This window comes from Paenibacillus sp. Y5S-9 (assembly GCF_036894235.1).
Classification (GTDB): Bacteria; Bacillota; Bacilli; order Paenibacillales; family Paenibacillaceae; genus Paenibacillus.
On the sequence record NZ_CP145887.1, the window covers coordinates 4,729,058 to 4,786,728 of the forward strand.

Below are 57,671 nucleotides of genomic sequence, written 5' to 3' on the forward strand. Positions count from 1 at the left end.
CTTACGATGAATACCGATCTGTGCCCAGCACAGTACCTCGAATAGTTCTTCAAATGTACCCATGCCGCCGGGAAGTGCAATGAATCCATCGGATAATTCAGCCATCGTAGCCTTCCGTTCATGCATGGTTCCCACTTCAATCAGTTGTGTGAGCCCTCCATGAACAACCTCGCCCCGGAACAATCCGGTAGGCATAACCCCGATTACCTCTCCCCCTTGCTCAAGAGCAGCATCGGCTACTGCACCCATTAAGCCCATGCAAGAACCACCATAGACCAGTGCATAACCACTATCAGCAATCTGTTTGCCCAGTTGAACAGCCTTCTCTGTATAATCGGGGTGATTTCCCGGATTGGAGCCTGCAAAAACAGCTATACGTTTCATTGGGTCTCACTCCTTCTCATGATCTATTTTAATAGTATACAACATGAATGTTATGGGTATGTACAACAGGTTAACAGAACCAATGGACAAAAAAATACCCGACCGTTTGCAGCCGGCCGGGCTCCCATTGCAATACACATCAATTTAGAAGGGGTTGTTACTACCTAATATACAGACCAAACATTAAATCCGTATGATTTTTGCATGAAATGAATATTAAATCTTCGTATATCTAACGTATGCCACGGCGTGAACGTACGACAAACATATGCTTGTCTTTACGAAGAACCCGACCGTCTGCAAGTTCAACCTGATCCTCGTCATGACGCAGAATCGTCGTGGATAACGCTACAATTTTGGCCCGGCGCCAGATCATCACCTGTGACTTGAAATAGATCGCATTTTCGAACTGAATCGCCTTTTTCATCACATATCCAACCTTGTGCACTTCAGAACGTGCTTTCTTTAAGGGAAGACTCTCTTCGGGAAGAGGTCTGATCATTGCGATATTGTCAAACGATACCTTAATCCGTTTTGGTCCGATCCGTACACATTCCGCTTCTTCATCCCACTCGACCAGCGTTCCCTTTAATGGCTCCCGTATGCCTGTTGCACGATATACCGCTACTTTTCGTCCTATCCAATGTCGCAATGTTCTCACCTCCATCTGTCTATATAAGTTGACTAACGATTATTTACACAGACACTACGATGACAGAACAACCTTCCAATCGCTGTTATCCCCAGATTTTTTCGATTTCCTTTTCAGAAGGGAAAAATCCGGGTATAAAGGCGAACGCTTCGCTTTTTCAGGTTTTTTCTGTCCTCTCCGTTATTGTGTAAATGATTAGTTCAACTTATATCGTTTTCAGGTATCTTCCAATCGATCGGTTCAATACCTTTGGAGGTCAAGAAATCATTGGCTTTGGAAAAGGGACGACTGCCGAGGAATCCGCGATGCGCAGCCAGCGGACTGGGATGTGTAGACTCCAGTACCAGGTGCTTGTCCCTGTTAATAAAAGCACCTTTCTTCTGGGCATGACTGCCCCATAGCATATATACCATCGGCTCCGAACGTTCATTCAACGCACGAATGACAGCATCCGTAAACGTCTGCCAGCCCAGTGCCTGATGGGAGTTCGGCTGACCTTCACGGACTGTCAGAACCGCATTTAATAGCAGCACACCCTGCTGTGCCCAATGAACCAGAGATCCATGATTCGGAATTGGCAGGTCCAGATCGGCATGAAGTTCCTTATATATATTTTTCAGAGAAGGCGGTACACGTACCCCCGGTCTAACCGAAAAACTTAATCCATGAGCCTGACCCGCTCCGTGATAAGGGTCCTGACCAATAATAACAGCCTTAACCTGATGATATGGCGTCAGCTTCAGTGCAGAGAACAGGTCTTCTTTGGGCGGAAAGACCGTCTGCGTTTTGTACTCAGCGGCGAGAGTGTAACGAATCTTGTTAAAATATTCGGCTTCCGTCTCTTCCTGAAGCACCTTGTCCCAATCGTTTCCAAACATATGTATAGGCTCCTTTCCCCTGATGAATGCAGTTTCGCTCAGCCCAACTACTGGGCTCTACCTTCTGAGAGCCGCATGTCATGCAACTCATAGACTATCCACCATTTTAACATAACCGGGGACAGCAGACCAGAATTGCACATCAGGGTATACGTTCACCTCGGAATAAACCGTGTTCTTGCTACACTAAGTATACTCATACAAAAAAGTCACCACGCTGTTGCGCGATGACTCGATGACTTTATACTTGAACAGGTACCTCTTCGACTTCTTTCACAAGCACACTGCTGATTCTCCGTAATCCTTCCTGAAGGACAGAACGCGGACAAGCCAGATTCAACCGAATACAACCCTCACCATTCGCTACAAACATATGTCCATCTTCGAGTAACACACCCGCTTGCTCCGCAAAGAATAACGGTAAACTTACATTTTGGGGAGCATATGCCGAGATATCAATCCAGGCCAGATATGTGGCATCGGGAATGTGAAAGACAGCCCGTGGCAGATGCTGCTTCACATACTGTTCTACGCAGGCGAAATTGGCGTCTAGATAGCCTTTTAATTGTCTCAGCCACTCATCTCCCGTTTCGTAAGCCGCTTGCGTGGCAGCAATGCTCAGTGGGTTTTTGAAACCATAATGGCGTGCCTGCCAGATGTCTCGAAGTGCCTTATTCGGAATGATGACATTGGAGAACATCAGACCAGCCATGTTAAATGTTTTGCTCGGAGACATGCATGTAATGATTCGATCCGTATCCGGGAACAGCTTTGCGAGTGGCGTGTGTCTTTTGCCAGTCCGCAGCAGATCACAGTGAATTTCATCCGAAATAATCCATACATTGTTCCTAATACAGATCTCACCCACACGCTGTAACTCTTCCGTTGTCCAGACGCGTCCAGACGGATTATGGGGATTGCAGAAAATACATACCCTTACCTTTTCATCCTTGGCCTTGGCTTCAAAATCCTCAAAATCAATCGAGTAACGCCCCTGCTCATTGAGCATATCCGAACATATCAGTTCAAGATCATTATGCTCCGCAGCTGACTTGAAAAAACCATAAGACGGGGTCACGATCAGTACTTTCTCATCCGATTGACAGATATATTCCACCAGTTCATATAAAGCGGGGATGATCCCGTTTGAGGTCTCCAAATGCTCCTTCGGGAAGGACCAATCATAGTGTCTCTTCACCCAATTCGAAACAGCTTCGTAGTATGCCGGATCAAATACCTGAGAGTAACCCATGATTCTACGGTCCAGACGCTCCTTAACTGCATCCAGAATCTCGGGAGGTGTGGCGAACTCCATATCTGCAATCCACATGCGAATGAATTCTTCATCTTTGAATGGAAAAGTCATGTCCTCTGTGGCGTTAAAAATATATTGACGGAAACCATCCGTATTCATGGCATTTGTTCCTGTGCGGTCTATAATCTCATCAAAATTATATTTCATAGCTTCTGCTCCTCTATCTGCTTTACTTTTTCATTGTCGTTTCATGTCGTATTAACTCTATTATTTCATGACGCAGGAGTTGCATCAAATGCAATACAATCTATTCTGACGAAACAAATGAAGTTTATTGTTTCTTCAAAATAGGTATTTCCGTGAAAAAGTGATATATTTCTCATATAACATCATTTTTATGAATGACTTTCATCATTTTCACGTACTCTCAAGAAACATTGCATAAGGAGAACCGGTTATGAACAATATCAATCAGGAAGTTGGCAAGAAAATACGAAACTTTCGGAAGTGGCGGGGACTGACCATTCAACAGCTTGCGGATCAGATCTTCAAAAGCAAAGGCACCCTGTCCAAATATGAGAGCGGAGATATTACACTTGATCTGGTCACGTTACATCATATTGCTAACGCGCTCAACATTCAGGTGGAGCAACTCTTGTACCAAGAGCCAAGACATGCTTCTCCCCTGATGAATGCGGTCCCGTCCAGCTTTTTCAAGAACTCCACACGTTTCTATTCCTACTTCTATGACGGGCGTAACAACAGTCTCATTCGATGCGTCATTGACATGATGGCTCAGTCGGATGCCAACCGTTATCGCACCGTGATGTATATGAATGTGAAGGATTTTGAGAACTATCAGGAATGCGAGAATATGTATTGGGGCCACACCGAGCATTATGATACACTCACCACGCTGATTTTGAAAAATCAGGCCACGCCGCTGGAGAACCTATATATTAATATTTTGGCGTCTTTTCAGGAATCGGAGAAAAAGTGGGGACTGATGGCTGGTGTCTCCTTCAGACCTTTCATGCCTATCGCGCTCAAAATGTTATTCTCCAGAACCCCGCTGCCCGAGAATCAGGAGTTATATAATGAATTAAAAATCTCAAAAGAAGATCTGCGGACCCTGAAAATATACAACATGCTTGCTGTCACCTGAACAACGCGGCGTGTCACACATTCTCATATGGGATGGAGACAGTCCCTCCCCATTAGAAGAGGCACTTCTATAAGCTGTTGAAACCAGCTCATAAAAGTGCCTTTCGCTTTGATGCTTATTGGATCGTGGAATAAACGAGACTAACGTTTAGTTTTTAATTAAATCCAGCGTCTCGTCAAACATTTGTTTCTGTTCCTCAATCTTGTTCTCATTACCGATCACGCAGCGCTGTTGCTGTTCAAGTATGGCCGATAAAAGCTTAGCAAAACCGATAATGTCGCTTTCCTTCGTGCTTAACACTTCGTCACGTTCCTGTTGCAGATCCGCTTCAGTCACATTCGACAGATAACACTCCAGCGAGAATGCTCCTTCGCCATAAGGTGTTCTCGGCGTATCGAGATCCTGAATCGCACCAATGATATAACGTGTCATTTCCCGCTCGTCTGCCCGGAAATCGGTCAAATATTGCGGTATCTCTTCATATACTTTGTACGTTTTATCGAGATTTGGATCACGATACGATGCAACGTAGCTGTCTCCGTTCCGTCTGAAGCCTGACATACAGCCATAAGCTCCGCCTTTGGCCCGAATATTGGTCCATAAGTAATCCAGAGACAGGATTCCCTGCAAGACCCGTAGTGAACCGGTGTATTGATATCCTTTGTCGATATAATTGCCCGTTTGCACCACGTACTGCACTTCTGACGGGGAACGGAATCCCTCCTTATGAGTAGCAGGTAGGAACGTAAACTCTTCTTTGGCAACCTCATGTGTGAACAGCTTCGCTTTCAGATCGGATACCTGTTGCTCCAGTCCTTCATATCCCTGATCATCCGCAGTGTAACTAACAAGCAAGTTCTCCGGTCTGAAAATATACCCCGTCAACTCTTGCAGACTGGAAGATAACTCTTCTTTTCTAGCCTCAAAATTCGCCTGAAGATCCTCTAACCACTGGTAAAACGCGATACCACTCACAGCTTCCCTGAAATCCGCAACCGCTGAATGTTTGGACGAAGACCGGCCAATTCCCGCAGAGTGTCCGCTGTTGATCAGATTACGTTGCAGGTTGCCTTTCATCTGGGAGATGATCTCATACAACCGCTTCGAATTATCGAATCGGGATGTGAACACAATTTCTTTGATCATATCAAAGGCAAATCCAAGCTTGTCATATAACACTTTTGCGTTGAACTCATAGGTAGCCTTGAATTCATTGTGCTTATGCGCATTGGCATAAGATCCTATCCCGCTATGAATACCGCCTGAATGGATGTGGATTTCATTGGACAATTCATTAAACGAGTAGTTTTGAGTATCCACGTAACCCAGTACATTTTTCAGCAATCCTGCATACGGCAGGAGATGACGTGGCACTTCTTTAATATTAAATAGCAGTCTCAGATAACCAATTCCGTTGGTATAGAGGTTATGATGGAGAATGGTTGTGCCGTCGACCTGGTTCACCGTTTGATGCAACGTAGAGGCTTTTGGTTCAATATCTTCAATCGATAACGTCGGAATGACCTGCTGCTGCTCTTTGGTTGAAGGTGTATTCTGATACTCGGCGAGTGCCTCCGTTTTTTGAATCAACGTCTGAACTTCTTCCTCACTAAGACCAGCCTGAATAGTTTTCAGACGTTCTTTCAACGCTTCCTCCTTGCGTGAGTTCAGCCCCTTATCCGGGGTAAGCGCCACAAAAGAAGTATGTGTGTTCTGCAAAATATATTTCTCAATCAGTTGCTCGAAGTAACCTTCGTTCATTTTTGTCCGCAGTTCAGCAAATACGTCATTGGCTTCCAAATGAGTGAAAGGTGCTTCCTCATCGTACAGCCAGCTTTGCAGAGAGGAGAATCCGTAGATCAGGCCCTTCGGCATTCTGCCATAGTCCGCTTCTCTATGATTGAACTCATACGAGTTAATTCCAGCAAGCAGCGCTTTAGGATCAAAACCTTCTTTTACCACACGCTCAAGCACTTCTCTGACCGTTCCCAGGAAATCCTCTTTGCTCGCCAGATTGCTCTTCTTCAGTCCCACCGTGAACACAGGCTGGTACAGGCTGTCATCATACGAACCGTAGACGTCCTTCGCGATTCCTTTATCCAGCAAAGCCTGTTTCAATACCGCTCCCGGAGCGTTCAGAAGGGCGTATAACAGAATTTGGAACGAAATGTTCAGTTCCTTGTCCAGACTTGTGCCGATCACCGCGTTATAGGTCAAAAAGCTGTTATCCACTTCCGATTCCGTACTTCCCGCAGAGTAAGTCTTAACTGTGTCTACCCGTTCTGCAAAAGCAGGTTGAAGTTGAATGGCCGAATCAATATCGATGCGATCATATGCACCCAGATAGTTCTCATCCAGCCATTGTAGCTTCTCTTCCATATCCATATCCCCGTAGAGATAGATGTAACTGTTGGAAGGATGGTAGTATCTCGTGTGGAAATCCAGCAGCCCCTGATACGTTAGATCCAGGATAGCTTCCGGGAACCCGCCAGACTCAGAGGAGTATGTGGTATCCGGGAAAAGGGAGTTCAGCACTTCTCTGCGCACCATTCGTTCTGGTGAAGAAAAGGCCCCCTTCATCTCGTTATATACAACTCCGTTGTAAGTTAACTCATCGTCAGCAGAGGTCAGATTGTAATTCCAACCTTCCTGCAAAAATATCTTTTCATTCTCATAAATATTCGTATTCAATACCGCATCCAGATATATATCCATCAGGTTATGGAAGTCATGATCATTACGACTCGCGATCGGGTAGATCGTCTTATCCGGATACGTCATGGCGTTAAGGAATGTATTCAAAGAACCTTTCAGCAACTCAACAAAAGAATCCTTGGCCGGAAATTTCTTGGACCCACAGAGCACGGAGTGTTCGAGGATATGGGCTACCCCTGTATCATCTTCCGGAGGTGTGCGGAAACCGATACTGAATACTTTGTTGTCGTCCTGATTGGACAAAAGTACAATTTTGGCTCCGGATTTCTGGTGTTCTAGTAGATACGCATCCGATTTCAGTTCTTCGATTCTGCGCTCTTGTAACACCTTGTATGGCTTAAGCTGTTTCAACATAAACTTGAGTCCTCCGTCCATAAGATTGTTTTATTGGTTTTGTGACTCTACATAAGTTCAAATATGGTTATTTACACGGGCACTCCGATGACAGAATAACATCCATCCTCTCCGTTATCGTGTAAATGTGTAATTGAACTTATTTCGTTCAGCAAGGTAAAGGTAATATATGCCTATGGATAGTATACACCATTGTTCCGTCTCTTCATAAAAGTCAGATAAATGTACCTTCTGATATGTATTATGCAGGGTTTATGTTTATGAGCTGCATGGTGATGTGGTCTGCAATGAAGTGACATTGATATTAAAGAACATAAAAAAAAGATCGTATGCAGCTTGGTTAACAAGCGTCATACGATCTTTTCTTTAAGATGCCGAGGACCGGGATCGAACCGGTACGGTAGTCACCTACCGCAGGATTTTAAGTCCTGTGCGTCTGCCAATTCCGCCACCCCGGCAGGATTATGTATTTCTTGGCGACAAGAAATATCTTACCATGAACTAATTAACTTTGCAACACTTTTATTAAAAATAATAAAAAAAATGAAACAGGCACTGCAAGCGTCAGCTCACAGTGCCTAGAAAGTCCGAGTTGCGGTCCCGGACTTCCGGTAAACCAATCTATATTAAGGGAGGTGTGAGATAAGAATACCTCCCCAACATTAAAGAAACCTAAAATCAGCCTTAAATTAAACTAAAAAAGTAAAATGGGTCGAACACGAGCCGCTTCTTCCTCACTACACTCCACGATAACCAAGATATGGTCCTTTAACAGCCAATCTTCATAATACCGTGCATCCTCCTCCGAGATTCCCGCTTCAGTCAGTGTAAGCACCAAATCATCGGTCTCACTCCCAATCTCATTACCAGCGAGTCTACGCACTGCATTTCCGATCGACATCGTCTGATCCATTCGCTTCCCCAGACCAGCCAATATGCCTTTTAGAGCGCCAAAGGCACCATCCGTTCCGGCACCCTTCAAAGGTTTGGGCAGCCCCGTCTTCTCACTCACCAGCTCCAGATTGAGTTGTTCCTTCGCCACCGCTCCCAAATATTTGTCCTTGATGCCTTCCTCTTTCACCTGATTCAGCATCAATATAGCTTCGTTTTCGGTACGGGCAAGTCCAATGATCAATTGTGTCATTCCGTTCCCCTCCTTTTACCCTAATATAACCCCGTAATCCCCATTCAAAAACGGATAAAACCTTGCTAAGACAAATCACCTAGAAGATTGTTCATTTCTCTTCTGGAAATCTATACCTAGTTCTGATAGACTAGATAAAGAAGACAAATTAACCATTGAAAACATTGACATATGGATTTAACATCTCATAATCAGGAGCAATGACTTATGAAAAAAGAGGTAGAAATTGCCATCCGGCGCAAACAACAGATCATGGTTCGTAATACAAGCGGTCAGACGGTAACTGGATTTCCCGAGCGTACCGCTGATACATCCATTCTCTCCTTACGTACGGTTCACGGAAGTCTGTGGATACCGTTTGATGAGGTTGAACATGTTACACGTCTGTTAAGCATCCGGTCCCATCATTTAAGCGGAATGCAACTCGTTTAGTCGGCTCTGTAATCCTAGAAACTCAATTTCCGTATAGATACGTTAACTGGATCTATTTATGCCAGCACATCATACCAAAAAACCAGACGCATGCACGTCTGGTTTTTCTCTTCTACTTATGCTGTACCACGCTGCCACTAGCCTCACAACAAAGGCCTTACTACTCTTGTTTCTGTCCACCCATATCCTGTTGTTACTTAACTACAAACTTCACTCGTGTTCCATCCGGATATGTACTTAACTGATTCCCTACCCATGAACCTGCACCACGATTATCCTTCGGGGTAATGTACTGGATATCTGCACCTGTTCCTCCCTCAGCACACATCGCCATGGGCCACTCGTCACGATCCTTACCTTTTTTGACCGGAACACCCTTAAGTGATAAATCCCGATTGCCTTCGGCTCCATTACGATCAATGGTGCATACATCCGAATGCCCTGCCTTGATAGCAGCTTTAATATGTTTGGCTGTTTCGGGATAACGCTCTGAAGGGAACGTAATGGTATGGTCTACACTCTTATTAGTCCCACCGAATGGATTAGGTATCTCCTCCGGCCATTCTCCCCCAGCCCAGGCGTAGAGGGCTACCAGCAGCATTGCTACCAGCGTCAGTACCTGCTTTTTGAAACCTTGCTTACCTTTACGCTTTCTTCTTGTGCGTCTCTTACTCATGCTGTGTCTCCCCCATTCAACACTTGCATTATAACAGAACGCCCGTTCGTAAAACAATCCAATAAAATAAAAAAACAGCCGAGACCGCCCGGCTGTCCTGCTTGATTGATTATCCTACATTGGGAATGGCCTGTTGGCGCAGCAAGGGCAGTGTCACCTCAAACTGTGTGCCTTTCCCTTCTGTACTCTCCACCGAAATCTGACCATTCATCAGTTCCAGCAGTTCTTTGCAGATGGTCAGACCAAGACCGCTTCCGCCAAATCGGCGCGCATGGGAGATGTCGGTCTGGGTAAATGCATCAAACAATTGTTCGATCTGATGCTGAGGAATGCCTATTCCCGTATCACGCACAGAGAATACCAATACAACGGTATCCGTCAGTTGTTGCCTCACATCCACCTGTAACTGCACTTTACCCTGTTCCGTAAACTTGATTGCATTACTCAGCAAATTATCCAGAACCTGCCGAAGTCTTAGCGGATCACCGATAAGCACATCAGGAACATTCAGATCAGCATGACAGAGCAAACGTATGTGTTTATTCTGTGCCGCAGGCTCATGTGTCTTCACAATCTGTTGAATCAGCTTCAGAGGTTGAAACTCAATGTGTTCAACATCCATTTTGCCTCTGCCCAGTTTCGCCATATCCAGGCTATTGTTAATGATGTTCAACAGCGCCTCACCTGATTGACGTGCTAGCTCCAAGTATTCTTTCTGCTCATCCGTAGTTTCACCCATACTGGCAAGTTCGATCATGCCCATAATGCCGTTAAGCGGGGTACGAAGCTCGTGATTCAGCTTGCCGATGAATTCCAATTGCCCTCTGCTGTTCATCTCAGCCATGGAAGTTGCAAACTTCAACTGCTGTTCAGCATACTTCCGTTCTGAAATATCGTATTGAATGCCTACAAAATATAAACACTCTCCGGATTCATTAAAGATCGGATCAATATTCAGTTCGTTCCAGAACTTCTGACCACTTTTTGTATAATTTAAGATATCAATCTTAATGGACTGTTGTTTCTTTATTGCATCACGAATCTGCATTACCGTTTCGGGGTCTGTATCCTGCCCTTGCAAAAATCGGCAATTGTGTCCGACAGACTCTTCATACGTGTATCCTGTCAGTTGGGTAAAGTGTTCGTTTACATACATGAGCGGAAGCTCAGGCAAGGTAGCATCGACCACGGTCACGGAGGATTTCACTTTCGAGATGATAAATTCCCATTGTAATGAGAGTTGATTATGTTGGCTCATGCCTTCCTCCTTCATCTCACACACGTTAATGTTTATATATTCTGCAATCGTACAATATAAGGAGAGAAAACTAACCAGTCGGAATGTGTTGATATTAAATCAATATATTTTAATTGTAACATAGTTATTCAAGTCATGTGGTTCTTGGGTAATAGTTGATAACTAACATTCCACAATAACCTAACTACTCATCAGGAGGAACATACATGAAATTTCTGTTAATTATCATCATTATTATTTTGATTGTAGTCTTTTTTACCAGACGCAAACGTTAAGATAAGATCCGTTATGTAAGTGAGAAAGGAAGATGGGTATGAGAACCCTCTTTTTTATATTCATGGTACTCTGTATCATCAATCTCTGTTTCCCAAAATTCGGCTGGTACCTGCGCTATGGCTGGATTTCCCGGGGTGAAGCCGAACCCAGCAGGCCTTATATGACTATGGTTAGAACGACCAGCCTGCTGATGTTGCTTATCGCCTTCACACTCGCTATGGCATGAACTATAAGTATTGAAGATGACTGCCCTGTTGGGCAGTTTTTTTTGTGGTGAAATGACGGGAAAATGATAACTTTGTTTGTGGTGCAATGATAACAATGCCCGTAATATAGATATATCGTTTCGGAAAGGACATCATTGGCATGAACATCGCATTTTATCCGTACTGGGCCGCCAAAACGCTGCTCTCGCTTATTAATGTCATATATATCATGGTCATTACTACGTATATATACGGTCTCACTGGATCGGTACTCTCTGCTGCAATGTTCCCACTTATTCAGATCATTGCACGCATAATAGCAGGTTTTACTTTGCCATTACTTCTGAACCGTTTCCCATTCTCCAGACTATTGATCAGCATTTCCATAGCCAAAACATTCATCATGACCTGTATAGCCATTTCGTTGAATCACTTGATTTCACAACTGCCGCTTCTATTGCTCGGAGTGGTCATACTATCCTTACTGGACGGATGGGAAACTCCGTTACTGAAGACTTTAACGCCACGATTGGTTCAAGGCGAAGACCTTATAAAAGCAAATAGCCTTCTATCTTTCTCCAATCAGACTGTAACCATTGTCGGTTATGCCATGACGGGATTCGCCGTGATGAACTGGGGGGCGTCACAGACCTTCTGGGCAGCTACAAGCCTGTCCTGGGCCGTTCTGATCTTCATGATTGCCATGGGATCGCTCACACGGAATGTAGAACAACCCCAAAAATTTGGTGTATCGCGGAATGTATTGAGGGAAGGTTGGAGTATACTTTGGAACAATCCATCATTACGACTGATTACGCTGATGGACATTGCCCAGGCGCTTGCGGGTTCCATCTGGATCGGAGCTGTTACGCTAGCCTTTGCAAAAGAAGCTCTGGGACGAGGAGAAGGTTGGTGGGGACTCATGAACTCGAGTTACGCTGCTGGAACCATGCTTGGAGGTATTCTGGCTCTTGCACTGGCCAAACGTATTCAGAAACATCTAATCGCTAGTATGACCATGGGATCTCTTCTCTTCAGTCTGCTGACCGTCGTTTATGGTCTAAACAACCTGCCATGGCTCGCTCTGGTGTTATGCATACTCATGGGTCCAGTTCATCAGATTCGTGACGTGGCTCAGCGGACAGCGCTTGAGAACAGTGTACCTGTCGAATCCCTAACCAAGGTATACGCCGCACATGGCGTCCTGATATCCACGGTTATGAGTGTATCCATAGTCATCTTTGGTCTAGTCGCCGATCAACTGGGTGTTCGACGGTTATACCTTATCGGAGGAGCCTTGTTTATTGTGTCTGCGTTATGCTCATTATCGTTGAGCAGGGTTCACAGGAACCATCCCATTGCTAAACGTACGAAAAATATGTAAATCAAAAAGACGAGCAACATTCTGCTCGTCCCTCACAATCTCAATCCAATCGATAATCTGTCAGCGGCTTGCCTTGTTTATAATACAAAGTAGGTGACAATATATTGAAGAAAATATGCACATCCGGCATGTATGCTTCTTCCAAAATAGCTTGCACCGACGATGCAATCCGATTATGAATCTCCTGGTCACGTTGAAACATCAGAATCTCTATAGAAGCCGGAGAAGGTGTTAGCGCTTGTACATCATGACGCTCTGCCTTCATTCTCTCCCTTGGAATATGAGTAATTAGGGCCATCTGCTCTGTAATTTGGGGTACAACTTCCTCTAGCTGAGGACCTGTGAATCCTTTAAAGCGAATAAACGGCATTGCTATCCCTTCAATCTCTGTTAATAGTCTCTTATGTGATTTTAAGCACATTGTTTTCAGTTGTCAAATATCATGGATGGCTATGTTGCTTCTTATAAATAGGAAAAACCCCGCTGAAGTCTCAGCGGAGCCACTGTTTGCACGTTTCTATACGTGACTTACAGCCAGAAAGATTTTGTGATGATCACCAGCAGGATGAAAAGCACAAGAATTGCACTTGTGGAAGTCCATCCGCCACCAGCATTACAACAACCGTATCCAACTTGACTCATTTGATTGGCCTCCTTTGAATTTCAAGGTATGCCATAACATATGCGTATTCCGCGCAAGTGACCGGGCGAATCGGCAAGTTCATCAGCCCATTCATCTGGGATTCATGGCTGGTAACTTTAACCAGATGGTTCGATAGAGATTTTCAGTTGTTTTTGTCGTGTCTCCTGAGGTGATGGGTCTGTATTTTCTCTGTCCAGAAGGATTGTACGAGTACGTGTATCACTTCGGGATGCCAGAACAACCTTTCCATCAGGTGTAATAAAATAGGCGATTGGAATGGAGATCTCGCTATCACGGTACGAACCATCCGCATGGCTTGTCCCCATGACAATACATTGATGCTGGATGGCGATCTGCCGAGCCTCTTCGACCCACTCACCGTACTGCTCTTCACTGAACATGCCCACACCAATGGAATGCATCACAATGTCCACATTCCCTATATTCTCATTGCCAAATCCTTGCAGGACCAGCTCATCACACAATAAAGTGCTTATTACCCAACCCTGTTCCTGAGCCGTCTCAGCAGGTGTATATTTAGCTTTCTCCAATACAATCTCTCCAGCCTTACTGATAATAATCGATCGGTCCTTTGGACGTTCGTCCAACCTGCGATGACCTGATACAATCATGGTTCCATATTCAGCCGCCAACCTGCAAGCTTCCTCAACATTCTGGTTCAGATAACCTTCAGGAAAGAGCAATATATCTGCATCAGGGTGTTGCTTGAGTTCGGCTTCAAGCTGCAGCAAATGCTGTTCCAGCCTCGGTTGTCCAATGATAATCTTCATCTGGCATCCCCCATTCATAAATAAAAGCCGGTTCATACCTGAATAAGGTACGAAACCGGCTTAAAGATTGTACGGACAGAACTCCTGCTCACCGTACTTCGCTTCAAGAGTAATTAGTTCTCATGTTATTGCTAGGTGAAACAATTACCTTTACAGTTGAATGATATGTAGTTAGGCATTTCTACGTTCAATACTATCATAGATAGCCTGTCCATCATAGCTTCGATCTGTAGCGATATCTTTCACCAATAGGACACTGTTTGCATTTCCAGATAAAATACTCAGTGCCCCCAACACCCAAGCAAATGGATATAATGCAACGGATAACATTTTCTTCATAGCTCTGTCTCCTTTATGTACTATAGAAATAATTGGTTGAATATCCCATTAATACGATGAAGTCCAATTAAAGGTTTCAATTTCTATATAAATATTACCAATTACATCCTACATACAGGAGACAAACTAAAATTGTTCGTTCAGATCAACTCGAAACTCTGCAGCAACGCTGCTGCCTCTTCATGATCAGGTTCCAGAGCCAATACTTTATGGGTATAGGACAAGGTTTCTTCTTCAAGTTCAAGTTCATAACAGCACACAGCCAAGTCGTACAAGACTGCCGGATTATGGTTGCTCGGATCTGCAACCAACGAAATCTCCAGAAACCGTTTTGCATCCTCATACATATACATCTCATATAACAGCTGTCCTGCTAGAAATGCCAGCCCCCCTTGCTGCTCCATCACATAGTAGGACGACCACATCGTATGAATACCAGACTGAATATCAAGCATTTCCTCATCACTTGCATCAGGAAGAAGACTGGAAATGTGCGTAGCACTGTGAATCAAGAACTCAGCATCATATCCACCCAGACGCCAAAACGGTAAAATATGCTTCAACTCCATACTTTCTATTCGAGAGTCTACCCATTGTTTCATGCTGAAAAAGTCATCCGGGCCAAAACGTTCAACAAATCGATGGTAAGCCAGACGTGTGTTCACATAACTGATCGGTTCGTCCACCATTAACATGCACCCAACGTTCAGATCTTTATAATGATGTGTTGTGAATCGCGTATGTGCTCCCTGTTGTTCCAAGACATATTGAATCGCATGGTAGTTAGCCGTTAAAGAAAAACTCCCGTGCAGAACAAATTCAGGTGGCTCTGCGAACTTCCAGTTATCCAGTCGATGATCCCCTTTATCAGCGGTAATCAACACATAACCTGACTGTGACAGCTTGTTCAACCGTTCGAGACAAGACAAACCAATTGCAGGGAACAGAATGTGCGAATCCTCCAGTTCCTCTTTGTACAATGTGATAAGCTCCTGATACGGATAGTTATCCGCACTGTATTCCGGCGCTCGGCGATATTCATAACTCAGCGTCATGTTCTTCAGCATCTCAGCGGGCTCAAGATCAAGACGACGATCCGGAGACTGAACAAGCAGATCGCACTCATATATCTCGCCATCCCCGATGTAGATTAATTCCTGCGGAATGCTGTCAAAAAAGTAATTGGCAATCAACAACAACGGTTGCTTCAGATCACCGGGCCGAATAACCGTGCCTGCGACGGCCAGATTCAATTCCGTATCCGCTACAGCGTCAAAACGTGCAAAATCCACTATACCTTGTTCAATAAAGGATTGCATGGATGGATGCTCTTTCCATCCCAGCACATTCTCTGCAACCAGATCCGTCATCACATATCTGAAAGGCGGTAACTGTATTCCAGCAAATTCTTTTAACTCAATCAGTTTCAGGAGAACTTGATGTGCCAAACGCCCTACACCCGCTCCTAGTTCAAGAATGGTTACGGTCTCAGTAATCTTTCCTTTGTTTGAAAGGTCCTGAAGAAACCCAAAGATCATCTCTGCATACGCCGTGGCAATCATCGGATTACTGGTAATATATTGAGGGACTTGGTTCTCAGTCCAAGCTTGTAGCCCCTTCTGTTCATAATAAGCTCTCTGCCAATCCCAGACCGGAGCTTCACTGTAACGAAAACGTTGACTTTCATTTGACGTCATTAAAATGGAAACCTGCTTTCTATCACTAATTTCATACGTTTCTCAGATGTTCACGTACTATTGTATGTCCAATACCATTATTCAATCTCTGTAATGCATTATATCATAGAACCCCATTTACTCGATGAAGTTCAGTTTTCCCCTTCAACAAGAAAAAAACCTGCTTTTGAGGGCAGGTCCGTGAGGCCTTTCAATTAAGAAGACTATTGATCTAGTATACTCAGGCAAGGACACTCAACATTAGTCGGAATACACGGCTCCGTCAAAGTTCTCAGGGCCTACACGGATCGTTCCGAGCAAGTTGGAGCTAATAAATGCAGTGTACGTCAATTGAGGCGTGATAGGCGGATTGAAGTCATCCGCAGAGAACGTAATAATCTGAGGTGCAAGGACACTCAAGCTAAACGTAGACGTTGCGGAATAAATCACAGGGTCCGTAGCCAAAGTCCCCCTAACAATTGTAATAGTTACACCAACGAGCGCCAAAGGAAGTTGCACAGACACCGTTCCTTTGAATTGTACCCGTGGGTTTGCCCCTGCTCCTGCTGTTTGCAGACCAATCTGGCCGAATAATTGTGGTGTGTTAATAACCAGGATTGGTATTGCGATAGAGTTAGCCAAACTCGCATTCTGAGATGTTCTTGCATCAAGAAATTGACTCATGAAATCTACCTCCTATGGGTTGGGATAAGGTAGTATATGCGAGATTTGAGATATGGCATGGACATACATCGTGATTCGAAAAAAAGGGCATACTAGAAAGACACCATTAACAAGATACCTTTTACTCCAGAGCTTACATGCAGACAGAAAAAAACCCTTGCTAGGCAAGGGTTTTAAGAGTATGGGCCCTACAGGACTCGAACCTGTGACCAATCGGTTATGAGCCGACCGCTCTAACCAACTGAGCTAAGGGCCCTAGACATAATGTATAACGTGCAGATGATGGCTGTGAATCATCCAAGTGAAACTAAATTGCGGGGGCAGGATTTGAACCTGCGGCCTTCGGGTTATGAGCCCGACGAGCTACCGGGCTGCTCCACCCCGCGTCAGTAAAATATTAAAACAGCGACTTAATTAATATACACCATTCTATCCCGATAAGTCAAGGGGTAATGTCAGGGAATAAATCGAACACCATAACGACCTTTACGTGATCGATAAACTTCCACTTCTGCTGGTTCATTATGACCGTAAATCCACCCATCCTGCTCCATACGCTTGGCCAGACATCCTGCCTGAAATTTGGTTGCATACAACTTGCTGAAATATACCCAGTGCATACCGCTCGTCCTTTCCGGAGTCGTCATTTATTCCTGCTTTTTGTAGAATACCCCATTTTCATAAAAATAGCCGCCAAAGATTAAAATCTTCAGCGGCTATCCTTAACTTATGATATGACTACTTCATCAAATCTCATTGAAACGTAGCTTTAGGATCCTTTTTCAATTTCTCCAGCATCTCGTTTCCTTTAGCTGCCCACTCACCAAGTGCTTCTTTTGGTGTCTTTTTGTTCTCTAGTACTTGGTTAAAATATTCCATACCTTTTTCATTTACTTGCCATAAACCTGGGGATTTTTGATACATTTTATCCAGATTGGTATTTGTTGGCGGAATCGGCTTCAGCGCATAGAATGCTTGAATGTTATAATCCAGGCCGTCTTTGGGCTTAATGAAGCTCTTCCGTGATACCATCTCATAGCTGCTACGTGCTTTGATCTTAGCCCAGTCCTCACTGTTCATGTACTTGATCAGTTCCCACGCATCATCCGGGTTCTGAGCCGCACTATTAATCGCCATGAGGTTGCTCAGGTAGATGCTACCTCCAATTTCAGGCGCTTCCGGGTGAACTGGAGGTGTTACCACATCCCAATCCACTTTCGTAAAGTCTTTCATTTTATCCGCATTTTTATTGGCATCAATTAATTGATTAATATAGCTGTAATCACCAATAACCATGGCTGACTTGCCACTCAGGAACAGGTCACCCTGTACTGGATCATAACGCCCACTCGGATTCTGATCCTGAGGTTCGTCGCCTTTAGGAATAACTTTGTCAATCGCAAGTTTGCTGATGGTGCTCCACACTTTCTCCCATTGAGGAGAATCTACGGTCATCTTCTCTGCTTTGTCATCAAACGTCTTCAGCTGCAACGCGCTGTAGTACTGTTGCATGGAGTAGTACGGCGAACCACCCTGATATGTCGTGAAGGAGAAACCAAATACATGATCTTTACCTTCACCTTTCGTTAAACGGGTACCCAGATTGAAAATATCGTCCCATGTCATGTTGTCTGTTGGCGGTTCCACGCCTGCTTTTTCAAACAAACCCTTGTTATAGAACAAAGCGGATGAGGAGAACGTTGGTGTCAATGCATAAATGCTCTGATCCCCAAGGTCCTTAATTCCCTCCAGTACACTAGGCACGATATCACTGGTATCAAACTTGTCTTCCTGCATCAGTGGGTCCAGCTGTTTCACCAGATTCTCCTGAATTAATGATTTCACTGTGGCGGTATCAGCCACGATAACGTCAACCGGGTTATCCCCAGTCATAATCTTCTTCAGACTCTCCATCGTATCCGGGACTTCCGGCTGTTCTTCCGTGTTGCCATAACCATACATGCTGCTCTGATCAACAGCAGCTACAATTTCGATGGTTACATTGGGATGTGTCAATTCAAAAGCATCGGTGAATTGCTGACGGAAGTAACTGTCATCCTGTCCTCCCCACAACGTAGCCACACGTAATACACGCTGCTCCGTATCCTTGGCCTCACTTGCCGTACAGCCGGCAATCAGCGGCAGTGCTAGCGTCGCAGTAGCGATGACAGCCAGCACACGTTTTCCCCACATACTATTCTTCATTTCCCAGTTCCCCCTTTTAATTATCTTGGCGGTGTAATGACAATACGTTCACCGTCAAATTCCAATGTAGCCCGGTTATCAATGGATAAGGCCTCCAGATACTCTTTTGGCACCTGAAGTCGTCCTGCACGGTCTATAATGACAAATGCTTCATGGATGTCTGGCATACCCGCCTCGGACAAGTTATGCTCATCATCCAGATTTGGGTTGCGCTTCACAAACTCGGTACTGGTCAAGCCGTCCCGAATCGCAACGATCCGGTCTACCTTGCCAGCAAGCGTCAAGTCATGGGTAACGATGACAATCGTAACGCCCAGTTCCTTGTTCATTCTTCGGAAAATGCCCATGATTGTATCACATGTCTCGGAATCGACCGAACCGGTTGGTTCATCTGCAAGCAGAATTTTGGGACGATTGGATAATGAGATCGCAATCGCTACCCGTTGCTGCTCTCCTCCTGACAATTGATGCAATTTGTTATGCATCCGATCTTTAAGGCCTACCCATTCGAGCAACTGTTTCGCGTAAGCACGATCGCGCTTGCCTCCCAGAATCATGGGAGTCTCCACATTTTCCAGAGCAGTGAGATAAGGCAGCAAGTTACGACCGTTATTTTGCCAGATAAACCCTACTGTATGACGTTTGTATTCGACCAATTGGGCATCTGTCATCTTGAGCAAATCCCAGTCTCCCACAACAGCCGTACCAGCCGTAGGACGATCAAGCCCGCCCAGAATATTCAGCAGCGTCGATTTACCACTACCGCTGTTACCGATGATGGCCATCATTTCACCTTGATTGACAGTCAGGTTGAGACCTTGAAGGGCAACGACTTCCACATCGCTGGATTTAAAAATTTTGACAAGTCCTTCGCATTGGATCACGTTTACCTCTCCTCTCCCATTTTGACCGCCTGGTGAACCCGCAGTCTGCGAATCTGCCAGAGCAACATCGTTGCACCAATGACCAGCATCACCACAGTGACCCCATACAGTTGCAACATATCCTGCTGCTCAAACACAATTCGGAACGGAGGTACCTGAGCAGATACATTATCCGTCGTTTGCAGGAATGGCAGGAATAAACGACTCGATACCTGACCAATCCCAATACCGAGCAGGATCGACAGCCCCGCTGTGAACACCTGCTCCAGCAGCAGCATACCGCTCAGTTGTGCCCGGGATAACCCCATGGCCCGTAATACACCAAACTGTACAACACGTCCGGACAGGTTGAAGAACCAGTACAGCACGTATCCGATCAACGAGATAATAACCGATACCAGGAAACCAAGGCTCAGTATCCCGAATACGCCACCTCGTGACGGGTGTTTACCTTGGGATACCAATTCGGTGCGTACGTCACGCACAGATGATAACTCAATACCTTCTGCTGCAAGTTTCTCCATTAATGGAGCCACTTTGGCATCCGGTTCCATTTTCAGCCACACCTCATAAGGAATCAAAGGCACCTGATCATAGATATAATCCAGATTCGCCACGAAAAATGGCATCTGATCCGGGTACTGGGCTGGCCAGTATGGAATGATCCCAAACACAACGAATTCAATCGCCTGTCCCTGTACACCCATGGAGACGAGATCTCCAGTTTTGAGTTTGAACTTGTCAGCAAATTTGGAAGAGATCAATACAGCCCCTTCGTATTTACCAAGCAAGTCAAGGTACTTGTAGGGATGTGCCGGAAACAGATCGTTGCGGAACCACGCCACTTGAGCAAAGTCCACATTATCAATTCCGACCAGCATCCCCTGTCCGCCCGATTTACCAGAGACGATAATATTGCCTTTGGTCTGCAGCACTCGTGCTGCATGTTCAACCCCGTCTAATCTGCGGAACACTTCAAATGGAGGTTCGGAGTAGATGACTTTGGATGGCTGCGAAGAACCGCCGCCACCACCTGGAGCACCTCCACCGCCATTGCCTCCGCCGGAACCACCACCAGCAGAACCTCCTCCTCCATTGCCACCACCTTGTTGACCTCCACCCGTACCGCCATTCTGTCCGGAACCACCGGGTTTAACCTCAGGTGTTCCTTCCCACACTGTCTGCATAATCACATCAGAACCATAACGGTACAAGGTACGCTCAGTGGAATTGAGATCAATCGTCCGAGCCGCAGCCGAGTTGTACACCCCAAGTCCCAGTGTCAGCACAAGGAGGATCATCAGCGGATAATATGAAGAAGATGAACGCGATAACTGTGTTAATGTCAGATACAACGGGACCGGTAGAAACTTGCGACCGATCAACTGAATAAGCTTCAATATCCACGGGAACAAGCGCAGGAAGAATAGTCCGAGCGCAAAGATCGCGAGTGCGGGTACAAAGAACAGAAACGGCTGTACCTGCAACTGATCGGTTGTCATTCCGGTCTGGAAGGTCAACATCTGACGTTCATAGAACAGGTAGTATCCATATCCGGCCAGACCCAGCAACACAACGTCCAGGAACCAGCGTTGCCATACTGGAGCACGGTCTGTCCGTGCTTGCCGCCGTTTGGCAGATACAATGGTTGCCCGTGCATAGGTTATCGCAGGGATAAGTGATGCGATGATCGCTACAAGAACCGCTGCTACGCCCAGGAGGATAGCTTCTTTGGATACACCGATCGGAATGGACTTCCGATCTACGAACGAGAGAAAACCACTTGCTGAACCGATACTCTTGGCCATAAACCAACCGAGCAACGGCCCAATAACCAGCGCAATAACGCCCAGGAATATACCTTCAAGCAGGTAGAGAGAGAAGATCTGCCGAGCTGAAGCTCCACGGCTACGCAATACCGCAATATCACTCTCTTGCTTTTGTAATGACTGTCTGGCGTTCATCGCAATAAAATAAAAGACCATCGCAATCATCGGTGCTGCCAAGGTAAACAGCATGGTCTGCAATTGCAGACTCTGACTGCGGAACTGCTTGAGCAGATCACCAAAGGTAATGTCTACTTTCGTATCTTTCAACCGCTGATACAGATCGATATCCAGCCTTTCCAGCATGGAAGTCAGACCTGATAATTGGCTGGTTTGAATTTCTTTCAGATCAAAGGCATAATACCAGCGTGAATTCTGAAGTGGAATCCCTTTTTCCTTCAGTAAAACATCATTAAATACCGATTCATCCACATAAAGTCCATTCATCATGCCGTCAAATCCTTGTACCCAGTAAGGGCTGTTCGGATCATCTGCCTTGAAGGACCCCGTAATCTTCACACGTAACGTGATATCAAGACCGCTATACACCGGATATTCCAGAATATCGCCGATATGCAGATCGTTACGGTACATGCCTTCTTCCAGCATGACTGCCTCGATAATGTCGTCTTTAACCTGATTGCCAGGTTTCACTCCGGCAGAGTAATTCACCTGTGCATCCAGCCCACTCATCGTACCCAGACTCATACTGCGTACCCTGCTGGCATCCACTTTGGTTGGATCTTCCGGGCTCACCTCTGTGCTGCGTATAGATCTGGAATTCACATACGTATGAAAAGGAAAACCGATGTCGCGAGGAACATCCTCACGAATATAACGATCTACTTCGTCCAGACCCCGAGTGTCTGTCTTCACCCCACCAGGTGCCTGATAACTCATAAGTAACGAACCGGCTGGTAACCCTTCACTGTTATCCTGCAGCGTTTGCGCGACGACCCGTTTCAACGCACCATCGGCATACATTGGAATACTGACGGTGAACGCAACCGCCACAATCAATCCGATCAGTGTGCTGAAGGTCATCCAGCGCGTGTTCCACATTTTGCGGAACAACAGCCGAAGCAATGGCAGCCCCATTAGCGTCCCACTACTTTCTGGCCTACGGTCAGACCTTTCAGAATCTCGACATCTGTCGATGTCTGTTGTCCAACTTCAACGTCCACTTCACGCTTGCTGCCATCACTCTCCACGACTTGTACGTACGTTCTTGAACCGATGGAGCGTAAAGCGGATACAGGAATCACAATCGCGTTCTCGGTACGCTGCGTTACAATCGAGACTGACAGTGGTGTGCCACGTTCCACACCTTTTGGCATTTTTGCAAGTGTAACGATAACATACTTATCCAGCGTTTCCTTGGTTGGAGGCGTACCGCCTTCACCCGCTCCTTCGCCACTGCCGCTTCCCGATGCTTCCGCGATAGGCATAACTTTAATTTTGCCAGCGACTTTACCAGCACCATTAATGTCCACTTCTGCCTTCATCCCGGCTGAGAACTTCTCCAGATCTTCCTTGGCAAAGGTTGCAGCCACAACCAGATTCGATGTATCCGCAATTGTAGCAATCGGATCATACGCTTTCACAGCTGCACCTTTCTCTACCTGCACAGCAATAACGGTGCCGCCAAACGGAGCTGTCAACGTGGCTTTGCCCAGTTGTTCTTCCAGATCAGCGAGTTCCTGGCGTAGTTCTTCAAAAGCAATCGTTGCTTCTTCGAACTCAACCGGGTCCATCTCATCCTTCTTGCGGAGTGTTTCCTTCATTTGAACTTCGGATTTGCGAATAGCCAGTTTCTTGCCACGGATCTCCTTCTCCACACTCTCCACATCGAGCACCGCGAGAAGTTGACCCTTTTTCACTTTATCCCCTGGTTTAACATTCAACTCTTTGACATGCATGCCATCAAGCGTGAAGTACACCTTCTCTTCCCGCTGACTCATCATCTTGCCACTACCACTTACTTTTTTCTCCAACGTTTCCGTCCGGACTTCATATTCCGGTTTCTTGGAGATCGTTGGTGGTGTAATAGGCGGAAGCACTTCTTCCTCTGTTTCAGACGGCAGCAGTGAGCAGCCGGACATCGTTGCAACCATTATCGCACCAAGTACAATAAGTGCTGCGCGTTTCCCCCTCTTCGGAGCGGCGCCTTTACTTGATAAATCTGCCGTCCGCCATTTCATAAACATGGTCCGCAACCTCCAAAATTGTAGGATCGTGTGTAGTCATACATATCGTTACTTGTTCTACTTCAATAATATTGCGGAATACGGCCATGACCTGAGCGCCCATCTTGGAATCCAGTTCCGCTGTAGGCTCATCCGCGAGCAACAATCTGGGTCTATGGGCAATCGCCTTGGCTATAGCCACCCGCTGTTGCTCTCCCCCGGACATCTCGAAAGGTCGGTGCTTCACCCGTTTGGATAATCCAACCAGATCCAGACAGTGACCAACCCTGTCCTTCCACTCCGCTCGCGGAACGTCCGCCATACGCAGCGACAGTTCTACATTTTCCCAAGCAGATAATAAGGGCATGAGTGCATATGCCTGAAAAATAAAACCGATCTCTTTGCGCCGCAAAGCGGTCCGCCGCCGGTCTCCCCAATCCTGAAGAGGCTGACCAGAGAACAGAATATCTCCACTTGAAGGCTGATCCAGTCCACCGAGCATATTCAGCAGTGTTGTTTTGCCTGAGCCTGATCGCCCCTTCAGCATGACCAGTTGTTGTGGATTCACTTCCATATCAATACCTTTGAGCACATGGATGATACGACTGCCTGTCTGGAAACTGCGATGCACGTTACGGACCTCGAGTACAGGACCATCATAAGGGGGCAATATATCCTTCTTCGGTTTGATCTTCTTCTGGGGTTCATCAACGGTAGTGACAGCAGCTGCAGCCACTTCATCTGAAGCGATTTCACTTTCAGGTAACGGAGGTTCACTCGTCGGGTGATCGTGTTCATTGTTGTATGTATTTTCTCCCGAAACCATCGATGCCTCCAGCTGCGCTTCCCCCTGTTGATCTTCATCGCCTGACTGGCTCTTGGCAGGTCTTTTTCTGAGAAATAAATTCTTCATGCCAGCAATCACGCTCATCCTTTCTTGATATCCCGATCATTTCTTCAAAAAACCTAAAATTAGAAATCTGTTCCAACCTACACTGAATTATAAACGACCGATCCCAACTAAAAGTTACAAGCTTTTTACAACGGTAGAGGGAAAAAGTTAATATTTTGATGAACAAACGAAAAAAGCACCCCAATGTATGGGATGCCTCTTGCGTATTCGATGGTTTTGCCGCTATGACGGCAATCATTACAATTTTGATACCGTTCATTCATGAACATTTTTTCGAGGTATCAATGATATTATTTACCAAATGAAGAAGGATCTTCACGCCAGGATTTGAGCAATTCAAAGTCACTCTCCTGAATCGTTCCCTGAGCCAAAGCCACATCCATCAGAGCCGTGTAATTGGACAACGTCTGAAGTGGAATTCCAGCATCTTCAAATGCTTTAACACCTTTATCCAGCTGGTAGCTGAAAATGGCAAGTACGGCGAGGGGTGTTGCGCCTGCTACACGTACGGCTTCGGCTGCTTTGATCGAGCTTCCACCTGTAGAGATCAGATCTTCGATGACAACCACTTTCTGTCCTTCGGTAATCAGACCTTCGATCAGGTTCTCCTTGCCGTGTCCTTTCGCTTTATCACGAATGTAGGCCATCGGCAGATCCAGCTTCTGAGCCACCCAGGCAGCATGCGGAATACCTGCGGTTGCTGTACCTGCGATGACTTCTGCATCCGGGTACTGGTTCCGAATGATTGTTGCAAATGCTTCAGCGATATCGTTGCGAATCTCCGGATAGGACATCGTTAAGCGGTTATCACAGTATATTGGTGATTTGATGCCGGATGTCCATGTAAATGGCTGCTGCGGACGCAATGCCACGGCTTTGATTTTCAACAGTTGGGAAGCAATATGATTCGGAATCTCATTCAGTTCGATCATGCGTTCAACATCTCCTTCAAAATGGTTTCTACCGCTTCTCGCGGATTGGGAGCGCCTGTAATGGGTCTGCCTACAACAATGTAATGACTGCCTCTGGCGATGGCTTCACCTGGGGTCAAGACGCGTGTCTGATCTCCCAGACCACTACCCGCTGGACGGATTCCTGGAGTAACGGTGTGAAAAGTACTGCCACACGCTGCCCGAATTGCGGGCACTTCAAGTGGAGAAGCAACAACCCCATCCAGTCCGCCCTCTTGGGCCAGTCCTGCATAACGAACCACAGCAGCTTCTACACTTCCCGGAATGCCAATCTCGTTATTCATCGTTTCCAGACTTGTACTGGTCAGTTGGGTGACTGCAATGATCTCGGGCTTGCTAAGGGAAGGATCAGCAGCTATAGCTGCCTCAGCACCTTCACGTGCAGCACGCATCATGAGGGCTCCACCTGCTGCATGTACATTGAACATGTCTACACCCAGACGTGTGATACTTTCAGCACCGCCACGAACGGTGTTGGGAATGTCATGCATTTTCACATCCAGAAAAACGGAGTATCCTTTGGACTTCAGCTCCCGAATAAAGTCCGGTCCTGCTGCGTAGAACAGCTGCATGCCCACCTTCAGATAACAGGGAATACCTTCAAGTGCTTGTACCAATGCTTTCGCTTCTTCTGCTCCAGGATAATCCAGTGCCACCATCAGACGGCCAGCCATTTCATTGAAACTCGCTTGATTCATCACCAGCGCTCCCCTCCACTTGCTCATTTTTTCCGTTTTTGCCCGATATAAAGGACATCCCGCCAGCCCGCAGGCTGACTGATGTCCTTCATCAGAGAGTTATTATTTTACAAAGACAGGCATTGCTTCCGAAGAGAAGTTGATTGTTTGCAGCATGATCAGCAGCGCACGAATCGTATCCAATGAAGTCATACATACAATGCCGTTCTCTACCGCTTCACGACGGATACGGAATCCATCACGCTGCGGTGTTTTGCCTTTGGTGAGTGTGTTGAAGACAAAGTTTGCTTCGCCGCTACGGATCATATCCAGAATGTTCGGCGAACCTTCACTTAATTTGTTCACAGTCGTTACCGGAATGTTCGCAGCTTCAAGCGCAGCTGCTGTTCCGCCGGTAGCCATGATTTTGTAACCCAGTCTGTAGAAACCTTCGAGCAAAGGAACCGCTTCGTCTTTGTCTTTGTCTGCTACAGTCACAACAATTGCTCCGGTTGCCGGAATTTTCATTCCTGCGCCGATAAGACCTTTGAACAATGCTTTAGCGTAATTCGGGTCACGACCCATAACCTCACCTGTAGACTTCATCTCAGGTCCGAGGGTTGGTTCTACACGACGCAGCTTCGCGAAGGAGAAGACCGGAACTTTAACAGATACATGATCCGATTCAGGCCACAGCCCATCAACATAACCAAGATCTTTTAGTTTCACACCCAGAATGGCTTGTGTTGCCAAGTTTGCCATCGGAATGTTGGTTACTTTGCTCAGGAATGGTACGGTACGGGATGAACGCGGGTTCACCTCGATAATGTACACTTGGCCATCATGGATAACAAACTGGATGTTGACCAAACCTACCGTTTTCAGTTCTTTCGCAATTTTGATTGTAATCTCTACAATTTTCTCTTTCAAATCCTGGGACAGATGTTGAGGAGGATATACCGCGATGGAGTCACCAGAGTGAACCCCTGCACGCTCGATATGTTCCATGATTCCCGGAATCAATACCGTTTCACCATCACAGATGGCGTCAACCTCAACTTCTTTACCCATCATGTAACGGTCGATCAGGACCGGATGCTCCGGATTGATTTTAACCGCCTGTTCCATGTATGTCAGCAATTCAGCATCGGAGTATACAATCTCCATCGCACGACCGCCGAGTACATAGGAAGGACGAACCAGTACCGGGTAGCCCAGACTTTGAGCTGTTTCTACCGCATCATCAACGGAAATGACTGTTTTACCTTTTGGCTGTGCAATCTCCAGACGGGAGAGCAGACGTTCGAACTTCTTGCGGTCCTCCGCCTCATCGATGCTTTCCAGATCCGTTCCGAGAATGGTTACACCTGCATTACGCAGTGGTGCTGCCAGGTTGATGGCCGTTTGACCACCGAACTGTACGATAACCCCTACTGGTTTCTCCTGTTCAATTACGTTCATGACATCTTCGAAGAAGAGCGGTTCAAAGTACAGGCGATCTGATGTATTAAAGTCCGTAGACACCGTCTCCGGGTTATTGTTGATAATGACTGCTTCATATCCTGCTTTTTGCAATGCCCATACTGCGTGAACAGTAGAGTAGTCGAACTCGATCCCTTGACCGATTCGGATTGGTCCTGAACCCAGCACCACAACTTTTTGTTTGTCTGAAGGGATCACTTCATTCTCTGTCTCGTAAGTTGAGTAGTAATATGGCGTTGTTGCTTCGAACTCAGCTGCACATGTATCTACCATTTTGTACACTGGGCGCAGGTTCTCTGCCTCCCGACGAGTTCTAACTTCCGCTTCAGTTGTTAATGTGCCTCCAGGTTGACCTTGCGCACGCAGTTCAGCAATGGCACGGTCTGTGAATCCAAGGCGTTTCGCTTGATACAGAATGTCAGAAGACAACTCGGATTCTTCGCGAATGCGATCTTCGAATGCGATCAGACCTTCGATTTTGTCCAGGAACCACCAGTCAATCTTGGTCAGATCCTGTAGCTGTTGCAACGTATAACCTCTGCGGAATGCTTCGGCAATCAGGAAGATACGCTCATCATCTGCTTTGATCAGACGCTCGTTCAGGGTAGCTTCGTCCAGCGTTTCGGCATCCTTCAGGTAGAGGCGATGTACGCCAATTTCCAGGGAACGAACTGCTTTGTGAATCGACTCTTCGAATGTCCGGCCAATAGCCATTACTTCGCCTGTTGCTTTCATCTGAGTTCCCAGTTTACGGTTCGCCGAGATGAACTTGTCGAACGGCCAGCGTGGGATTTTGCTCACGATATAATCCAGCGTAGGCTCGAAACAAGCGTACGTTTGGCCTGTTACCGGGTTCACGATTTCATCCAACGTGTAACCCATCGCGATTTTGGCAGCCATTTTGGCAATCGGATAACCCGTTGCTTTGGAAGCCAGAGCTGATGAACGGCTTACCCGTGGATTTACTTCGATAACATAGTATTGGAAGCTGTGTGGGTCCAGTGCAAACTGTACGTTACATCCACCCTCGATGTTCAGGGCACGGATGATTTTCAGGGAAGCTGAACGCAGCATTTGATATTCACGGTCCGACAGAGTTTGGCTTGGTGCTACAACGATACTGTCGCCTGTATGAACCCCTACCGGGTCGAAGTTTTCCATGTTGCAGACAACGATACAGTTATCGTTTTTGTCCCGCATAACCTCATACTCGACTTCTTTCATGCCTGCAATGCTCTTCTCGACCAGACATTGCCCAATCGGGCTGTAACGAATTCCCGCTACCACCGTCTCGCGCAGCTCTTCTTCGTTCGCACAGATTCCGCCGCCTGTTCCGCCCAGCGTATAGGCTGGACGCACGATGATTGGATAACCAATCTCATTTGCAAATTCAAGTGATTCTTCAAGTGTCGTTACGATCACACTCTCAGGTACAGGCTGTTCCAGTTCACGCATCAAGTCACGGAACAGATCACGATCTTCCGCTTTCTCGATGGAAGTCAGTTGTGTTCCGAGCAATTTCACATTTTCACGTTCCAGCACGCCTGCACGTGCCAGTTCTACCGCCATGTTCAGACCTGTCTGACCACCCAGTGTTGGCAGCAAGCCGTCTGGACGCTCCTGACGAATGATTTGGGTTACAAAATCCAGTGTAATTGGCTCAATGTAGACTTTGTCAGCCATGTTTGTATCCGTCATAATGGTCGCCGGGTTGCTGTTGATAAGTACAACTTCCACGCCTTCTTCTTTCAGAGCCTGGCAAGCTTGTGTACCGGCATAGTCAAACTCGGCCGCTTGACCGATGACGATTGGACCGGAACCAATCACCAGGATTTTTTTGAGATCTTTGTTAATCGGCATGTTATTGTGCTCCTTTCACTGCGGCTGCCAATACGGCTTGACGCGGCTTTTGCGGGTTAGTGATCTTGTGCTCGCGAATCATCTCGATGAAGCGGTCGAACAGATAGCTGTTGTCGTAAGGACCCGGGGCTGCTTCAGGGTGATATTGAACCGAGAATGCCGGGAAGGATTTATGTTTCAGACCTTCAATGGTCTTATCGTTATTGTTGATATGTGTAACTTCCAGGTCTGTACTCTTCACAGACTCTTCGTTTACGGTAAATCCATGGTTCTGGGATGTGATGAAGCAACGTCCGCTCTCCAGTTCTTTCACCGGGTGGTTTCCTCCGCGATGTCCGAACTTAAGTTTTTCGGTGTCTGCTCCTGCCGCAAGTGCGAACAACTGGTGACCCAGGCAGATACCGAAGATCGGGTATTCGCCAAGCAGTTCACTGATCATCTTAACTGCGTGAGGTACGTCTTTCGGGTCCCCAGGGCCGTTGGACAGTTGAATGCCGTCCGGGTTCAGGCGACGAATCTCGTCTGCTGTTACATCGTGTGGAACAACAACAACGTCACAGTTACGTTTACTGAGTTCGCGCAGGATTCCTGTTTTAGCACCGTAATCCACAAGCACAATACGCTCAGCCGTTCCCGGGCTGTTGTAGACATGCTCCGTAGAAGTCATTGGCACCTGGTTACGCAGCTCGGCGATGGTTGTGTCTCCCATCATCTCCAGCAGTTCTTCCACAGGCTTCGATCCTGTTGTGAGAATTCCCTTCATTGTGCCGTGGTGACGAATCCGGCGAGTCAACATGCGTGTATCAATTTCGCTGATTCCTACGATGCCGTATTCTTTGAGCAGATTGTCTACGCTGTATTCCGCACGCCAGTTGCTTGGCGTTGGCTCATGACGACGCACAACGAAACCGTGCACGTATGGACGAATCGACTCAAAGTCATCACGCGTAATACCGTAGTTTCCGATCAGCGGATACGTCATGGTTACGATTTGACCGCAATAGGAAGGATCCGAAAGCACCTCTTGATAGCCTGTAATTCCCGTATTAAAAACGACCTCACCTGTAGTTTCACCTTCAGCACCAAATGCTTTCCCGGTGAACAGTGTGCCGTCTTCCAACAATAATCTTGCCTGTGCCTGCATCCCATTTCACTCCTCTGTGTTTATCAACGTTGAATGGCATTTGGGTTGAACATGGGGGACGTTACGATTGTGCGGCTCCGTGGGCAGAAAACCCTTTGATCGCTGTTATCCCCGGATTACTTTTTATCATTTTTCAAATGATGTAATCCGGCGATAAAGGCGAACGCTTTGCTTCTTCGGGTTCTTTCTGCCCACTCCGCAGTTACGTTAGTGTCCAAGTTCAAAATCATGACATTCAACTTTGCTTGTTTCGTATGTCAGACTCTCGGCATGATTTGCCTCGAGTTAGTTGAAAAGATGTTACTGGTGTAAAAGTTGTAGATTAAGTTTTAGAGTTAGAGTTAAAAAGATTTGTTGTTTTTAAAAGTTAAGAATTACTGTTACTGATTTAAAGAGTTAAAAATATAGAGTTACTAATTTATTAATTTACTAAATTACCGTTTTACTGTTGTACCGTGTTATGCCACACGCTTTTGCCATCCACCCAAGTTTGTACGGCCCAGCCTTTCAGCTTCCAGCCTGTGAATGGTGTGTTTCTTCCTTTGGTTGCAAACGTTGCAGGATCAACTGCTTTTTCCTCGTTCAGGTCAATCATCGTGATATCCGCTGGTGCTCCCTCTTCAAGCTTGCCAGTATCCAGTCGGAATACACGTGCCGGATCAGCTGTCATGCGTTTCACCAGGAAGTCCAAGCTCCACAGTCCTGTTTCCACAAACTTGGTGTATAGCAGCGGGAAGGCTGTTTCGAATCCTACGATTCCGAAAGGTGCCAGCTCCATGCCTTTGGCTTTCTCTTCTTCACTGTGTGGCGCGTGATCAGTTACGATCATATCCAGCGTGCCGTCCAGCAAACCTTCGATACACGCCTGCACATCGCGTGGTGAGCGTAGCGGCGGGTTCATTTTCCAGTTGGCATCCATGCCCGGGATATCTTCATCCGACAACACCAGATGGTGTGGACATACCTCAGCAGTTACTTTAATGCCGATGGACTTCGCCAGACGAATCAGGCGAACCGATTGCTCTGTACTTACGTGGCAGACGTGGTAATGAACTCCCGTTGCTTCTGCGAGCAGAATATCACGGCCTACGTGGATAGCCTCGGATTCATTAGGAATGCCTTTGATGCCATGACGTTTCGAAAACTCGCCTTCCGTCACATATCCACCTACAACCAGTGAGTCATCTTCACAGTGAGCGATCACTGGCATATCCATGCTTGCTGCGAGGCTCATGGCATCTTTCATCATTTGAGCGTTTTGTACGCCTACACCGTCATCTGTGAATCCAATAGCGCCTGCTTCTTTTAATGCGGCAAAATCGGTAAGTTCACGACCCAGTTCGTTTTTTGTAATGGCTGCATAAGGCAACACTTTAACAAGATCAGCTTCTTTGGCTTTATCCAATACCAGTTTCACAACTTCCGCTGTATCTGTAACTGGTCTCGTGTTTGGCATGCAAGCGATTGTCGTAAAACCACCTTGTGCTGCTGAACGGGCACCTGTCTCGATTGTCTCTTTGTGTTCGAATCCAGGTTCACGCAGATGCACGTGCATATCGATCAATCCCGGAATGACCAGTTTGCCTGATGCGTCTGTCACACTTTGCGCTGACTTTTCGGCATCCAGAACGGCTTGGTCTTCCAGACCAGCGATCTTTTTAATTTTACCTTCATCTATAATGATGGTTTTCCGTTCAAGTTCCCCTTTTTGGTTCAAGACGTTCGCGTTTTTTATAATCTGTAGCATAATTGCCCTCCGCTTCGGTTCTGTCCGGCTTACCAGGCAAGCCGGATGATTTTCTTTATCGTGTACTCTCTTATTGCTCTATAAGAACTACCGTACCGTCAGCCTATGACCCACAGCCAGACCCTGTTACAGTTTCATCGCACGTTCCATAACCGCCATGCGGATTGGAACACCGTTTGCCATCTGCGGGAAGATCCGTGATGCTTCACTTTCCACAACCGCGTCATCTACCTCGACGTTGCGATTCACTGGAGCAGGGTGCATGATAATGGTGCTTGGTTTTAGGCGTGATGCCCGTTCTTCCGTCAATCCGTAGTGTTCGCGATAATCCTCAGCTGAAGTAATTAAGCCATGTTGATGACGTTCCAGTTGAACACGGAGCATCATGACTACATCTGCATCCAGCGCTTCTTCAAGACCGACATAAGGAGCATGCTCTGCGAGTTCCGGTGCCTGCATCGTTTGCGGTGCACAGAAGCGTACATCTGCACCAAACTTTTGCAGTGCCCATAGGTTGGAGCGAGCTACACGGCTATGCAGGATGTCGCCAATGATGGAAACACGCAAACCTTTCAGTTCGCCAAATGCTTTCCGCATCGTGTAGAGGTCCAGCAACGCCTGTGTGGGATGCTCATTGTTGCCGTCTCCGGCGTTTACGAGCGGGACACTCACTTTCTGAGCCAGTTGTTGCAGAACGCCTGCCGGTTTCAACCGGATCACGCCTGCATCAATGCCCATCGACTCAAGTGTTCGTACCGTATCGTAGATGGACTCTCCTTTTTCCACACTGGATGCGGCTGCCGTAAAGTTCAGCACTTGTGCGCCCAGGCGTTTCTCTGCCATTTCGAAGGAGAAACGGGTACGTGTGCTGTTCTCGAAGAACATGTTTGCAACGAAGCGTGATTCCAGTACAGGAACCAGTTTCTCTTTCTGCGCTTCCCAATGAGCCGCTCTGTTCAGAATGGATTCGATTTCTCCTTGACTAAGTTCCTTCAGTCCAAGCAAGCTCCGGTCTCTCAATGCTGTCTGCGTAATCATCATGCTTGCTCCCCCCGGTTCTGAGTGATTTTGACTTCATCCTGTCCGTCCGTTTCCATGAGTGCAACTTCGATCTCCTCTGATTTGGAAGTCGGCACATTCTTGCCGATAAAATCAGGTCGAATTGGAAGTTCCCGGTGTCCGCGGTCTGCGAGTACAGCCAGCTGAATGTTCTGTGGTCTTCCACAGTCCATCAGGGCATCCATCGCTGCGCGAATCGTCCGTCCGGTATAGAGCACATCATCGAACAAAATCACTTTTTTGTTATGGATCGAAAGTGATTCAGGTGTCATAATCAACATTTCCTTGCGATTCGCTTTATTTTCGTCCAAGCGGTCATCGCGGTAAGGAGTCACATCCAGTTCTCCCCAGGGGACTTTGGCGCCTTCGATTTCTTCAATCTTTGCGGCAATCCGTTCTGCGAGGTAAACCCCGCGTGTACGGATACCGACCAGCACACAATCGTCTATTCCTTTGTTTTTCTCCAATATCTCATGGGCAATCCGTGTTAATGCGCGGCGGATCGCCGTCTCATCCATAATGACATGTGTCTCTGTGCTCATGCGTTCAGCCTCCTCAGGATTTCCCTTCAGCATCATGGCCCCGTGACGAGGAGAAAAAAAAAGACTCCTTGCCGTGTTTATTGGCAAGGAGTCTCCGAACTTCAGACCGCTCTGAAGAAAGTTTACTCTCGGGGATGCATCGCTTCATTTGCCGCAGCAAAAAAACGATGTATCGTTCACGTTACCTTGCCAGTCTCACGGGACTGATTTAAAGGTGCTATTCATGTGGTTCATATTGCAGGACCTCACAGGGTTCTGTATTCAATATGTCCGTTTGTCTTCATGAATTATGACAGAAAGACAACCCCCTGTCAACACCTCACCATCGCAGGTGAAAACCCTCTGCTACGTTCTTCTTAGAATCAGCAGTTAGGCTGAAAAACATCCATGCACAATACATCTCATTGGTTACTCATAATTATACAACATTTCTGCATATTTATCCATAGGCAAATGAGAAATTTGATATAACCAAAATAAACCTTTGAAGATGCTTATGTAGAGACAAAACACTTCTTTTTAGAAGAAACGGTGAGTTTCATTTACGCAATATATGAAAGTTCTGCATTAGGTCCAATTGAAATGGGTACAGTTTATAAACATGAACCCATTCATAGATGCTGCAATAATGCCGATATACATAAGATTCACAAATATGCGTCATAGAAATCAGATACGCCCTACATTTATGTACATTTAGGAGGAAATCATGCGTCACATTTGGCACGTTTACAAAACAGACTGGTTACATATTCTGAAGATTCCCACAGGTATATTTTTAATTGTGGCTATTATTTTACTGCCCGGGGTGTATGACTGGGTCAACGTGAAGTCCGTCTGGGACCCGTACAGTAACACCCAGGGGATCAAAATTGCAGTGACAACCGAGGACAAGGGTGCAACTGTTGAAGGAACCAATGTTAATATCGGAGACGAACTGGTATCCAGCCTCAAACACAATGAAAAGCTGGGCTGGACTTTTGTAGATCGGACCGAGGCTAGTCGGGGTGTACAAACAGGGGATTATTATGCAAGCCTGCTCATTCCGGGAGACTTTTCATCCAAAATTTCAAGTATCGTTGACGGAAAGCTGGAGCGCCCAGAGGTGATCTATACCGTTAATGAGAAGGTAAATGCCATTGCCCCTAAAATCACAGGCTCTGGTGTATCTGCCATAACAACACAAATCAATGAAAACTTCACTGAAGCCGTCAGTGAGGCCGTTCTAACCAAGTTGAAGGAAGCCGGGGTTGAAATTAACGCCCAGCTTCCAACTTTGCGCAAGATGGAGAATGGCATTTTCACACTGGAGAAAAATCTCCCGGCCATTCAAGCTGCTGGTCATAAGGTACTGGAAGTGGAAAAAGCCATGCCTGAGATTGTAAAAGATGCTCAAAAGATCGTTGAAATCGAAAAAAAACTGCCTGAAATCAATGAAGCGGCACAGTATGTGCTCAAGGTGCAGGAGTATTGGCCACAAATTAATGATGCGGCTTCCGAAGTGCTAGCTATTCAAGGGCGGATACCGGATATACAAAAAGCAGTAGAACACATTCGAGAAGTCGATGAAAACTTTGGTCAGGTATCCGGTGTCATCCAAACAGCCCTGGATAAAACCAACAAAGCTCTGTCTATCGTCACGGCCGCAGAACAAGATTTGGACAAAGTATCACAAATCGCTGGCAACGGGATTGAGCTGGCCCAAGGCTTGAATCAATTTGTAAATTCTAGTGAAGAAGCGTTTCAGGCTATTGGCCCAACGATCCGCCAAAATCTGCTGCTTGTGCAGCAGATTACTAACGCTGCTGGAGACGTATTTGCACAATTGCAAAATTCGGATCTTGATAACTTGCCCACAGCAGAAGACCTCAACCGGATTGCTACACGTTTGGGGATTGCGGTAAAACTCGTCGACAGTATGGCAGAACTCTTGGGTAAAATAGACAACTTGCTTCCAAGCCATCCACTTGCTGATAAAATTAAGCAGCTGAACTCCGTTTCAGATAAACTTCAGTTGCAAATCCGTCTGGCTGGGATCATCAGTGATGCCATGCGTCGTAATACAACACTGCCCGCAGATGTCATCGCTCAGTTAAATACGCTCTCCAAGGACATTAGCAGCGGCATTGGCAATTTCTTGAACACTTACGAAAGTGATATATCGCCGGCTCTATCGGCCGGAGCGGATAAATTAAGATCCATGCTCTCCACTTCAGCAAGTACACTACAAGGAGCAAAAGATCGAATTCCGGATATTGCGGACATTCTTGCATCTGCCAAAGAAGGAATTACGTTTGGGCAGACCGAGTTGACAAAAATCCAGAGCGACCTGCCTCAAATACAATCTAAGATCCATGAGATATCAGAGACACTCGCGAACAAAAGTGAAGGTTTTATCCAAGCTTTGAACACCGTGTCTTCATTAATTCGAAATGATCTGCCCAAGCTGGGAACCAAACTGAACGAAGCGGCTGATTTTGTTCGTAATGATCTGCCTAATGCCGAGAAACAGATAGGCAAGGCATCCGATTTTGTTCAGAACCAGCTTCCGGAGGTCGAAAAAGGAGTACATCGTGTTGCCACGCTTGTACGTGATGATCTGCCAGCATTGGAAAGTGCCATCAGCAAGGCTGCAGACAAACTTAGGGAAGTCGAAGGTAATAACCAGTTTGCCGAGCTTGCCAAGCTTCTGCGCGGCGATATCGAAGAAGAGAGTGCTTTCCTTGCAAGCCCGGTTAAAATCAAGGAACAACAGCTTTACCCGATTCCGAATTATGGATCGGCCATGTCACCATTTTATGGCGTGCTGTCCTTGTGGGTTGGCTCAACACTGCTGATTTCTCTGCTTCGTGCCGAAGCTGAGAATCCAGAGGGCAAGTTCCGAGGATACGAGTTATATCTTGGACGTCTCGCTACTTTTCTGACCATTGGATTACTTCAGGCGATATGCGTCACCTTGGGAGATATCTTAATCCTTGGTACCTATGTCGCAGATAAACTGTGGTTTGTCCTTTTTGCCATGCTGGTGAGTGCCGTATTTGTCACCATAACGTACACCCTGCTGTCCGTTTTTGGGAATATCGGAAAAGGGATCGCCATCATCTTCATGGTGTTCCAGTTCTCCAGCTCCGGCGGTACGTTCCCAATCAGCATGACATCACCCTTTTTCCAGGCATTGAATCCATTCATGCCCTTCACGTATGCAATCAGTCTGCTGCGTGAGTCGGTCGGCGGTATATTGTGGTCTACTGCCATCAAGGATATTCTGTGGTTGTGTATGTTCATCGCGCTGAGTCTCATTGTTGCTCTCGCTTTGAAACGTCCACTCAGCAGTCTCACCAAACGTTCAGCCGAGAATGCCAAGAAGACCAAAATTATTGCTTAACTCATTTACTGGACACTAAATAAGATAAGACCATTGGACTTCCCATCCAATGGCCTTATCTTATTTCATTATATGAATCGATACATCTTGATTAATTCACTGAGCGTTCCTGTTCCAACTGATTATAGGATTGTTTGATTGTTGTTAATGTTTCTACATGGCGATAGATGTTGTTACTTGCCGTAACGATAACACATAACATGATCAAGCCTATAACCACTTTTTTCCCCAATCCCGGACGAAGGCTGATGACAAAACCTCCACCCAACAGGAAGAACGCAAACAGATAGTGCCCCGCATACAGGTACATATCATATTGAAATACAGCCAATCCAAAGCCCACGACTACATGAAGCAAAAAGGCAAATAGAATATATGGCACAAGGGTCCATACTTCACGTTCACGAATGCCCTTAATGAAGCCCATGAGTGCCAAAAGTAAAATAAAGATACCTGTAATCTGCACATAGATTGGATTGGAACGGGATAGATCCGTAACAAAGGCTGCCATGCCCGGGTCCAGTAAATGCATCTTCGGTGTCAGCATCGGATTGATGGTTAACATGGTTAATGCTTTCCAGTGAACAGCGAACTGGAATGGTGTTGCATAGCTGGTTCCACCATTTTGAATGCCCAATAGCCAGTTACTAACCCAGCTGCGACCTCCAAATGCAACATATTGAACGCCTGTTAATACGATAATCATCAGAACCGCTAGGGCCATGATGCCAATGTATTTTTTCAAATTTGCCTTATTGCGCCATGCATGCATATTAAAGAATGTGGCAGCAGCAAACGGTACGATGTTGGTCGAGGTTAGTCCGAAGTTAATGGACGCAATCAATGCATTAGGTACATAACGTACGTCCTGACGCTCACGAGTATACTGCATGTAAACCACTGAGAGCAGAATAACGAACTGTACATAAGGATACGAATCCGGGATCAACGCGGTATACATCAGGTAGGAACTTAAACCAAACAACAAAGCGAACAACAGCGGTGTGATGGTCGGCTTGTCTTCTTTTTGACTCAGGAACAGATACGCCAGCACCACCGAACCCGCATTCACCAGTGATTGCAGGACCAAGAAGAACCAGTTGCCTCCCAGCAACTTCGCTACAGCCGCAAGGGTTACTGCGAGAAAGGAGATCAGCGGATGGATAACAGAAGAACTGTTGTCCCCATAATACATGGAAGGATCAAAGTTGAATAAATTGATTGGAAACAGCGTTGTATTAAATGGGGTATACTTCCCAAGCATCTCTGCATTATTTTCAATGTACAGAATATACGAGCCGTTCATTAAACCATAGAACAAAGCAAATCCTGCAAACAGGTAAAAGGCTGTCCAGTTGGTTCTGCGATTATAAAATAAGTAGTCCAAAAATTTCATGCTTTCATTTCACATCCAATAAATTTTATAGTGCTCGTGTAAATAATCTTTAGTTTAAATTAGAACACCAGTAACACTAGGCCACCCATAATACATGCCACACCGATCCAACGTAAAGGGCCCACCGTCTCTTTGAATACCAACATCGCAATGATAAGGGTCCAGACATACGTTAACGCGTTCGCAGGCAGGACGACGGTCAAGGGAAGAAACTTCAGCAATACAATATTCAGTAACGCACCCGTTCCGTAGAATCCAAGTCCCATGAGTACATGCAGACGATTGCGACTAGATGCATAAGCTTTCAGTCCGGCTCCGCCCAGTGCACCACACAACGTCATGACAATTAATACGGCAACCATCCAGCTATCGATCAACACTGGTTAATGTCACCCCGATTCCAAGCAACACAACTGCCGCCAGCTTCTGCACCGTAATTTCTTCCCCAAGCAAAAAATATCCATAGATTAAGGCAAACACGTAACTGGCACACATCAACGGATAAGCAACAGAGAGTTTTTCCAGAGCAAAAGCTTTAATCATCAAAATCGCTCCAAGTCCATAACACAAAAAACCAACACCAAGGTAGATCCACTCGGTTAGTCCCCATTTCCAGAACAATTGACCCGTTGCTGTCAGAAAAGCGGAAACGAGCATCAACCATTTACCGGTATGACGCGATTTTATTTCCCCCACGTTAATGCCTCCATGTCCGGAACACGCTTGTTAATAAAGTATCGTTGACTTACAAGCTGCATGACTGGAAGGTCGGATAAGGAGTCCGAGTAGGAACATGACTGTTCATAATCAATGACCATATTCTTCTCACTCAGATAAGCCTGAATTCGGCGTACCTTCTCTTCCCCTTTGCAATTGCTGCCATCAACTCTGCATGTGTAACCATTCTCATGACGGACAAGTTCAGTTCCAATTACATGATCCACCCAGGGAAAATTATTAAAGTATTTCATATAGGCATGCGGAGATGCAGTTACCAGCAAGACATGATAACCTGCTTCTTTGCGGTGTTGCATCTCTACACTGGCCTCGGCAAAAATGGACGTACGCAAACGAGTATCAAAGAAATGTTCGAGATCTTTTTCAGACATACGCTCAATTTCTTGAAAGTAGGATCGTTTGACTTGTTCAACCGTCATGAAGCCTGCCTTGAATAACACGGTATGTAATGCGATGACAGGTAATCTCCATACCTGCCACGGGTAACGGCAAACACCGTAATGCACAAATTGAAACATGGAATCACTGCGTATGATCGTTTTATCAATATCAAAAATGGCGACTTTCGTGCTCTTCACCCTGATCCCCCTCAGCCTTTATTCAAAGATTGCAAAGATTGTAACAACACTTATCACATACAACATAACCGTAATTAATATGGGCTTGTCCTCAAACAGCACCCGATCGGGCGAACCTCCCTGGTTCTTCATATGGATCAGATACAGATAACGGAACATGCCGTAAATAACCAATGGAATCGTCCACATGAGATGGATGGTACGATCTGAAGTGAATGTGAACAGGGAATAACTGATAATCGTAGCTGTCGTCACAATCGTATTGAATTGATCCAATAATGTAATGGAGTAGTTATCCAAAACCTTACGGTGTGAGCCTGTATTTCCCTCAAGCAACGTAAGTTCATTTCTGCGTTTGCCAATGGCCAGAAATAACGACAACAGCATTGTACAGATCAAAAACCACGGTGTGAACGGCACATGGATCAGCACACCACCTGCAATAGCACGAAGTACAAAGCCGGCTGCAATGGTCATCATATCCAGGATAACGAGATGTTTCAGCACAAATGAATACGAGACATTTAATAAGAAATAGACGATACATAACACCCCAAATAGAGGGTTCATCATGAAGGCCGTTCCTACGGAAAGGATTAATAGAATAATGCCAAACAACAACGCATGACTCGGATTCACCTGCCCAGAAGCCATAGGACGATACTTTTTCACCGGATGCTGTCGATCCCTGTCCCGGTCTACAAAGTCATTCAAAATATAAACACAGCCTGCAACAAGGCTAAATAGAATAAAACCAAGCAACGTCGCAAGAATGGTTTCCGTCCGAATCTCCTCAAAAGAGAATAGTAACGCAGCAAATAACAGCAGATTTTTGGTCCACTGTTTGGGTCTTAACAATCTGATTAATCCTGACACTGTACTGCCTGTTCCTGTAGCCGGTGAGGACACCGTACTTGTTCGTGATGATAACAATTGTAATAACTCCCTTCAAAAACAACTTCTGTATATAACAAATAACGTAAAGATCTAATCATATGTTGCTTGTATAATTTTGTAAAGGGAGTAAATGAAAAAAATCTAATATGGGCATAAAAAAAGAGACCGTTTCCGGTCTCTTCGTTAGTACAAGTTTAATCTATGTGTACAACAATTAAAATTCGAATTGCACGTCGCTCAGACGACGTTTGATCTCAGCAATAACACGTTTCTCTTCCTCTTCACCCTTCGCTTCAAAGGTTACGGAGAAACGAACAAAGTTACCAGCATCATCCCAAGGTACGGATGAGATCAATTTCTCACGGATCAGGAATTGGGAGAAATCTTCGCCAGATTCGAAACGACGTCCACCAACCACACCTTTTGGTGCTTCAACATACAGGAAGAAGGAACCTTTAGGTTTTTCAGCCTGGAAGCCCAGTTCGTTCAATGCGGCAACGAGCATGTCGTGACGACGGGAATATTTCTCTGCAATTTTTTCCGTAATTTCAGGGTGATTCAATCCGTAAGCAGCAGCCTTTTGAATCGCGATGAACTGACCGGAGTCATTGTTGTCCTTCACGTCACTGAATGCTTTGACTACAAGCGGGTTACCCGCTACAAATCCGATTCTCCAACCCGTCATGTTGTAGGACTTGGATAGAGAGTGCAGCTCTACGCCAACATCCTTCGCACCAGGTACCGACAGGAAGCTGAACGGTTTTTTGCCATCATACGTCAATGCTGCATATGGAGCATCATGTACAACCACAACATTGTATTTCTTAGCCCATTCCACAACTTCAGTGAAGAACTCCACCGTCGCGCTTGCGCCTGTTGGGTTGTTCGGATAGTTCAGGTAGAGCAACTTCGCACGTTTTGCGATGTCTTCCGGGATAGCCGTCAGATCAGGCAAGAAGTTGTTCTCTTTCGTCAACTGGATGTTGAACACTTCTCCACCCAGATACTTCGTATGTGTACCCATAACCGGGTAACCTGGAACGGTCATGATCGTCACATCACCCGGATTGATGAAGCATGAAGGCATCATCGCCAAAGCCGGTTTGGAACCAATGGAGTGTACGATCTCAGTATCTGCATCGATACCTTCTACGTTGAATACGTTTTTCAGGTAAGAAGCAGCAGCAGCCTTGAATTCAGGAATACCATTATCGGCATAACCACGGTTCTCAGGTCTGGAAGCTTCTTCTGCAAGTGCAGCTACAATGCCTGCATCCGCCATTTCGTCCGGTTCACCTACACCAAGGTCGATCAGTTCCACATCGGGAAAATCTTTTTTGGCCGAAGCTTTGGCACGTTTGATTTTCTCGAATTTATAAATGTTCGTGTCTTTACCATAGTTGGAGCCACCGATACGGTCGGCAAAATTAGTCTGAATGTAAGTTTCTTGATATTTATCGATACTCATAACGTTGTTCATCTCCTCATTTGACGCAAATTTCTACACTTTAATATGAAGCATTTGCGTGATCAAAGCCATGGACAAAGTATCCGAACATTTGTACTTTCTTGGAACTGTTAACGACTGCGCAGCGAGGCAAGCACGTCTTCCATATCTTGCGGAATCGGAGCTGAAAATTCAAGGTATTCTCCCGTTGTTGGATGCACAAATCCAAGAATAGCCGCATGAAGAGCCTGTCCTTGCATTTTGATGCCTTTATTCCGTCCATAAGTTGGATCTCCTACAAGCGGGTGACCAATAAATTTCATGTGAACCCGAATCTGGTGAGTACGTCCTGTCTCCAGTTTCAATTCCAGCAAGGTGTAATCATTAATTCGCTCTGTAACGGTAAAATGCGTAACGGCATGTTTACTGTTACGTTCTGTGACCGTATACATTTTGCGGTCATTGGTATCGCGTCCAATCGGTGCATCAATGGTGCCTTGATCATGATTAAGATGACCATGAACGAGCGCAATATACCGTCTGTTCACCGTATGTTCCTTCAACTGAGCAGCCAGTGATGCATGAGCACGATCGTTCTTGGCAGCCATGATCAGACCGGATGTATCCTTATCGATACGATGCACAATACCAGGACGTAACTCCCCATTAATACCCGAGAGGTCTTTGCAGTGATGCATAAGTGCATTAACGAGCGTACCCGACGTATGTCCTGGTGCCGGATGCACCACAAGACCACGCTGTTTGTTAATCACGATCAGGTCGCTGTCTTCATATACCACTTCCAGCGGAATATCTTCGGCAACGATCTCAACGGCAGCCGGTTCAGGAATCTGTAGTTCAACAAGATCACCTTCGGATAACTTGGCATTGGCTTTGACAACAGCACCATTTACCGTAACCATCCCGTCTCCGATCCACAATTGAACCTGGGAGCGAGATACGTTATCCACAGCTTCCGTAATATATTTGTCAATTCGTTCTTTTTTATGTTCAGCGGCAACGGTCCATTCCATACGTTCATTGCCATTCATTAGTTCTTCGTCGTTAATCTGTTCCTTATTCGGATTACTCATGATGTTCATTCCCTTCAATCTTCGCGGCTGCTTTTTCGCGCCGTCCTTCAAGCAACGTCTCCACAATGATCAACGCTACACCGATGCAGATTGCTGAATCAGCGATGTTGAAAATGGGGAACGTGTAACTTCCGAAATTAAGTTGTACAAAATCTACAACTTCTCCGGTTAATGCCCGGTCAAGGAAGTTGCCAATTGCTCCACCAAGCACCAAACTAAGCGCCACAGGCAGCAATTTGTGCGGGGTATCTTTTACCTTTTGCAAATACCAAATCAAGGCAACGACCACAATCAACGTAACCACGATAAAGAACCAACGCTGGTCTTGCAAAATGCCAAATGCTGCTCCTGAGTTACGATGTGATGTGATGACAAAGAAATTGCCGATGACCGGAATTTCTTCTCTGAGTTCCATCCGGGTTGCAATCAGATACTTGGTTCCCTGATCCAATAAAAATACGATAAAAGCGAGGATATAATACACCACGTTTGTTTGTCACTCCGTTCTTGTCTTTTCCAAACGATACCAGGCTTACGCCAGACTTGTTTATTGTAGCACAGCTGTTTGGAAATCGTCCACGACGCCTACATCGCAATGTTGATGGCAAAAACGATAACATTTCCCTTCTGTAATCTTGCCCTCAATGGCACATCCTACATTAGAGTCAAAATCCGGATTCCAGCATGAACGCAGAAAGGGGAAAATCATGTCACATTTTACTAACGAACAACTGCAATTTTTACGTTCCCAACTGATGTCCGATAAGCGTGATATTGAACATAGACTGTCGGAAAACGAACATTATGGCCTTGGAGACTCCCTTAAACTACAGACAGGTGAACTATCACCGATTGATAACCATCCTGGGGACTTAGCCACGGAGGTGTATGAACGCGAGAAAGATATTTCCCTGCTTGAACATGATGAATTCCAATTGGAACGAATCGATTCTGCACTGCACTCCATCGAAGAAGGACATTACGGTACATGTGCGGTCTGCCAGCAACCCATCCCTTATGAACGCATGGAAGCTGTTCCCTACACCAAATACTGCAAAAAACATCAACCGGAAACCGTTGTCTCTGAGAACCGTCCTGTAGAGGAAGAATTCCTCGCCCCGGCATTTGGTCGAACCAGTCTGGACGAGCGTGATGATCAAAATGGCTTCGATGGTGAAGACACCTGGCAGATTGTTGAAAGCTGGGGCACATCGAACTCACCAGCCATGGCTGAAGGACGTGATATCGACAGCTATGATGTTATGGCGATTGAAGCCACCGATGAAGTGGAAGGCTGCGTTGAAGCGTACGAAAGCTTTGTTGCCACGGACATCTATGGTCATGACGTCTCCATCGTGCGTAATCGACAATATCGCCAGTACCTGGAGAACCGTGAAGGCGATGGTCTGTTAGAACCGGATATGGAGACGGATGACATGTACTAAATGCACTTTGATATCTTCACCTTTAATCGCTGCTGATCGCTTAGTATGTGTTCATATCAAGCTGGCGCTGGACAATGCGCACAATATCAGCGATGTAATCTCCAACAATGGGAAGATTGAGCGCCCCAAGTAGCTGCAAAACGTAAATAATCGTTGCTGCAAAAAAGGTAAACCCAATCGCAATCCCCACACCTCGTGCGGCTCCAGACAACAGGTTAAGTCCAATCAATTTCCATGGCCTGTTCAGCAATTCTGTGTATTGCGCAATTCGTGAACGCTCCAGTTCATTCGCCAGACGGTTCGTCAGGGTATGTAACTCTTCAATTTTGTCATGCGAATTTAGATTATCTGATGTTGATTGTTGTGAAGTGGATGCGGTTTGCTTGTCATGTTCGCTCATGTTTTGGTCAGTTCCTTTGATCAATATAGATTGACTGCACTATAGAATCATTGCCTTATTGCCTAAAAAACAAACGAGCCCAGAACCAGGGAATATGTCCCTGCCTCTGCGGCTCGTTGGTTTATACTCTATATTCTATCCCTGTTGAATGAGACATGCTCCGAATTACGCTTCGATGTAAATACCGATCGATTTGCCTCCGGCTTCAACGCGTTCCATGGACTCATTCGAGCCAAATGTAACTTCAGTTACGAGAACATTTTCACGCAACACATCGTCAAACGCCTGAATAGCTTCCTGAAGGGATGCATCCACATCCAGTGTCAAACGTACTCTTTTCTCAATTGGCAGGTCCAGTCGTTTCCGGGTATCCTGCACAGCACGAACCACTTCACGGACCCAACCTTCCTGTTCCAAGGCTGGCGTGATTTCGGTATTGAGCGCAACCGTCAGACCGTAACCTGATGCTGAAGCAAAGCCTGATTTGGCCTGTTTATCAACCAATAATTCTTCGCTCGTCACTTGCAGCTCTTCGCCTTCCGGAGAAACGATGTTCAGCACACCCTCCGAAACCACTTTACGCGTCTCATCGGCCGTCATTCCCTTGAAGAAGTTTTGCAGGAATCCTACGTTTTTACCGTATTTCTTACCTGCAACTTTCAGGTTCAGCTTCAATGTAAAGTCAACGAATTCAGCATCATTATGCTCCGTACGGATTCCTTTTACATTGATCTCTTCCTTGATGATCTCTTCATAACTTGCCAGGTCAAACCCTTTATCCAGAGAAACGATCAATTCGGACAGCGGCTGACGTGTCTTGATGCCTGTTTCGTTACGAACGTTACGGGCAAGTTCAACCACGCGGCGAGCCGTCTCCATATCCTGTTCCAGTCCTGCATCAATCAGCGCTTCATTCGCTACCGGATAGTCTTCCATGTGCACACTCTCACCTGTTGCAAGGTTCAGATAAATATCTTCTGCAAGCATCGGTGTAAACGGAGCAACCAGTTTCGCGGTAGTCACCAATACCTCAGTCAATGTACGGTAAGCGTCCAGTTTATCCTCTGTCAGGCCACTTCCCCAGAACCGGTCACGGGAACGACGGATATACCAGTTACTCAGCTCATCAACAAATGCTTCAATCGCTTTGGAAGAGTTTAGATAGTCGTTAACCAACAGCGCTTTTTCTACAACCAGGATCAAGCTGTTCAACCTCGACAGAATCCAGCGATCCAGCTTGTGGGCGGACAGTTGGAACGGGTGCTCCTGTGGATCAAATCCATCAATGGTCGCATAAAGCGTCAGGAATGCATGGGTGTTAACCAGCGTATCCACCATTTTGGATTTGGCTTCGCCTACGATACCTTTGGAGAAACGTTTGCTATTCCACGGTGCACTGTCAGACAACAAAGCCCAGCGGAATGCATCTGTACCGTATTCTTCAATCACTTCCCAAGGATCGATAACGTTACCTTTGGATTTGGACATCTTCTGTCCGTTCTCATCAAGAACGTGTCCTGTAGCCATAACCGCTTTGTAAGGCGCTTTGCCTGTCAAAAGGGTAGAAACCGCCAGCAAGCTGTAGAACCAGCCACGTGTCTGGTCAATTCCCTCACAGATCATATCAGCAGGATACTGCTGTTCGAATACTTCTTTATTTTCAAATGGATAGTGTTGCTGGGCAAACGGCATGGAGCCGCTGTCGAACCAGACATCGATCACTTCCGGTGTACGTTTCATTTCATATTTGCCACAAGAGCTCATGACTTTAACGTCATCCACATATGGTTTATGCAATTCAAGATTCTCAGGCACATCACCTACCGCACGAGCACGCAATTCTGCAATGCTGTGTGGAGCAAATTGTTCGCCAGTCTCCTCGCACACCCAGATGTTCAGCGGAGTTCCCCAATAACGATCACGGCTGATGTTCCAATCCACCAGATCCTCGAGGAATTTCCCGAAGCGACCTTCACGAACGTGACCCGGGTACCAATCCACTTCACTGTTGTTGGCAATCAATTGGTCCTTGATGGCTGTTGTTTGAATAAACCAGCTGTCCATTGCATAGTACAGAAGCGGTGTATCACAACGCCAGCAGAACGGATAGCTGTGCTCATATTTTTCTTTGCTGAACAAACGTCCATTTTCAGACAGATATCGCACGATATCAATATCACAATCCTTCACAAAACGTCCGGCAAAGTCAGTAACCTCAGCGACAAATTTACCTTCCAGGTCCACCATGTTCACAAAGCTGATCCCATTCTCACGGCATACACGGTAGTCATCTTCACCATGGGCAGGAGCCATGTGTACGATACCCGTACCACTTGCATCCGTTACAAAGCCTGCACCCAGAATGATGTTGGCCTTCTCAGCCTGTACGTAGTTGAACGGAGGATCATACGTTTTGCCAACCAGGTCAGCACCTTTCAGTGCACCAATGATTTCATACTCACCCTTGGTATCTTTCATGACTTTCTCAACCAAATTGGTTGCCATGATGTACACTTCATCACCTTGACTAACTCGGGAGTAGTCCATATCCGGATTCACGGCAAGTGCGACGTGTGAAGGCAGTGTCCAAGGTGTTGTCGTCCAAGCGAGTACAAATTCTCCGCTGTCATTCAGTTTGAATTTCGCTGTAGCACTCAGATCTTTGACGTCTTTGTACCCTTGTGCAACTTCATGGGAACTCAGTGTTGTCTGACAAGATGGACAATACGGGCTCACACGGTGACCACGATACAACAGGCCTTTCTCATGGATCGTCGCCAGGATGTTCCATACGCTCTCGATGTAGTTGTTATCAAGGGTGATATATGGATTATCCATATCCGTCCAATATCCGATACCTTCCGTCAGGTCACGCCATTGTTGCTCGTACTCGAATACGCTCGCTTTACATTCGTTAATGAATTTCTCCACGCCGTAATCTTCGATTTCCCACTTGTGGGAGATGCCAAGCTTCTTCTGTACACCCAGTTCTACAGGCAGACCGTGTGTATCCCAGCCCGCTTTACGAACGACACGGTAACCTTTCATCGTGTTATACCGTCCAACGAAATCCTTGATTACGCGTCCCAGTACGTGGCCGATATGCGGTTTACCGTTTGCTGTAGGCGGCCCTTCATAAAATACGAAGTTAGGCTTGCCCTCCCGGTTTTCGATGGATCTTTTGAATGTATTCTCCGTTTTCCATTTATCTAACACGCGTAATTCTCTGGCACGTGCCTTCTCTTTGACGTCAACTCGTTGCATGATGATTATCTTCCCTTTCTTTGGTTGGATTGTGGACCGTCCACAAAAAGCGTTTCAATCCCCCTAAATCCCCCTTGCCAAGGGGGACCCCATAGGCGCTCCGCCCTCTGGACACCCGGGATGGGTTGTCGGTGGGGGATCGGTTGCGCTTATGGACGAGGGGTGGATGTGCGTAGTGGCGGCCATTTTGCGGCTGTTCCCTACGTGAACGCCGCATGGCCTTACCGCGAGGCGGGTGTTGCCGGGGGCTTCGCTCCCCCGGCGGTTGGCTCTCTCCTTGAGGTCCCTTCGGGCCTCATGGACGTTTGCCTTGGCCAAACCCGTGTGCCGGGCGCTTCGCTCTCCCCGGCGGGTGGCTCTCTCCTTGAGGTCCCCTCGGGCCTCATGGGCGTTCGCCTTAGCGAACCCTGATTGCCGGGTGCTTCGCTTTCCCGGCGGGCGGCTCTCTCCCTGAGGTCCCTTCGGGCCTCATGGGCGTTCGCCTTTTTTGGACACAAAAAAGCCCCGTCCCTGGAAAGGGACGAGGCTATACTCGCGTTACCACCCTAATTCTGTTCATCACAAACCACATCCAGGCAAGCCTGGGTATGCTCTGTCATCAACAGCGCTTATGCCCCGCTATACTACCGCAGGGTGCCGTTATAACGTACGGCTTACGGTTCGGCTTACACACGGCGATCAAGATCACCGCTTCAGCGTCACTTCTCCGGGGAGATATTCGGCTATAACTCATCCATTGGTTTGCACCAACCACCAACTCTCTGAGGGATGAGATCATAACGTACTGAACCCGTCATGGAATCACTATTCATTATGAATATAGTTATAGCCTCTTTGCAGACAAAAGTCAACCAGGCGACAGACTAATAAATTTCTTTCATCTCCCGCTCACGGTCACGCACTTCCTGCTCCCGGCTCTCCAGCACTTCCCAACCATCCTGAGTCAACAGTTCAAGCTGCGCTTCAACAAGCGTGCGGAAACGGGCACGATAAATCGATGCCTGCTTTTTCAGTTCTTCCACTTCCAAAGCAATTTTACGTGATTTGCCCAGCGATTCGTTCACGATCCGGTCTGCATTTTTCTCTGCTTCCTTCACGATCAACTGCGCTTCTTTCTTCGCATTGTTCTTCACATCATCAGCAGCTTCCTGCGCAATGATGATCGTTTTGCTAAGCGTCTCTTCAATCGTGGCAAAATGATCCAGCTTTTCCTGAACGGACAGCAACTGATTGCTCAGCTCTTTGTTCTCGCGAATGACGCCTTCGTAATCTTTGATGACTTGATCCAGGAATTCATTGACTTCATCCTCGTCATACCCGCGCAAACGTCGGGAAAATTCCTTGTTGTGTATGTCCAGCGGCGTTAATGGCATGCTGTCCACCTCCTGTTAAAGTTCCTTCCCGTGCAGAGAAGGTTGCAGCATATGGGTACCACCCAAGGGGCCGTATCGTTGATGCCTAACCTTGGCAACGTATACGGAATGCAGGATCAGAATTAAATCCTCCAACGTTCATATAAAGCTTTGACTTAATGTATATCGGATACACCGCGTATTTTCTACACCTTTATGATAAACATTTCGACAAGAAAGCGGATTTTCCTGCAACAGACTCAGGCAAATTTGCCGATTTTCACTCGGCAACGCCCTTTTTTGGTCATCCCATCCTGTTCCATAACCTTGAAACGGCCAAATCCCTGAATGGATACGACATCACCCGCTTTTAGCGATTTGGAGGGATCTTCCTCAACTTTCCAGTTCACACGGCAACGACCAGCTTTGATCGGCACCAGCACTTTACTACGACTAAGCCGATACACATCTGCGCAGATTCCATCCAAACGAAGCGAAGCAACCGTAATGTCCATCGTCTCCAGTTTACTCTCTGACCATCGCATCTGATCCAAAGGAAGTAACTCTGTGAACACATGTAACCGATGCACCTGATTCAGTTGAAGCGATAAAAAAGCGCCGGTTTCCGCCGCCACCACTGTATGGCAACCGTCCTCCAGCACTTGGATATCCCCGATCTTTCCACGTTTCATCCCAAGCCCGAGCAGGGAACCCATATAGTCCCCATGCTCCAGCTCCGAGATTTTCTGATCATCAGACGTAATACTGAGCACCTGCATACCCATATCCTCATCATCCAGATACATATAATCAGGTGCAACCAACGCACGCTTGCGTTCAGCAGCCTCGTAACCACCATCCAGACGAATCTGAACGTCGTTACGGCGATTGGCAAGAGTCTGTAATATAAAAACCTGTCTTGGATCAAGGAAGTCAGTTAGCTTCATGTCATGATACTTACCTGCCCGCTCAACCCAATCCGAAGCCTTATCTACGAAATCCCGCTCATCATGGCTAAAATGTTCGTAAATTTCACCGCTCATCTATGTCACCCTACCCTAATATACAAAATATCGAAGTATGGAGATCAGCCCATTAAGCGCGAGTTGCAGAACGATCAGCGCCACAATCGGGGAAATATCCAGCACACCGAACAAAGGGGGGATAAATCGACGGAATGGTCTTAGATATGGTTCCACTAATTTGCCCAGCCATTCACCGATGAAGCTTTCCCGCGCATTGGGAAGCCAAGACATCAATATGTAGACAATGACCATGTAAAAGTAAATCTGGTATAACGTGTACAACACGCTTTCAATCTGATACAAAAGTGGCTCACCTCATTCTGTTATAATCTTGCTCGCTGTCAGCCAGTATTTCCGTAATTGAGCCCTGAATTTCAACCGTATCTGGCGTACAGAGAAAAATGTTTCCGCCGATTTTGGAAATACCGCCACCCAATGCATATACCGTGCCACTCAAAAAATCAATAACACGCAGCGCTTGGTCCTGGCGAATTCGTTGCAAGTTCACCACAACGGTACGATGCGAACGCAGATGGTCGGCAATTTCCTGAGCCTCGTCATAAGAACGTGGTTCATACAGGACAACTTTAACATTTTTCTGGGAATGAATGCTCACCACATTATTCCCCCTTTGGTTTCTACGTTTATCGAGACTGGAGGTTTCAGCTTCCTGATGTTCAGCCTCATTTTCCTCCTGCGCAGCCATTCGTTCACGTTCCACAATCTCTTCCTCTTCCTGAAGTCCGAGGAAATTCATAAATTTATTCATTACGCCCATCGTGAACCCTCCTCTTTTCCTACGAGAATCGATCCTAGCCGTACCCAGGTTGCACCTTCTTCAATGGCCACTTCAAAATCATTGGACATCCCCATCGACAGCTCAGTCAATGGCTCTGCTGTAAGGGCTTGTCCATTCAATTGATCTCTCAGCTCACGCAATCCACGAAATACGGGCCGCGTCAGCTCCGGATCTTCCTCATGAGGTGCCATGGTCATCAGGCCAACGACCTTGAGATTGTTGAACGAACGAATATCACGCAAAAAAGAACTTGCCTGTTCAGGCTGTAATCCATACTTGCTCTCTTCACCCGAAATATTCACCTGCAAAAACGTTTCCACTTGGATGCCAAGTGAAGCTGCTTTTTTATCCAGCTCCTTCGCCAATGACAAACGATCCAGTGAATGTATGTAACGAAACTTGCCAATCACGTCTTTCACCTTGTTTGTCTGCAAATGACCGATAAAATGCCAGGTACCCTGCTGACCAAAAGCTTCCCATTTGGCCTGTGCATCCTGCCACCGGTTTTCTCCAATATGCTCAAGACCATGATCCAGCACCGATCCCGTTGTTTCAAGTGAGACATATTTCGTGACCGCAATCACATTCACATCATCACGATGACGGTTACTGCGCCGACATGCATCCTCGATCTTCTGATTTACCTGTTGTATACGCTCCTCCAATGACACAGAGGGTCACCTCTCTTCCAGCCCAATCCAGCTCGCCATACGCCCTGTAACACCATTTTCCTTCCTATAGGAGAAAAATAGTTCGGGATGACAACTTGTACACCATGTTGTACATTCGATATGATCCGGCATTATTCCTGCTTTCATCATAATGTGTCGATTACATTCTTTCAAGTTTAACATCGTTTTACCGTTATTCACGGCTCGATATGCTTGTTTAGAAGCAGAATCCTCGTATTTATCATTAACCGGGGAATCATCAAACCAAACCCGTACATGCTGCATGACCGCCTCATCCACTTCATAACAGCAATCCCCAATCGACGGACCGATTGCAGCTCGAATGTCCTGCCTACGGCTGCCATACTCCCGTTCCATCGTCTCCACCATGGATACAGCGATACCCGCGACTGTACCTTTCCAGCCGGCATGCGCAAGACCTACCGCCTGCTGCACAGGGTCATAGAAATAAAGCGGAACACAGTCGGCATAGAAAGAAGTCAGCAGCACACCAGGCACATTCGTGACCAATCCATCCGTATCCTGCAACGCAGATTGACGATCAAGTAATCCTCTGCTCCGATCTTCAGCGGTAATTACAGCCACATGTTTGCCATGCACCTGCTCTCCACAGGTCCATGCTTCTGCTGCAAAGCCAAGCTTCTCGGTTACAAGCCTACGGTTGTTAAGTACAACTTCAGGGTCATCCCCCACATGATAAGCACAATTGAGCGTCGCATACGGAACTTTTCCAACTCCACCATGCCTCGTCGTAAACCCGACTGACAGCTGTTCAAATTGCTGTTTCCAGGGCTCAACATATAATAATAACGGATCAGGACCGAAATCTGAATTTGGGTTCTTGGTCCGTTCAAGTAATTCTTTATCCAATACAAAGGGTTCCATTATCTCACCTCACCACTTCCAGTGTACCAAATGAGCCACATTCTGTCTCATTTATATCGTTCGACGATGATTACGTTCCGACCGTTCAATGCGTTCCACACGCTCTGTCCGGTTATGCTGCTGTTCATCATACAGGCGCGCTTCGCGATCACGCTCGTCATACGTATTTTCCTTCACCTCATCCATCTTTACCAGAATCACATCTGAGCCAATCTTCACAATATTTCTCCAGGGAATCACCAGATCCGTTCCCCCGCCAAAAAGACCCATAAAACGGCTGTACCCTGGGACTACAATCGCTTCAATTCGTCCCTGCTTCAGATCCAGCTCCAAGTCACTGATCTGACCCAGGCGTTTACCATCCGTAATGTTAATGACATCCTTTGTCTGAAAGTCCGAGATTTTCATGCCTCGTGCCGCTACTTCGCTCGTATTTACTTTCATTCATCTCCGCCCCCTGTTATTCCTCTTCTGCCCGTTCTTCACGCTTCTATACAATATATGTTTCAGGGGCGAAAAATGTCCTGTTTTTCATCGAATGTGGAAACGGTCCAAAACAAAAAGACGACCAACGGTATACACTGCCCCGATTGATCGTCCTTCTGCCCTTGCATCGTGTTACGACTTTACATGTTTTTGCATCTGCTGTATCGCTGATTTCTCCAGACGTGATACCTGAGCCTGGGAAATGCCAATTTCATCAGCCACTTCCATCTGGGTTTTCCCTTCGAAAAACCGCATCGACAGAATCATTTTTTCCCGCTGACCAAGACGATGCATCGCTTCACGGAGTGCAATTTCCTCGATCCATGACACATCTTTGTTTCTGTCATCACTGATCTGATCCATAACATAGATCGGATCTCCACCATCATGATAAATCGGTTCGAAGAGCGAGACCGGGTCCTGAATGGCGTCCAATGCAAAAACAACATCTTCCTTCGGCACATTCAGTACTTCCGCAATTTCAAATATCGTCGGTTCCCGGGAATTTTTATTCGTCAGGCTGTCACGGACCTGAAGCGCTTTGTAAGCTATATCCCTCAAGGAGCGAGATACCCGAATTGGGTTATTATCACGCAGGTATCGACGGATTTCACCGATAATCATCGGCACCGCGTAGGTTGAAAATTTGACATTCTGGGATAAATCAAAATTATCAATGGCTTTCATCAGGCCGATGCAACCAACCTGGAACAGATCATCGACAAACTCCCCCCGATTGTTAAAACGCTGAATGACACTGAGTACCAGACGCAGGTTGCCATTCACTAATTTCTCTCTTGCTGAGCGATCATGGTGTTGCTGAAGGGAATGAAACAATTCCCGCATTTCAGTGTTGGTGAGGACAGGCAATTTTGCGGTGTCCACGCCACAAATCTCGACTTTGTTTCGGGTCATCGTGATTTACCTCCCAAGGAGAAACATTAATGTACATTATCTCCGGGGCAGGCTTTTTTATTCGTACTTGGCATCCTTGCCAGTAATACCCATTCTGACCAATGATGTATTTCAGACCATTTTATTGAACTCTTTGCGAAGTCTTTTAATGATTCTTTTTTCGAGACGAGAGATGTAGGATTGGGAGATTCCAAGTAGATCCGCTACATCTTTTTGTGTCTTTTCTTCCCCATCCGTCAGGCCAAAACGAAGCTCCATAATCATTCGCTCGCGCTCCGTTAATTTTTCCAGTGCCTTGTGCAAAAGTTTCCGGTCTACCTGCTCTTCAATATTCCGATAGATTGTATCGTTTTCAGTACCCAATACATCAGATAATAATAGTTCATTTCCATCCCAATCAATGTTAAGCGGTTCATCAAAAGAAACTTCAGTTCGGATCTTACTATTACGTCTCAGGTACATCAAAATTTCATTTTCGATACAACGTGAAGCATAGGTTGCCAGTTTGATTTTCTTTTCCGGGTCAAATGTATTAACTGCCTTGATCAATCCGATGGCTCCAATGGAGACCAAATCTTCAATGTTGATTCCTGTGTTTTCAAACTTTCGTGCAATGTACACCACCAGACGCAGATTGCGCTCAATAAGCATCGCGCGAATGGCAGAGTCTCCCGAGGATAATTTTTGCAGTAAAAATTCTTCTTCTTCCCTTGTCAACGGCGGCGGAAGTGCCTCACTTCCCCCAATATAATAGATCTCTTCGCTTTTGAGTCCCAACAAAAATAACAGACGGTAATATTGCAGCTGCGCCACCAGTTTCCATTTCACAAGCATGTACGTTCCTCCTATACCACATTCAGCGGCTTTTCTGTTGCTCCCGCAGAGAGAGCCGTAGACTGCGCAGAAGCAGCGTCTTGCACAAGTTCAGGATGAATCACGGCCTGGTATTTCCCATCCGACGACAAAACACCTCCATCCAGCCCAATGAGTACCCTTGTCGTCTCATAACATGTTTCCTCCATCGTCACCTTCACCCGGTCCGGCTTCATTGCAAGCATAAACGCAGTCCCTTTGTTAATGCCCCGATAAGGCACAAGCCGCAGTCGATCCTGCCACTGAAAACTTTCCTGATCAAGCTCCAGAATAAGGTTGTCCGGCGCCTCGTCCTTGAGTCTGCCCTTCCATGAAGCGGGTAACATGTCTTGCCATAACGAAACCTCCATCACCATGACCGGCATACGCGATAAGGGATCTGTAAGTTGATTGCCCGTATCCAGAAGGCCTGTACAAGAAATGACTACCTCATCGATGCAGACCTCAACTTTACCCAAATAGGTCGTCATGCGATCCGTTTTCCGTTTTGAGCTCTGCACAGCTTTGAATAAAAACAGGACAGCAAAAAATACGATAAATGTGAACCAGAAGGCAATCTTCAGATCAAATGACATACCGCCAGAAGCCGTGAACCAAATGCCGTTAAACAACTCACCGGAGCTCTGAAGCATGTAATGCACACCCAGAATACCTCCGGCAGCGACAAAATTAATCACATAGAAGGTACCGAGCGTCCTCGCAAAAGCCTGCAGACCTTTAAACCCAAAAGCAATCGTAAGCATAACCAGCGAGAACCCGAACTTGATCAGAAAGGTGAACATAAAATCAAACTCCGGTACAAACATCATGACCACGTATAATGCACCCACAATGGCTGACAGCAACCATCGCCACCAAACCAGCTTTGTCTTGCGCATCCAGGCGGTCATTCCGATGAGTGCACCGTCAATACACAGGTTTGTCAAAAAAATTAGATCCACATAAACAACCAAAGTCTTCACCTGCCTGCGCGCAACATATCGAAATACCGATACCCGATATCCTGATATTCATGAGCATATTCACAAGTATACGGAGCCCCCTGTTCAAAGTCTGTCTAATCATGGGGGTGTGGTTCCAACTTTTTTTGTCGGAATTGCTCAGGCCCTTTGTTCAGAATTTGTTCATTGCTGTATGCTATGATATCTAAATAAACAGAAAAAACCCGGTCGCTCCATAAGGAGTACCGGGTTTCCAATAAACTGATTTGTGTATTAATCGTTGTTATTATTGCGTGAACGATTGCGTAAAAATGTCGGAATGTCCAGCTGATCATTGCTCGGCTGATTTCCGAAAGGACGCAGGTTCGGCGAACGCGTATCTGTCGTCTCCGCTGTTGCTGGAGCTGGCTTACGTCCTGGTGGTGGTGGAGCAGGTTTATCTTCAAAACCAGTTGCAATAACTGTAACCTTAATCTCCTCTTTCAGGTCTTCGTCAATGATGGCACCAAAGATCATGTTTACTTCCGGGTCGGAAGCAGACGTTACGATCTCTGCCGCTTCATTCACTTCATACAGGGACAGATTAACGCCACCCGTAATGTTCATGATTACCCCGCGAGCACCTTCAATAGAAGTTTCAAGCAAAGGACT

54 protein-coding genes, 3 tRNA genes and 1 other annotated feature (2 of these 58 running past the window's edge) are annotated in these 57,671 nt (G+C 46.3%); of the genes, 6 read left to right on the top strand and 51 right to left on the bottom strand.

What is annotated here, in order from left to right:
* The 4 genes from V6669_RS20890 to V6669_RS20905 form a co-directional block, all read right to left on the bottom strand.
* Nucleotides 1-384, bottom strand: partial view of a TIGR00730 family Rossman fold protein gene (locus tag V6669_RS20890; RefSeq protein WP_017687370.1) — the 5' portion only. Its footprint begins 201 nt before the window's first position; the window shows 384 of its 585 coding nt (coding positions 1-384); its start codon is at nucleotides 382-384; the stop codon falls past the left edge of the window.
* Between the two features lie 232 nt (nucleotides 385-616).
* Nucleotides 617-1,036 (bottom strand): hypothetical protein, encoded by a 420-nt coding sequence (locus V6669_RS20895; protein WP_017687369.1) that lies wholly within the window; start codon nucleotides 1,034-1,036, stop codon nucleotides 617-619.
* Between the two features lie 200 nt (nucleotides 1,037-1,236).
* Nucleotides 1,237-1,914 carry a uracil-DNA glycosylase gene (gene ung / locus V6669_RS20900; protein ID WP_210108875.1) on the bottom strand — a complete coding sequence of 226 codons (678 nt, stop codon included), beginning with the start codon at nucleotides 1,912-1,914 and terminating at the stop codon, nucleotides 1,237-1,239.
* Nucleotides 1,915-2,155: 241 nt separating this feature from the next.
* Nucleotides 2,156-3,376 carry a MalY/PatB family protein gene (locus tag V6669_RS20905; RefSeq protein WP_338587921.1) on the bottom strand — a complete coding sequence of 407 codons (1,221 nt, stop codon included), beginning with the start codon at nucleotides 3,374-3,376 and terminating at the stop codon, nucleotides 2,156-2,158.
* Nucleotides 3,377-3,626: 250 nt separating this feature from the next.
* On the opposite strand from V6669_RS20905, the gene V6669_RS20910 reads away from it, so the two are divergent.
* Entirely contained in the window at nucleotides 3,627-4,334 is a 708-nt protein-coding gene (locus tag V6669_RS20910; RefSeq protein WP_017687366.1) for a helix-turn-helix transcriptional regulator, read from the top strand.
* A gap of 147 nt (nucleotides 4,335-4,481) precedes the next feature.
* Here the strand turns inward: V6669_RS20910 and V6669_RS20915 are convergent, their stop codons facing one another.
* The 3 genes from V6669_RS20915 to V6669_RS20925 all read right to left on the bottom strand — a co-directional run bounded on the left by V6669_RS20915 (nucleotide 4,482) and on the right by V6669_RS20925 (nucleotide 8,547).
* Nucleotides 4,482-7,403 (bottom strand): insulinase family protein, encoded by a 2,922-nt coding sequence (locus tag V6669_RS20915; protein WP_338587923.1) that lies wholly within the window; start codon nucleotides 7,401-7,403, stop codon nucleotides 4,482-4,484.
* A gap of 372 nt (nucleotides 7,404-7,775) precedes the next feature.
* Nucleotides 7,776-7,861: transfer RNA gene (locus V6669_RS20920), tRNA-Leu, on the bottom strand.
* 236 nt (nucleotides 7,862-8,097) lie between these two features.
* Complete coding sequence (locus tag V6669_RS20925; RefSeq protein ID WP_124116048.1) at nucleotides 8,098-8,547, bottom strand: general stress protein; 450 nt, start codon at nucleotides 8,545-8,547, stop codon at nucleotides 8,098-8,100.
* Between the two features lie 207 nt (nucleotides 8,548-8,754).
* Between V6669_RS20925 and V6669_RS20930 the strand changes: the two genes are divergently transcribed.
* On the top strand, nucleotides 8,755-8,979 hold the full coding sequence (locus tag V6669_RS20930) for a hypothetical protein (protein ID WP_017687353.1): 225 nt from the start codon (nucleotides 8,755-8,757) through the stop codon (nucleotides 8,977-8,979).
* A 193-nt stretch (nucleotides 8,980-9,172) separates the two neighbouring features.
* Here the strand turns inward: V6669_RS20930 and V6669_RS20935 are convergent, their stop codons facing one another.
* Together V6669_RS20935 and V6669_RS20940 are read right to left on the bottom strand one after the other, a co-directional pair.
* Nucleotides 9,173-9,655: a NucA/NucB deoxyribonuclease domain-containing protein gene (locus tag V6669_RS20935; RefSeq protein WP_253501889.1), complete on the bottom strand. Its 483-nt coding sequence runs from the start codon at nucleotides 9,653-9,655 to the stop codon at nucleotides 9,173-9,175.
* A gap of 109 nt (nucleotides 9,656-9,764) precedes the next feature.
* Nucleotides 9,765-10,913 carry an ATP-binding protein gene (locus V6669_RS20940; protein ID WP_338587925.1) on the bottom strand — a complete coding sequence of 383 codons (1,149 nt, stop codon included), beginning with the start codon at nucleotides 10,911-10,913 and terminating at the stop codon, nucleotides 9,765-9,767.
* A 313-nt stretch (nucleotides 10,914-11,226) separates the two neighbouring features.
* Between V6669_RS20940 and V6669_RS20945 the strand changes: the two genes are divergently transcribed.
* Complete coding sequence (locus tag V6669_RS20945; RefSeq protein WP_051447369.1) at nucleotides 11,227-11,415, top strand: DUF6199 family natural product biosynthesis protein; 189 nt, start codon at nucleotides 11,227-11,229, stop codon at nucleotides 11,413-11,415.
* Nucleotides 11,416-11,555: 140 nt separating this feature from the next.
* Nucleotides 11,556-12,779, top strand: coding sequence for an MFS transporter (locus tag V6669_RS20950; protein ID WP_338587928.1), 1,224 nt, complete (start codon nucleotides 11,556-11,558; stop codon nucleotides 12,777-12,779).
* 40 nt (nucleotides 12,780-12,819) lie between these two features.
* Here the strand turns inward: V6669_RS20950 and V6669_RS20955 are convergent, their stop codons facing one another.
* The 21 genes from V6669_RS20955 to pyrR form a co-directional block, all read right to left on the bottom strand.
* A complete protein-coding gene (locus V6669_RS20955; protein ID WP_133385522.1) occupies nucleotides 12,820-13,149 on the bottom strand; it encodes a DUF1904 family protein in 330 nt (109 codons plus the stop codon).
* Between the two features lie 158 nt (nucleotides 13,150-13,307).
* A complete protein-coding gene (locus V6669_RS20960; protein ID WP_082219140.1) occupies nucleotides 13,308-13,421 on the bottom strand; it encodes a YjcZ family sporulation protein in 114 nt (37 codons plus the stop codon).
* A gap of 117 nt (nucleotides 13,422-13,538) precedes the next feature.
* The gene (locus tag V6669_RS20965) at nucleotides 13,539-14,213 is read right to left on the bottom strand and encodes a hypothetical protein (protein ID WP_338587933.1); all 675 of its coding nucleotides are present in this window, start codon (nucleotides 14,211-14,213) and stop codon (nucleotides 13,539-13,541) included.
* 171 nt (nucleotides 14,214-14,384) lie between these two features.
* On the bottom strand, nucleotides 14,385-14,552 hold the full coding sequence (locus V6669_RS20970; RefSeq protein ID WP_338587935.1) for a hypothetical protein: 168 nt from the start codon (nucleotides 14,550-14,552) through the stop codon (nucleotides 14,385-14,387).
* 140 nt (nucleotides 14,553-14,692) lie between these two features.
* Nucleotides 14,693-16,249, bottom strand: a complete 1,557-nt coding sequence (locus tag V6669_RS20975) for a tetratricopeptide repeat protein (RefSeq protein WP_338587937.1) — start codon at nucleotides 16,247-16,249, stop codon at nucleotides 14,693-14,695.
* 240 nt (nucleotides 16,250-16,489) lie between these two features.
* Nucleotides 16,490-16,912 carry a hypothetical protein gene (locus tag V6669_RS20980; protein WP_036614795.1) on the bottom strand — a complete coding sequence of 141 codons (423 nt, stop codon included), beginning with the start codon at nucleotides 16,910-16,912 and terminating at the stop codon, nucleotides 16,490-16,492.
* Between the two features lie 182 nt (nucleotides 16,913-17,094).
* A tRNA-Ile gene (locus V6669_RS20985) sits at nucleotides 17,095-17,168 on the bottom strand.
* 56 nt (nucleotides 17,169-17,224) lie between these two features.
* Nucleotides 17,225-17,298, bottom strand: a tRNA-Met gene (locus V6669_RS20990).
* Between the two features lie 69 nt (nucleotides 17,299-17,367).
* Nucleotides 17,368-17,532, bottom strand: coding sequence for a hypothetical protein (locus tag V6669_RS20995; RefSeq protein ID WP_017687342.1), 165 nt, complete (start codon nucleotides 17,530-17,532; stop codon nucleotides 17,368-17,370).
* Nucleotides 17,533-17,665: 133 nt separating this feature from the next.
* On the bottom strand, nucleotides 17,666-19,117 hold the full coding sequence (locus tag V6669_RS21000; protein ID WP_338587939.1) for an extracellular solute-binding protein: 1,452 nt from the start codon (nucleotides 19,115-19,117) through the stop codon (nucleotides 17,666-17,668).
* A 20-nt stretch (nucleotides 19,118-19,137) separates the two neighbouring features.
* Nucleotides 19,138-20,001 (bottom strand): ABC transporter ATP-binding protein, encoded by an 864-nt coding sequence (locus V6669_RS21005; protein ID WP_036614799.1) that lies wholly within the window; start codon nucleotides 19,999-20,001, stop codon nucleotides 19,138-19,140.
* 2 nt (nucleotides 20,002-20,003) lie between these two features.
* On the bottom strand, nucleotides 20,004-22,925 hold the full coding sequence (locus V6669_RS21010; protein ID WP_338587940.1) for an FtsX-like permease family protein: 2,922 nt from the start codon (nucleotides 22,923-22,925) through the stop codon (nucleotides 20,004-20,006).
* Nucleotides 22,925-24,034 (bottom strand): efflux RND transporter periplasmic adaptor subunit, encoded by a 1,110-nt coding sequence (locus V6669_RS21015; RefSeq protein WP_338587941.1) that lies wholly within the window; start codon nucleotides 24,032-24,034, stop codon nucleotides 22,925-22,927. Before V6669_RS21015 ends, V6669_RS21010 begins: the two co-directional genes overlap by 1 nt.
* Nucleotides 23,997-24,944: an ABC transporter ATP-binding protein gene (locus V6669_RS21020; RefSeq protein ID WP_338587942.1), complete on the bottom strand. Its 948-nt coding sequence runs from the start codon at nucleotides 24,942-24,944 to the stop codon at nucleotides 23,997-23,999. The genes V6669_RS21015 and V6669_RS21020 overlap by 38 nt, the downstream gene beginning before the upstream one ends.
* Nucleotides 24,945-25,216: 272 nt before the next feature.
* Nucleotides 25,217-25,858, bottom strand: coding sequence for an orotate phosphoribosyltransferase (pyrE, locus tag V6669_RS21025; RefSeq protein ID WP_036614805.1), 642 nt, complete (start codon nucleotides 25,856-25,858; stop codon nucleotides 25,217-25,219).
* The gene (gene pyrF, locus V6669_RS21030) at nucleotides 25,855-26,595 is read right to left on the bottom strand and encodes an orotidine-5'-phosphate decarboxylase (RefSeq protein ID WP_338587944.1); all 741 of its coding nucleotides are present in this window, start codon (nucleotides 26,593-26,595) and stop codon (nucleotides 25,855-25,857) included. Before pyrF ends, pyrE begins: the two co-directional genes overlap by 4 nt.
* A 102-nt stretch (nucleotides 26,596-26,697) precedes the next feature.
* Nucleotides 26,698-29,916: a carbamoyl-phosphate synthase large subunit gene (gene carB, locus V6669_RS21035; RefSeq protein WP_124116035.1), complete on the bottom strand. Its 3,219-nt coding sequence runs from the start codon at nucleotides 29,914-29,916 to the stop codon at nucleotides 26,698-26,700.
* Nucleotide 29,917: 1 nt separating this feature from the next.
* The gene (gene carA, locus V6669_RS21040; protein ID WP_062835434.1) at nucleotides 29,918-31,060 is read right to left on the bottom strand and encodes a glutamine-hydrolyzing carbamoyl-phosphate synthase small subunit; all 1,143 of its coding nucleotides are present in this window, start codon (nucleotides 31,058-31,060) and stop codon (nucleotides 29,918-29,920) included.
* Nucleotides 31,061-31,502: 442 nt separating this feature from the next.
* Nucleotides 31,503-32,807 (bottom strand): dihydroorotase, encoded by a 1,305-nt coding sequence (locus V6669_RS21045; protein ID WP_074095838.1) that lies wholly within the window; start codon nucleotides 32,805-32,807, stop codon nucleotides 31,503-31,505.
* Between the two features lie 126 nt (nucleotides 32,808-32,933).
* A complete protein-coding gene (locus V6669_RS21050; RefSeq protein ID WP_338587946.1) occupies nucleotides 32,934-33,848 on the bottom strand; it encodes an aspartate carbamoyltransferase catalytic subunit in 915 nt (304 codons plus the stop codon).
* Nucleotides 33,845-34,408, bottom strand: coding sequence for a bifunctional pyr operon transcriptional regulator/uracil phosphoribosyltransferase PyrR (gene pyrR, locus V6669_RS21055; protein WP_017687330.1), 564 nt, complete (start codon nucleotides 34,406-34,408; stop codon nucleotides 33,845-33,847). The genes V6669_RS21050 and pyrR overlap by 4 nt, the downstream gene beginning before the upstream one ends.
* 709 nt (nucleotides 34,409-35,117) lie before the next feature.
* Here pyrR and V6669_RS21060 point away from each other — a divergent pair.
* A complete protein-coding gene (locus V6669_RS21060) occupies nucleotides 35,118-37,793 on the top strand; it encodes a YhgE/Pip domain-containing protein (protein WP_338587947.1) in 2,676 nt (891 codons plus the stop codon).
* Between the two features lie 91 nt (nucleotides 37,794-37,884).
* Here the strand turns inward: V6669_RS21060 and V6669_RS21065 are convergent, their stop codons facing one another.
* From V6669_RS21065 to lspA, 8 genes are all read right to left on the bottom strand, one after another.
* Nucleotides 37,885-39,189: a DUF6080 domain-containing protein gene (locus V6669_RS21065; RefSeq protein WP_338587948.1), complete on the bottom strand. Its 1,305-nt coding sequence runs from the start codon at nucleotides 39,187-39,189 to the stop codon at nucleotides 37,885-37,887.
* Between the two features lie 59 nt (nucleotides 39,190-39,248).
* Nucleotides 39,249-39,569 carry an EamA family transporter gene (locus V6669_RS21070; protein ID WP_338587949.1) on the bottom strand — a complete coding sequence of 107 codons (321 nt, stop codon included), beginning with the start codon at nucleotides 39,567-39,569 and terminating at the stop codon, nucleotides 39,249-39,251.
* Entirely contained in the window at nucleotides 39,556-39,885 is a 330-nt protein-coding gene (locus tag V6669_RS21075) for an EamA family transporter (RefSeq protein ID WP_017687326.1), read from the bottom strand. Before V6669_RS21075 ends, V6669_RS21070 begins: the two co-directional genes overlap by 14 nt.
* Nucleotides 39,873-40,505 carry an HAD-IB family hydrolase gene (locus V6669_RS21080; protein ID WP_338587950.1) on the bottom strand — a complete coding sequence of 211 codons (633 nt, stop codon included), beginning with the start codon at nucleotides 40,503-40,505 and terminating at the stop codon, nucleotides 39,873-39,875. Before V6669_RS21080 ends, V6669_RS21075 begins: the two co-directional genes overlap by 13 nt.
* An 18-nt stretch (nucleotides 40,506-40,523) precedes the next feature.
* Nucleotides 40,524-41,414 (bottom strand): decaprenyl-phosphate phosphoribosyltransferase, encoded by an 891-nt coding sequence (locus V6669_RS21085; RefSeq protein WP_074096975.1) that lies wholly within the window; start codon nucleotides 41,412-41,414, stop codon nucleotides 40,524-40,526.
* A gap of 202 nt (nucleotides 41,415-41,616) precedes the next feature.
* Nucleotides 41,617-42,870, bottom strand: a complete 1,254-nt coding sequence (locus V6669_RS21090) for an LL-diaminopimelate aminotransferase (protein WP_036674844.1) — start codon at nucleotides 42,868-42,870, stop codon at nucleotides 41,617-41,619.
* 110 nt (nucleotides 42,871-42,980) lie between these two features.
* Nucleotides 42,981-43,952: an RluA family pseudouridine synthase gene (locus tag V6669_RS21095; protein WP_047843741.1), complete on the bottom strand. Its 972-nt coding sequence runs from the start codon at nucleotides 43,950-43,952 to the stop codon at nucleotides 42,981-42,983.
* Complete coding sequence (lspA, locus tag V6669_RS21100) at nucleotides 43,936-44,430, bottom strand: signal peptidase II (RefSeq protein WP_091028497.1); 495 nt, start codon at nucleotides 44,428-44,430, stop codon at nucleotides 43,936-43,938. Before lspA ends, V6669_RS21095 begins: the two co-directional genes overlap by 17 nt.
* A 220-nt stretch (nucleotides 44,431-44,650) precedes the next feature.
* Here lspA and V6669_RS21105 point away from each other — a divergent pair, with 220 nt between their 5' ends.
* Nucleotides 44,651-45,388, top strand: coding sequence for a TraR/DksA C4-type zinc finger protein (locus tag V6669_RS21105; RefSeq protein WP_338587951.1), 738 nt, complete (start codon nucleotides 44,651-44,653; stop codon nucleotides 45,386-45,388).
* 40 nt (nucleotides 45,389-45,428) lie between these two features.
* On the opposite strand, the gene V6669_RS21110 is transcribed toward V6669_RS21105, so the two are convergent.
* The 13 genes from V6669_RS21110 to ftsZ form a co-directional block, all read right to left on the bottom strand.
* Nucleotides 45,429-45,788, bottom strand: coding sequence for a DUF5665 domain-containing protein (locus tag V6669_RS21110; RefSeq protein ID WP_017687319.1), 360 nt, complete (start codon nucleotides 45,786-45,788; stop codon nucleotides 45,429-45,431).
* Nucleotides 45,789-45,953: 165 nt separating this feature from the next.
* Nucleotides 45,954-49,052, bottom strand: a complete 3,099-nt coding sequence (ileS, locus tag V6669_RS21115; RefSeq protein ID WP_338587952.1) for an isoleucine--tRNA ligase — start codon at nucleotides 49,050-49,052, stop codon at nucleotides 45,954-45,956.
* A 513-nt stretch (nucleotides 49,053-49,565) separates the two neighbouring features.
* Nucleotides 49,566-49,858: a binding site (T-box leader), on the bottom strand.
* Nucleotides 49,859-49,915: 57 nt separating this feature from the next.
* On the bottom strand, nucleotides 49,916-50,425 hold the full coding sequence (locus V6669_RS21120) for a DivIVA domain-containing protein (protein ID WP_062835445.1): 510 nt from the start codon (nucleotides 50,423-50,425) through the stop codon (nucleotides 49,916-49,918).
* A 239-nt stretch (nucleotides 50,426-50,664) separates the two neighbouring features.
* Nucleotides 50,665-51,447, bottom strand: coding sequence for a YlmH/Sll1252 family protein (locus V6669_RS21125; RefSeq protein WP_091014083.1), 783 nt, complete (start codon nucleotides 51,445-51,447; stop codon nucleotides 50,665-50,667).
* 15 nt (nucleotides 51,448-51,462) lie between these two features.
* On the bottom strand, nucleotides 51,463-51,723 hold the full coding sequence (locus V6669_RS21130) for a YggT family protein (protein ID WP_091034807.1): 261 nt from the start codon (nucleotides 51,721-51,723) through the stop codon (nucleotides 51,463-51,465).
* 16 nt (nucleotides 51,724-51,739) lie between these two features.
* Nucleotides 51,740-52,207, bottom strand: coding sequence for a cell division protein SepF (locus tag V6669_RS21135; RefSeq protein WP_036614853.1), 468 nt, complete (start codon nucleotides 52,205-52,207; stop codon nucleotides 51,740-51,742).
* Nucleotides 52,198-52,899, bottom strand: coding sequence for a YggS family pyridoxal phosphate-dependent enzyme (locus tag V6669_RS21140; protein WP_036614854.1), 702 nt, complete (start codon nucleotides 52,897-52,899; stop codon nucleotides 52,198-52,200). The genes V6669_RS21135 and V6669_RS21140 overlap by 10 nt, the downstream gene beginning before the upstream one ends.
* A gap of 6 nt (nucleotides 52,900-52,905) precedes the next feature.
* Complete coding sequence (pgeF, locus tag V6669_RS21145) at nucleotides 52,906-53,805, bottom strand: peptidoglycan editing factor PgeF (RefSeq protein ID WP_237174389.1); 900 nt, start codon at nucleotides 53,803-53,805, stop codon at nucleotides 52,906-52,908.
* A gap of 51 nt (nucleotides 53,806-53,856) precedes the next feature.
* On the bottom strand, nucleotides 53,857-54,249 hold the full coding sequence (locus tag V6669_RS21150; RefSeq protein ID WP_338587953.1) for a YlmC/YmxH family sporulation protein: 393 nt from the start codon (nucleotides 54,247-54,249) through the stop codon (nucleotides 53,857-53,859).
* 174 nt (nucleotides 54,250-54,423) lie between these two features.
* A complete protein-coding gene (gene sigG, locus V6669_RS21155; protein WP_017687309.1) occupies nucleotides 54,424-55,206 on the bottom strand; it encodes an RNA polymerase sporulation sigma factor SigG in 783 nt (260 codons plus the stop codon).
* Nucleotides 55,207-55,317: 111 nt separating this feature from the next.
* Nucleotides 55,318-56,040: an RNA polymerase sporulation sigma factor SigE gene (gene sigE, locus V6669_RS21160; protein WP_017687308.1), complete on the bottom strand. Its 723-nt coding sequence runs from the start codon at nucleotides 56,038-56,040 to the stop codon at nucleotides 55,318-55,320.
* Between the two features lie 11 nt (nucleotides 56,041-56,051).
* Nucleotides 56,052-57,032, bottom strand: a complete 981-nt coding sequence (gene spoIIGA / locus V6669_RS21165; protein WP_091014080.1) for a sigma-E processing peptidase SpoIIGA — start codon at nucleotides 57,030-57,032, stop codon at nucleotides 56,052-56,054.
* Between the two features lie 261 nt (nucleotides 57,033-57,293).
* Nucleotides 57,294-57,671: the 3' portion of a cell division protein FtsZ gene (ftsZ, locus tag V6669_RS21170; RefSeq protein WP_017687306.1), read on the bottom strand. 738 nt of this gene lie beyond the right edge of the window; only the last 378 of its 1,116 coding nucleotides appear in the window; its start codon lies off the right edge, out of view; its stop codon occupies nucleotides 57,294-57,296.

Coding starts and splice junctions, on each gene's coding strand:
- V6669_RS20965 (WP_338587933.1), bottom strand. CDS start 14,213: ATGAAGATTATCATTGGACAACCGAGGCTGGAACAGCATTTGCTGCAG.
- V6669_RS21110 (WP_017687319.1), bottom strand. CDS start 45,788: ATGAGCGAACATGACAAGCAAACCGCATCCACTTCACAACAATCAACA.
- V6669_RS20945 (WP_051447369.1), top strand. CDS start 11,227: ATGAGAACCCTCTTTTTTATATTCATGGTACTCTGTATCATCAATCTC.
- V6669_RS21090 (WP_036674844.1), bottom strand. CDS start 42,870: ATGAGTATCGATAAATATCAAGAAACTTACATTCAGACTAATTTTGCC.
- pyrE (WP_036614805.1), bottom strand. CDS start 25,858: ATGATCGAACTGAATGAGATTCCGAATCATATTGCTTCCCAACTGTTG.
- V6669_RS20905 (WP_338587921.1), bottom strand. CDS start 3,376: ATGAAATATAATTTTGATGAGATTATAGACCGCACAGGAACAAATGCC.
- V6669_RS21150 (WP_338587953.1), bottom strand. CDS start 54,249: ATGAAAGTAAATACGAGCGAAGTAGCGGCACGAGGCATGAAAATCTCG.
- V6669_RS21095 (WP_047843741.1), bottom strand. CDS start 43,952: ATGAACATCATGAGTAATCCGAATAAGGAACAGATTAACGACGAAGAA.
- V6669_RS21015 (WP_338587941.1), bottom strand. CDS start 24,034: ATGTTTATGAAATGGCGGACGGCAGATTTATCAAGTAAAGGCGCCGCT.
- V6669_RS20975 (WP_338587937.1), bottom strand. CDS start 16,249: ATGACGTCAAATGAAAGTCAACGTTTTCGTTACAGTGAAGCTCCGGTC.
- pgeF (WP_237174389.1), bottom strand. CDS start 53,805: ATGGAACCCTTTGTATTGGATAAAGAATTACTTGAACGGACCAAGAAC.
- V6669_RS21120 (WP_062835445.1), bottom strand. CDS start 50,425: ATGCCATTAACGCCGCTGGACATACACAACAAGGAATTTTCCCGACGT.
- V6669_RS20970 (WP_338587935.1), bottom strand. CDS start 14,552: ATGAAGAAAATGTTATCCGTTGCATTATATCCATTTGCTTGGGTGTTG.
- V6669_RS21045 (WP_074095838.1), bottom strand. CDS start 32,807: ATGCTACAGATTATAAAAAACGCGAACGTCTTGAACCAAAAAGGGGAA.
- V6669_RS21020 (WP_338587942.1), bottom strand. CDS start 24,944: ATGAGCGTGATTGCTGGCATGAAGAATTTATTTCTCAGAAAAAGACCT.
- V6669_RS21010 (WP_338587940.1), bottom strand. CDS start 22,925: ATGGGGCTGCCATTGCTTCGGCTGTTGTTCCGCAAAATGTGGAACACG.
- ung (WP_210108875.1), bottom strand. CDS start 1,914: ATGTTTGGAAACGATTGGGACAAGGTGCTTCAGGAAGAGACGGAAGCC.
- V6669_RS20925 (WP_124116048.1), bottom strand. CDS start 8,547: ATGACACAATTGATCATTGGACTTGCCCGTACCGAAAACGAAGCTATA.
- V6669_RS21050 (WP_338587946.1), bottom strand. CDS start 33,848: ATGATGATTACGCAGACAGCATTGAGAGACCGGAGCTTGCTTGGACTG.
- sigG (WP_017687309.1), bottom strand. CDS start 55,206: ATGACCCGAAACAAAGTCGAGATTTGTGGCGTGGACACCGCAAAATTG.
- V6669_RS21105 (WP_338587951.1), top strand. CDS start 44,651: ATGTCACATTTTACTAACGAACAACTGCAATTTTTACGTTCCCAACTG.
- V6669_RS21000 (WP_338587939.1), bottom strand. CDS start 19,117: ATGAAGAATAGTATGTGGGGAAAACGTGTGCTGGCTGTCATCGCTACT.
- sigE (WP_017687308.1), bottom strand. CDS start 56,040: ATGCTTGTGAAATGGAAACTGGTGGCGCAGCTGCAATATTACCGTCTG.
- V6669_RS20910 (WP_017687366.1), top strand. CDS start 3,627: ATGAACAATATCAATCAGGAAGTTGGCAAGAAAATACGAAACTTTCGG.
- V6669_RS20980 (WP_036614795.1), bottom strand. CDS start 16,912: ATGAGTCAATTTCTTGATGCAAGAACATCTCAGAATGCGAGTTTGGCT.
- V6669_RS21135 (WP_036614853.1), bottom strand. CDS start 52,207: ATGGGCGTAATGAATAAATTTATGAATTTCCTCGGACTTCAGGAAGAG.
- ileS (WP_338587952.1), bottom strand. CDS start 49,052: ATGCAACGAGTTGACGTCAAAGAGAAGGCACGTGCCAGAGAATTACGC.
- V6669_RS20915 (WP_338587923.1), bottom strand. CDS start 7,403: ATGTTGAAACAGCTTAAGCCATACAAGGTGTTACAAGAGCGCAGAATC.
- V6669_RS20950 (WP_338587928.1), top strand. CDS start 11,556: ATGAACATCGCATTTTATCCGTACTGGGCCGCCAAAACGCTGCTCTCG.
- carB (WP_124116035.1), bottom strand. CDS start 29,916: ATGCCGATTAACAAAGATCTCAAAAAAATCCTGGTGATTGGTTCCGGT.
- pyrF (WP_338587944.1), bottom strand. CDS start 26,595: ATGAATCAAGCGAGTTTCAATGAAATGGCTGGCCGTCTGATGGTGGCA.
- V6669_RS20940 (WP_338587925.1), bottom strand. CDS start 10,913: ATGAGCCAACATAATCAACTCTCATTACAATGGGAATTTATCATCTCG.
- V6669_RS20995 (WP_017687342.1), bottom strand. CDS start 17,532: ATGCACTGGGTATATTTCAGCAAGTTGTATGCAACCAAATTTCAGGCA.
- V6669_RS20935 (WP_253501889.1), bottom strand. CDS start 9,655: ATGAGTAAGAGACGCACAAGAAGAAAGCGTAAAGGTAAGCAAGGTTTC.
- V6669_RS20955 (WP_133385522.1), bottom strand. CDS start 13,149: ATGCCGTTTATTCGCTTTAAAGGATTCACAGGTCCTCAGCTAGAGGAA.
- carA (WP_062835434.1), bottom strand. CDS start 31,060: ATGCAGGCACAGGCAAGATTATTGTTGGAAGACGGCACACTGTTCACC.
- V6669_RS21125 (WP_091014083.1), bottom strand. CDS start 51,447: ATGAGCGGTGAAATTTACGAACATTTTAGCCATGATGAGCGGGATTTC.
- pyrR (WP_017687330.1), bottom strand. CDS start 34,408: ATGAGCACAGAGACACATGTCATTATGGATGAGACGGCGATCCGCCGC.
- V6669_RS20930 (WP_017687353.1), top strand. CDS start 8,755: ATGAAAAAAGAGGTAGAAATTGCCATCCGGCGCAAACAACAGATCATG.
- V6669_RS20960 (WP_082219140.1), bottom strand. CDS start 13,421: ATGAGTCAAGTTGGATACGGTTGTTGTAATGCTGGTGGCGGATGGACT.
- V6669_RS21065 (WP_338587948.1), bottom strand. CDS start 39,189: ATGAAATTTTTGGACTACTTATTTTATAATCGCAGAACCAACTGGACA.
- V6669_RS21060 (WP_338587947.1), top strand. CDS start 35,118: ATGCGTCACATTTGGCACGTTTACAAAACAGACTGGTTACATATTCTG.